This window comes from Helicobacter salomonis (assembly GCF_900197775.1).
In the GTDB taxonomy this organism is placed as follows: domain Bacteria; phylum Campylobacterota; class Campylobacteria; order Campylobacterales; family Helicobacteraceae; genus Helicobacter; species Helicobacter salomonis.
Map to the genome: position 1 here is coordinate 1 of NZ_FZMA01000028.1, position 57,671 is coordinate 57,671.

At 47.8% G+C, this 57,671-nt stretch carries 59 protein-coding genes and 1 tRNA gene (1 of these 60 running past the window's edge); 30 read left to right on the plus strand and 30 right to left on the minus strand.

Annotation, left to right across the window (positions count from 1 at the left end):
- The 12 genes from C6H04_RS05210 to C6H04_RS05265 all read left to right on the plus strand — a co-directional run.
- Positions 1 to 216, plus strand: a 216-nt coding sequence (locus C6H04_RS05210; protein WP_233711863.1) for an SH3 domain-containing protein, incomplete at its 5' end; no start/stop codon positions are given.
- Entirely contained in the window at positions 206 to 1,018 is an 813-nt protein-coding gene (locus C6H04_RS05215) for a shikimate dehydrogenase (RefSeq protein ID WP_104732526.1), read from the plus strand. The genes C6H04_RS05210 and C6H04_RS05215, both read left to right, overlap by 11 nt.
- On the plus strand, positions 1,018 to 2,007 hold the full coding sequence (holA, locus tag C6H04_RS05220) for a DNA polymerase III subunit delta (protein WP_104732527.1): 990 nt from the start codon (positions 1,018 to 1,020) through the stop codon (positions 2,005 to 2,007). The genes C6H04_RS05215 and holA overlap by 1 nt, the downstream gene beginning before the upstream one ends.
- Positions 2,008 to 2,070: 63 nt before the next feature.
- Entirely contained in the window at positions 2,071 to 2,505 is a 435-nt protein-coding gene (gene rpsF, locus C6H04_RS05225; RefSeq protein WP_104695287.1) for a 30S ribosomal protein S6, read from the plus strand.
- Complete coding sequence (gene ssb / locus C6H04_RS05230) at positions 2,495 to 2,950, plus strand: single-stranded DNA-binding protein (protein WP_104695288.1); 456 nt, start codon at positions 2,495 to 2,497, stop codon at positions 2,948 to 2,950. The genes rpsF and ssb overlap by 11 nt, the downstream gene beginning before the upstream one ends.
- Before the next feature lie 12 nt (positions 2,951 to 2,962).
- A complete protein-coding gene (gene rpsR / locus C6H04_RS05235; protein WP_013469516.1) occupies positions 2,963 to 3,217 on the plus strand; it encodes a 30S ribosomal protein S18 in 255 nt (84 codons plus the stop codon).
- A gap of 56 nt (positions 3,218 to 3,273) precedes the next feature.
- On the plus strand, positions 3,274 to 3,786 hold the full coding sequence (locus C6H04_RS05240) for an LPP20 family lipoprotein (RefSeq protein WP_104695289.1): 513 nt from the start codon (positions 3,274 to 3,276) through the stop codon (positions 3,784 to 3,786).
- Positions 3,787 to 4,242, plus strand: a complete 456-nt coding sequence (locus tag C6H04_RS05245; protein WP_104732528.1) for a hypothetical protein — start codon at positions 3,787 to 3,789, stop codon at positions 4,240 to 4,242. It begins immediately after the preceding gene.
- 1 nt (position 4,243) lies between these two features.
- Positions 4,244 to 4,894, plus strand: coding sequence for a penicillin-binding protein activator LpoB (gene lpoB / locus C6H04_RS05250; protein WP_104695291.1), 651 nt, complete (start codon positions 4,244 to 4,246; stop codon positions 4,892 to 4,894).
- A gap of 74 nt (positions 4,895 to 4,968) precedes the next feature.
- Positions 4,969 to 5,862, plus strand: coding sequence for a nitrilase-related carbon-nitrogen hydrolase (locus C6H04_RS05255; RefSeq protein ID WP_104732529.1), 894 nt, complete (start codon positions 4,969 to 4,971; stop codon positions 5,860 to 5,862).
- Positions 5,862 to 7,154, plus strand: a complete 1,293-nt coding sequence (locus C6H04_RS05260) for a Na+/H+ antiporter family protein (RefSeq protein ID WP_104695293.1) — start codon at positions 5,862 to 5,864, stop codon at positions 7,152 to 7,154. The genes C6H04_RS05255 and C6H04_RS05260 overlap by 1 nt, the downstream gene beginning before the upstream one ends.
- A gap of 45 nt (positions 7,155 to 7,199) precedes the next feature.
- Positions 7,200 to 7,284 (plus strand) — tRNA-Leu (locus C6H04_RS05265).
- Positions 7,285 to 7,289: 5 nt separating this feature from the next.
- Here C6H04_RS05265 and C6H04_RS05270 read toward each other — a convergent pair.
- The 11 genes from C6H04_RS05270 to C6H04_RS05320 all read right to left on the minus strand — a co-directional run bounded on the left by C6H04_RS05270 (position 7,290) and on the right by C6H04_RS05320 (position 20,630).
- Positions 7,290 to 10,934, minus strand: a complete 3,645-nt coding sequence (locus C6H04_RS05270; RefSeq protein WP_104732530.1) for a phosphoribosylformylglycinamidine synthase — start codon at positions 10,932 to 10,934, stop codon at positions 7,290 to 7,292.
- Positions 10,931 to 12,160 carry a phosphoribosylamine--glycine ligase gene (purD, locus tag C6H04_RS05275; protein ID WP_104732531.1) on the minus strand — a complete coding sequence of 410 codons (1,230 nt, stop codon included), beginning with the start codon at positions 12,158 to 12,160 and terminating at the stop codon, positions 10,931 to 10,933. Before purD ends, C6H04_RS05270 begins: the two co-directional genes overlap by 4 nt.
- An 8-nt stretch (positions 12,161 to 12,168) precedes the next feature.
- Complete coding sequence (locus C6H04_RS05280) at positions 12,169 to 13,329, minus strand: phosphoribosylaminoimidazolecarboxamide formyltransferase (protein ID WP_104732532.1); 1,161 nt, start codon at positions 13,327 to 13,329, stop codon at positions 12,169 to 12,171.
- On the minus strand, positions 13,329 to 14,030 hold the full coding sequence (locus C6H04_RS05285; protein ID WP_233711864.1) for an IMP cyclohydrolase: 702 nt from the start codon (positions 14,028 to 14,030) through the stop codon (positions 13,329 to 13,331). Before C6H04_RS05285 ends, C6H04_RS05280 begins: the two co-directional genes overlap by 1 nt.
- Entirely contained in the window at positions 14,024 to 15,040 is a 1,017-nt protein-coding gene (purM, locus tag C6H04_RS05290) for a phosphoribosylformylglycinamidine cyclo-ligase (protein WP_104732533.1), read from the minus strand. Before purM ends, C6H04_RS05285 begins: the two co-directional genes overlap by 7 nt.
- Positions 15,041 to 15,049: 9 nt before the next feature.
- Complete coding sequence (gene purF, locus C6H04_RS05295) at positions 15,050 to 16,450, minus strand: amidophosphoribosyltransferase (protein ID WP_104732534.1); 1,401 nt, start codon at positions 16,448 to 16,450, stop codon at positions 15,050 to 15,052.
- Positions 16,451 to 16,458: 8 nt separating this feature from the next.
- The gene (purC, locus tag C6H04_RS05300) at positions 16,459 to 17,175 is read right to left on the minus strand and encodes a phosphoribosylaminoimidazolesuccinocarboxamide synthase (RefSeq protein WP_104732535.1); all 717 of its coding nucleotides are present in this window, start codon (positions 17,173 to 17,175) and stop codon (positions 16,459 to 16,461) included.
- Entirely contained in the window at positions 17,168 to 17,674 is a 507-nt protein-coding gene (gene purE / locus C6H04_RS05305) for a 5-(carboxyamino)imidazole ribonucleotide mutase (RefSeq protein WP_104695300.1), read from the minus strand. Before purE ends, purC begins: the two co-directional genes overlap by 8 nt.
- Before the next feature lie 70 nt (positions 17,675 to 17,744).
- A complete protein-coding gene (gene rimO / locus C6H04_RS05310) occupies positions 17,745 to 19,046 on the minus strand; it encodes a 30S ribosomal protein S12 methylthiotransferase RimO (RefSeq protein ID WP_104732536.1) in 1,302 nt (433 codons plus the stop codon).
- Positions 19,036 to 19,503, minus strand: a complete 468-nt coding sequence (locus tag C6H04_RS05315) for a phosphoribosyltransferase (RefSeq protein ID WP_104732537.1) — start codon at positions 19,501 to 19,503, stop codon at positions 19,036 to 19,038. The genes rimO and C6H04_RS05315 overlap by 11 nt, the downstream gene beginning before the upstream one ends.
- An 8-nt stretch (positions 19,504 to 19,511) precedes the next feature.
- Complete coding sequence (locus C6H04_RS05320) at positions 19,512 to 20,630, minus strand: pyridoxal-phosphate-dependent aminotransferase family protein (RefSeq protein WP_104732538.1); 1,119 nt, start codon at positions 20,628 to 20,630, stop codon at positions 19,512 to 19,514.
- 72 nt (positions 20,631 to 20,702) lie between these two features.
- On the opposite strand from C6H04_RS05320, the gene C6H04_RS05325 reads away from it, so the two are divergent.
- Entirely contained in the window at positions 20,703 to 21,143 is a 441-nt protein-coding gene (locus C6H04_RS05325) for a hypothetical protein (protein WP_104695304.1), read from the plus strand.
- A 175-nt stretch (positions 21,144 to 21,318) separates the two neighbouring features.
- Here the strand turns inward: C6H04_RS05325 and ffh are convergent, their stop codons facing one another.
- From ffh to C6H04_RS05365, 8 genes are read right to left on the minus strand one after another with little or no spacing between them, the layout of a single operon-like run.
- Positions 21,319 to 22,647: a signal recognition particle protein gene (ffh, locus tag C6H04_RS05330; RefSeq protein ID WP_104732539.1), complete on the minus strand. Its 1,329-nt coding sequence runs from the start codon at positions 22,645 to 22,647 to the stop codon at positions 21,319 to 21,321.
- Entirely contained in the window at positions 22,640 to 25,225 is a 2,586-nt protein-coding gene (locus C6H04_RS05335; protein ID WP_104732540.1) for a valine--tRNA ligase, read from the minus strand. Before C6H04_RS05335 ends, ffh begins: the two co-directional genes overlap by 8 nt.
- Complete coding sequence (locus tag C6H04_RS05340; protein WP_104732541.1) at positions 25,225 to 25,944, minus strand: TerB family tellurite resistance protein; 720 nt, start codon at positions 25,942 to 25,944, stop codon at positions 25,225 to 25,227. The genes C6H04_RS05335 and C6H04_RS05340 overlap by 1 nt, the downstream gene beginning before the upstream one ends.
- A 9-nt stretch (positions 25,945 to 25,953) precedes the next feature.
- Positions 25,954 to 26,271, minus strand: a complete 318-nt coding sequence (locus tag C6H04_RS05345; RefSeq protein ID WP_104695308.1) for a hypothetical protein — start codon at positions 26,269 to 26,271, stop codon at positions 25,954 to 25,956.
- Positions 26,272 to 26,280: 9 nt separating this feature from the next.
- Positions 26,281 to 27,780 (minus strand): DUF5644 domain-containing protein, encoded by a 1,500-nt coding sequence (locus tag C6H04_RS05350; protein ID WP_104732542.1) that lies wholly within the window; start codon positions 27,778 to 27,780, stop codon positions 26,281 to 26,283.
- Positions 27,777 to 28,247, minus strand: a complete 471-nt coding sequence (locus C6H04_RS05355; RefSeq protein WP_233709674.1) for a hypothetical protein — start codon at positions 28,245 to 28,247, stop codon at positions 27,777 to 27,779. The genes C6H04_RS05350 and C6H04_RS05355 overlap by 4 nt, the downstream gene beginning before the upstream one ends.
- Entirely contained in the window at positions 28,244 to 30,037 is a 1,794-nt protein-coding gene (locus tag C6H04_RS05360; protein WP_104695310.1) for a M3 family oligoendopeptidase, read from the minus strand. Before C6H04_RS05360 ends, C6H04_RS05355 begins: the two co-directional genes overlap by 4 nt.
- A gap of 57 nt (positions 30,038 to 30,094) precedes the next feature.
- Positions 30,095 to 31,330, minus strand: a complete 1,236-nt coding sequence (locus tag C6H04_RS05365; protein WP_104695311.1) for a cation:proton antiporter domain-containing protein — start codon at positions 31,328 to 31,330, stop codon at positions 30,095 to 30,097.
- Positions 31,331 to 31,398: 68 nt separating this feature from the next.
- Between C6H04_RS05365 and C6H04_RS05370 the strand changes: the two genes are divergently transcribed.
- Positions 31,399 to 31,695 (plus strand): tetratricopeptide repeat protein, encoded by a 297-nt coding sequence (locus C6H04_RS05370; protein ID WP_104732559.1) that lies wholly within the window; start codon positions 31,399 to 31,401, stop codon positions 31,693 to 31,695.
- On the plus strand, positions 31,686 to 31,970 hold the full coding sequence (locus C6H04_RS05375; protein WP_104695312.1) for a CiaD-like domain-containing protein: 285 nt from the start codon (positions 31,686 to 31,688) through the stop codon (positions 31,968 to 31,970). The genes C6H04_RS05370 and C6H04_RS05375 overlap by 10 nt, the downstream gene beginning before the upstream one ends.
- Positions 31,971 to 32,050: 80 nt before the next feature.
- Here the strand turns inward: C6H04_RS05375 and rplS are convergent, their stop codons facing one another.
- The 10 genes from rplS to ndk are packed head-to-tail and all read right to left on the minus strand — an operon-like array spanning position 32,051 to position 37,248.
- Positions 32,051 to 32,416, minus strand: a complete 366-nt coding sequence (gene rplS, locus C6H04_RS05380; protein ID WP_104732543.1) for a 50S ribosomal protein L19 — start codon at positions 32,414 to 32,416, stop codon at positions 32,051 to 32,053.
- The gene (gene trmD / locus C6H04_RS05385; RefSeq protein ID WP_104732544.1) at positions 32,388 to 33,149 is read right to left on the minus strand and encodes a tRNA (guanosine(37)-N1)-methyltransferase TrmD; all 762 of its coding nucleotides are present in this window, start codon (positions 33,147 to 33,149) and stop codon (positions 32,388 to 32,390) included. Before trmD ends, rplS begins: the two co-directional genes overlap by 29 nt.
- A gap of 2 nt (positions 33,150 to 33,151) precedes the next feature.
- Positions 33,152 to 33,688, minus strand: a complete 537-nt coding sequence (rimM, locus tag C6H04_RS05390) for a ribosome maturation factor RimM (protein WP_104695315.1) — start codon at positions 33,686 to 33,688, stop codon at positions 33,152 to 33,154.
- Entirely contained in the window at positions 33,678 to 33,950 is a 273-nt protein-coding gene (locus tag C6H04_RS05395) for a KH domain-containing protein (RefSeq protein ID WP_104732545.1), read from the minus strand. The genes rimM and C6H04_RS05395 overlap by 11 nt, the downstream gene beginning before the upstream one ends.
- Position 33,951: 1 nt before the next feature.
- On the minus strand, positions 33,952 to 34,188 hold the full coding sequence (rpsP, locus tag C6H04_RS05400; RefSeq protein ID WP_104732546.1) for a 30S ribosomal protein S16: 237 nt from the start codon (positions 34,186 to 34,188) through the stop codon (positions 33,952 to 33,954).
- 49 nt (positions 34,189 to 34,237) lie between these two features.
- Positions 34,238 to 35,233, minus strand: a complete 996-nt coding sequence (locus tag C6H04_RS05405; RefSeq protein WP_104695318.1) for a beta-ketoacyl-ACP synthase III — start codon at positions 35,231 to 35,233, stop codon at positions 34,238 to 34,240.
- Positions 35,234 to 35,248: 15 nt separating this feature from the next.
- A complete protein-coding gene (gene plsX, locus C6H04_RS05410) occupies positions 35,249 to 36,280 on the minus strand; it encodes a phosphate acyltransferase PlsX (protein ID WP_104732547.1) in 1,032 nt (343 codons plus the stop codon).
- A 20-nt stretch (positions 36,281 to 36,300) separates the two neighbouring features.
- On the minus strand, positions 36,301 to 36,447 hold the full coding sequence (rpmF, locus tag C6H04_RS05415; protein ID WP_104695320.1) for a 50S ribosomal protein L32: 147 nt from the start codon (positions 36,445 to 36,447) through the stop codon (positions 36,301 to 36,303).
- Between the two features lie 27 nt (positions 36,448 to 36,474).
- Entirely contained in the window at positions 36,475 to 36,831 is a 357-nt protein-coding gene (locus tag C6H04_RS05420; protein WP_233711866.1) for a hypothetical protein, read from the minus strand.
- Positions 36,832 to 36,849: 18 nt separating this feature from the next.
- Positions 36,850 to 37,248: a nucleoside-diphosphate kinase gene (gene ndk / locus C6H04_RS05425; RefSeq protein WP_104695322.1), complete on the minus strand. Its 399-nt coding sequence runs from the start codon at positions 37,246 to 37,248 to the stop codon at positions 36,850 to 36,852.
- 247 nt (positions 37,249 to 37,495) lie between these two features.
- Here ndk and C6H04_RS07920 point away from each other — a divergent pair, with 247 nt between their 5' ends.
- Positions 37,496 to 37,759 carry a GTPase gene (locus C6H04_RS07920; protein WP_233710917.1) on the plus strand — a complete coding sequence of 88 codons (264 nt, stop codon included), beginning with the start codon at positions 37,496 to 37,498 and terminating at the stop codon, positions 37,757 to 37,759.
- A 106-nt stretch (positions 37,760 to 37,865) separates the two neighbouring features.
- Here C6H04_RS07920 and C6H04_RS05435 read toward each other — a convergent pair whose 3' ends face one another.
- Positions 37,866 to 40,730, minus strand: coding sequence for an FAD-binding and (Fe-S)-binding domain-containing protein (locus tag C6H04_RS05435; protein ID WP_104732560.1), 2,865 nt, complete (start codon positions 40,728 to 40,730; stop codon positions 37,866 to 37,868).
- A gap of 448 nt (positions 40,731 to 41,178) precedes the next feature.
- Here C6H04_RS05435 and C6H04_RS05440 point away from each other — a divergent pair, with 448 nt between their 5' ends.
- From C6H04_RS05440 to C6H04_RS08160, 14 genes are all read left to right on the plus strand, one after another.
- The gene (locus tag C6H04_RS05440; protein ID WP_104732549.1) at positions 41,179 to 41,808 is read left to right on the plus strand and encodes a YcjF family protein; all 630 of its coding nucleotides are present in this window, start codon (positions 41,179 to 41,181) and stop codon (positions 41,806 to 41,808) included.
- Between the two features lie 67 nt (positions 41,809 to 41,875).
- Complete coding sequence (locus C6H04_RS05445; RefSeq protein WP_104695324.1) at positions 41,876 to 43,156, plus strand: citrate synthase; 1,281 nt, start codon at positions 41,876 to 41,878, stop codon at positions 43,154 to 43,156.
- A gap of 104 nt (positions 43,157 to 43,260) precedes the next feature.
- A complete protein-coding gene (gene lpxE / locus C6H04_RS05450; RefSeq protein WP_199767090.1) occupies positions 43,261 to 43,851 on the plus strand; it encodes a lipid A 1-phosphatase LpxE in 591 nt (196 codons plus the stop codon).
- A 102-nt stretch (positions 43,852 to 43,953) separates the two neighbouring features.
- Positions 43,954 to 45,300, plus strand: a complete 1,347-nt coding sequence (gene gatA / locus C6H04_RS05455) for an Asp-tRNA(Asn)/Glu-tRNA(Gln) amidotransferase subunit GatA (protein ID WP_104695253.1) — start codon at positions 43,954 to 43,956, stop codon at positions 45,298 to 45,300.
- A 2-nt stretch (positions 45,301 to 45,302) separates the two neighbouring features.
- Positions 45,303 to 46,748: an IMP dehydrogenase gene (guaB, locus tag C6H04_RS05460; RefSeq protein ID WP_104732551.1), complete on the plus strand. Its 1,446-nt coding sequence runs from the start codon at positions 45,303 to 45,305 to the stop codon at positions 46,746 to 46,748.
- Positions 46,749 to 46,757: 9 nt separating this feature from the next.
- The gene (gene thiS, locus C6H04_RS05465; protein WP_104695255.1) at positions 46,758 to 46,958 is read left to right on the plus strand and encodes a sulfur carrier protein ThiS; all 201 of its coding nucleotides are present in this window, start codon (positions 46,758 to 46,760) and stop codon (positions 46,956 to 46,958) included.
- A complete protein-coding gene (locus C6H04_RS05470) occupies positions 46,955 to 47,692 on the plus strand; it encodes a metallophosphoesterase (protein ID WP_233711867.1) in 738 nt (245 codons plus the stop codon). The genes thiS and C6H04_RS05470 overlap by 4 nt, the downstream gene beginning before the upstream one ends.
- 45 nt (positions 47,693 to 47,737) lie before the next feature.
- Entirely contained in the window at positions 47,738 to 48,676 is a 939-nt protein-coding gene (locus C6H04_RS05475; RefSeq protein ID WP_104732553.1) for a chemotaxis protein, read from the plus strand.
- Positions 48,677 to 48,721: 45 nt separating this feature from the next.
- Positions 48,722 to 51,121: a hybrid sensor histidine kinase/response regulator gene (locus C6H04_RS05480; RefSeq protein ID WP_104732554.1), complete on the plus strand. Its 2,400-nt coding sequence runs from the start codon at positions 48,722 to 48,724 to the stop codon at positions 51,119 to 51,121.
- Between the two features lie 9 nt (positions 51,122 to 51,130).
- Positions 51,131 to 51,631, plus strand: a complete 501-nt coding sequence (locus tag C6H04_RS05485; RefSeq protein WP_233709725.1) for a chemotaxis protein CheW — start codon at positions 51,131 to 51,133, stop codon at positions 51,629 to 51,631.
- A 41-nt stretch (positions 51,632 to 51,672) separates the two neighbouring features.
- The gene (locus tag C6H04_RS08320; protein ID WP_104732555.1) at positions 51,673 to 53,697 is read left to right on the plus strand and encodes a methyl-accepting chemotaxis protein; all 2,025 of its coding nucleotides are present in this window, start codon (positions 51,673 to 51,675) and stop codon (positions 53,695 to 53,697) included.
- 6 nt (positions 53,698 to 53,703) lie between these two features.
- On the plus strand, positions 53,704 to 55,638 hold the full coding sequence (locus tag C6H04_RS05495; protein WP_104695264.1) for a transglycosylase domain-containing protein: 1,935 nt from the start codon (positions 53,704 to 53,706) through the stop codon (positions 55,636 to 55,638).
- A gap of 269 nt (positions 55,639 to 55,907) precedes the next feature.
- Positions 55,908 to 56,141 (plus strand): hypothetical protein, encoded by a 234-nt coding sequence (locus C6H04_RS05505; RefSeq protein WP_104732557.1) that lies wholly within the window; start codon positions 55,908 to 55,910, stop codon positions 56,139 to 56,141.
- 12 nt (positions 56,142 to 56,153) lie between these two features.
- Positions 56,154 to 57,671, plus strand: the 5' portion of a protein-coding gene (locus C6H04_RS08160; RefSeq protein WP_233711868.1) for an outer membrane beta-barrel protein. 657 nt of this gene lie beyond the right edge of the window; the window shows 1,518 of its 2,175 coding nt (coding positions 1–1,518); the start codon lies at positions 56,154 to 56,156; its stop codon lies off the right edge, out of view.

Genomic DNA, 57,671 nt, shown 5'->3' on the forward strand with positions numbered 1-57,671 from the left:
CCCCCTGCCCCCTCGCCTGCGAAAGCCCCCGCCACGACCTACTATGTTGCAGTAGATGTACTCAATGTGCGCGCTTTGCCTAGCATTAAAGCTAGAGTAACAGAAAGACTCTTGCGTGGTAGAGAAGTGCATGTGCTAGAGATCAAAAATGGTTGGGGGCGTGTCAAAAAGGGTTGGGTGTATTTGAAATTGATGAGTACCACGCGTGAGGAGTAGAGAGTTTGGGGTCTTTGGCAATCCTATTGCCCACTCCAAATCACCCGCCTTGCACAACAAGGCTTTTATAGATTTCGCGCATGCGCTAGGTTTTAGGGGAGAGTATCGCACGATTTGCCTGCAAGAGGGCGCGCAGCTCAAAGCAGAGTTTATCAAATTGGGTTTAAGCGGGGCCAATATCACTGCGCCTTTTAAAGAGATCGCTTATGACTTGAGCGATGTGACTCGTGGCCAAGCCAAGAAGATCAAGGCTGTCAACACTTGGGTGTTAGAGGGGGAGGATTTGGTGGGCTATAATACAGACATAGAGGGGTTTTATGCGCCCCTTGTCCTGTTGCCAGTTCCTATTAAAAATGCATTGGTGATAGGGGCGGGGGGGAGTGCGCGTGCAGTGGTGCACAGCTTGCGCGCGCATGGGGCGTGCGTGCGTGTTGTCAATCGCAGTGCGCAGAGATTAGAGGCGTTTCAAGCGCAGGGGTTGGCGTGCTTTCTTAGTGCAGAATTAAAACCAGAACCCTACGATTTAGTCGTCAACACCACCAGCGCTGGGATGGATGGGATAAGTTTGCCCCTAGAGAGCGCACTACTCCATGCTTTACTTAATCAGACCAGGATCGCCTACGATCTCATCTACAGCGTTGAAACCCCCTTTTTGCAAATGGCGCAGGATTTGGGCGTGCATACCTTGGATGGGAGGGCGATGCTGATCGCGCAAGCAGCCCTGAGTTTTGGTCACTTTTGCGCGGGGCGCGTGCCCTACCTTGAGATTTTCCATAGTATGCAACAGGTTTCGTTCACTTGATGTACCATGGCGAATTTGTCAAGTACTTGGAGCACACAACTCCTAGGGTTGCACTGCTCTATGGCGAATATGTTTTCTACATTGAACACTATGTCCAAAAGATTTTAGATCGTTATGCACATGCCCAGCAACAACGCTTTTACTTTGGGGATTATGATCTCAAAAGTGTTTTAGAGGCTCTGAGTCAGGATTCCCTCTTTGGGGAGGGGGTTGTGGTGTGCTTGAAGTTGGATAAGAAATTGAATGCCAAAGAGTGTCACGCTTTGGTGGAAGCCATCATAGCACATCCTAGAAATGCGCTTATCATCGGATTTTATCCCGCCAAGAATAAGGGAGAATACCCCCAACACTGCAAGCAATTTGGGGCTCAACTCGTGCATCCCAAACTCAAGGGGCAGATTGCGGAGGTGCGTTTTTTTACTCCCAGCACTTCTGAATTGATCACACTGTTACAGGAGAGAGCGCGCGCGCTGAGGTTGCCAATTGACATGCAGGCCTTGTATTTATTGCTTGAGCTGCACAATAACGACTTAGGTATTATTAATCAGGAACTCCAAAAACTTGCCCTATCTGGTCGCCCTATACATGTGCAGGAGGTTCAACAAGAGGTCTATGGAATGGGTGCTGTTGGCACAGAGCAATTATTAGACTCGCTATTTGAGGGAGGAGTGGGGCGTTTTGCGATCTTTACGCGTCTGCAAGCAGAGGGTGTCGATGAGGTGGAGCTGGTACGTGCGTTGGCGCGTTATTTTTACCAACTATTTCTTTTTGCCAGTTATTTGAAAATCCATGGAAGCATTCGACCCAAGGAGATTTTGGGTTTTAACCCACCCCCAGCACTGGCATCGCAATTGAGCAAGCGCGTTGGACAGCTCAAAGCGACGCGCCCTATTTTTGAGCTTCTCAGAGAATGGCATGTGCAGTGCATGCAGGGCAACGCGCAGGCAGGTTGGCATTTCTTAATTAAAGTGCAAGATTACATTGGTTAGAATGCTCGGCCTGAACCTTGCTCTCTTGCATACGCAGGAGGGCGCAATCCAGAAGGAGATTTCTTGAAACATTACGAGACGATGTTCATCCTCAAACCTACGATGGTAGAAGAAGAGATTAAAAGTAAGCTTGCTTTCTACCAAGAGGTGATCTCAAAGCATGAGGGAGTTATAGAGGCAACTCTTGACATGGGAAGTAGGCAGCTAGCTTACGAGATCAAAAAGCAAAGGCGTGGCTATTACTTTGTCATCTACTTTAAGGCGCGCCCAGAGGTGGTCTTGGAACTGGAAAGATTGTATCGTATCAATGAGGATGTTTTGCGCTTCATCATCTTGAGGTATGAGAATAAGAAAGAGCAGAAAGCTTGGCAGACTTTGGTAGATCGGGCCTTGAAAAAACCCGGCTCAGAAATCAAACGCCCACGCCTCAAAGAACACCAAGACGCACAGCCCTCTAGCACACCTCCCACACCCCCTAGAGAGAGCGATGTACAATAGAGTCACATTGGTAGGGCATCTGACACGCGATGTCGAATTGCGCCATATGCCCAGTGGAAGCGCGGTGGGTAAGGTGGGGATTGCCACTAACCATGTCTTCAAACGACAGGACGGAACCAAGGGGGAGGAGACTTGTTTTGTAGACATCGATCTGTGGGGGCGCACGGCTGAAATCGCTAGCCAATACTTACACAAGGGTTCTAAAGTCCTGATTGAGGGGCGCTTGCGTTTAGAAACTTGGAATGATCAGCATGGCAACAAGAAGAGTAAACACAGCGTTGTGGCCGAGAATTTGGTGATGTTGGATTCCAAACGCGATGCTCAAAGCGGGGGAGGATGGGATCAAGCTGCTCCCTATCAGGCAAAGAGTCTGAGCAACCCTGCACCTAGAAAAGAGCCCCAGAGTGTGCCAGAGATCGATATCAATGATGAAATGCCATTTTAAGAAAGGATGATGATGGAAAAGAAACGCTATTCTAAGCGCTATTGCAAATACACTGAGGCAAAGATCGAGTTCATCGACTACAAGGATTTAGAGCTTCTGCGTTATTCTCTCTCCGAACGCTACAAAATCATGCCTAGGCGTTTGACGGGTAATAGCAAAAAGTGGCAGGAGCGTGTAGAGGTGGCCATCAAGCGCGCGCGCCACATGGCTTTGATTCCCTATGTGGTGGATCGTAAAAAAGTCGTGGAAAATCCTTTCAGGGTTTAGCTCTCTGTGACTTTGTGCGTGTAAATTTAGATTCTACAAAAAATAAGGAGTAAGCGATGGTAGGTAAGTTTAAGTGGGTCTTGGTGGCAGGTAGTTTGGTCGTGGCTTTGGGAATTGTCGGATGCGGCGAGCCTAAGTCTGGGGTGAGCAAGGAGAATAAGGAGTACTACAAGCAGACCAAGAGTGCCCCTGATTGGGTTGCTGGCGATCTCAACAATATCAAAGAAGACAAGGTGAAATATTCTGCTGTTTTCTTAGGACGGGGCGAGGAGGATATTGTGGATGGGGATGTGGACTATGCTACTGATTTAGCGGCAACTAAGGCACGCACGAGTCTAGCGACCAATCTCAAATCTGAGCTCATGAAAGATGTGCAAGAACAAGTCAGTCGAACTGGAAAATCCTTAGATAAAAATAGCAGCCGACAAATCAGTGAAAAGGTCGATCGCGTGCTCACAGCGACCAAGCAGTTTGCAAGATGGGTGGGCAAGGATCGCGTGTGGGTTTTAGTCGGACTGGATAAGGGCATCATCGCTAAAGTTAAGTCTGAGCTAGGTTTGCAAGAATAGATGTACAAAGTAGGGGCCTGGGGGGTTCTGGGCGTTTTACTATGGGGTTGTGGGGGTGCGCCCGGCTGGGTAAACCAGTGCGCCAAGCCAGCCAATATCCAGCAGGATAAGGTTGTTGCTTGTGGGGTAGCGGACATTTTGGATGATGATATCGAAAGTGCCACGAGTCTAGCAGGCACCAAGGCGCGTGATAAACTCGCAGATTTTGTATTGCAGACCCACAAACAGGAAAGTGGCGCAAAGAGGGTGCATGTAGAACTTCAGGGCACGGAATTACGGACAAAATGGGTCGCGCCTGATAAAGTATTCGTCTTGGTAGACATGGATGTCCAGATGAGCAAGCAGGCTCAGATCACGGAAGAGAAACCCGCACCCCAGACTTCCCTGCAGGATAAGGCTGTCCCTGAGAACAAAAAACCAACACAAGCAACACAAAAAAATATAAAAAAGGATTGATATGATTACAGGGGCGCGGAAGGGAAGTTTCAATAAATGTCTTTGGGCGTCGTGTGTGGCCGCGGGCCTGGTACTAGCAGGTTGTGGCGGGAATGTGAGCTATATCTCTAAGCAGGATCAGGAGTCTAAGAAGTACGCCACAGCGGGCCTAGATTACCAAGATATTGAAGATGCGGCTAAAACAGCTGTAGCTTCCATGCTGGCCAGCCCTGATGTGCAAGGTCTTAGCAAACCTCACTATGTCATCGCGGTATCCGATGTGCTGAACGATACCATGCAACATTTTGATACTCAACAGCTCACCCAGCTCGTGCTCCAAACTCTCAGGGAACATGTGCCCAGTAAGTTTTATGTGACTAAAGCGATCGCGGGGAGTGGAGGCAGCGAGGATGCGATGATCAAAAAAGCGCGTCAATTGCGCAATGATGAGGAATTCAATCAAGAGACAACGCAAGAAAAGGGCTCGCTCCAAGCTCCAGACCTCTCCTTGAGCGGTAAGGTGATCCAAAGAAATGCACGGGTGAGTTCCAGCAAACAACGCATTGATTATGTCTTTATTCTATCTTTAACGAGTATTAAAAACGGGCTGGAGGTGTGGAGTCGTGAATTTCCCATCTCTAAACTGGGAAGCAATAAATCGGTATCTTGGTAACCTATGTCTTTCTAGTGGAGCTCTTCTAAATTCACTTTGCAGCGCGTGGACGCGCCATTCAGAGAGGATAAGTCTTGCAGGCACCTTGCATTCATGTCGCTATCTTACAGCACGCCTATCAGGGGGATCGTCTAAGTACTTTAGAGCATACAGCACGCATGCTGGAGTGCTCCAAACAATTGCACCCGTCTTTGGACCTAGTGGTTTTGCCTGAATTGCATCCCTATGCGTATTTTTGCCAACACGAAGATCCCAGCTATTTTGCTCTAGCACAGCACTATCCAGAGGATATCCAGTTTTTAAGCCAACTGGCTCAAAAACACCGTGTTGTGATCGTGGGCTCATTATTTGAAAAGCGCATGGAGGGGGTGTTTTCCAACACAGCCGTTGTGTTTGAAAAAAATGGAGACATTGCAGGGATTCAACGCAAAATGCATATTCCCGATGATCCGCGTTTTTATGAGAAATTCTACTTCACGCCCGGAGATGACTTTGCTCCCATCCAAACGAGTGTAGGAAATTTGGGGGTGTTGGTATGTTGGGATCAATGGTACCCTGAAGCCGCGCGGATCATGGCGCTCAAACGGGCCGATATGCTCATTTATCCCAGTGCGATTGGGTGGTTTAACGATTCAAGCGAGAGTGCGCAGGACAAGGCTTTGCAAAGAGAGGCGTGGCGCGGTGTCCAGCGTGGGCACAGCATTGCCAATGTGATCCCTGTGATCACCTCTAATCGTGTAGGACTGGAGTTGGACCCCTCGGGGCACACACAAGGTCTTCAATTCTTCGGCTCAAGTTTTATTTACGGAGCCTTTGGCAAGGAGTTAGCTCTGGGCGGAGAGGAGGAAGAAATTGTTTACGCATGCCTTGATTTGGAGGAAAGTAGAGCAACGCGTTTGATGTGGCCCTTTTTCAGGGATCGCCGTATTGAAGCCTATGGAGCACTTTTAAAACGGGTGGTGGAGTGATGTTGTGGAGTAACCCAGCTGTAGTTTCTGTGGTGGTGATGGTGGCTTTGAGTTTGGCGCGCTTGAACATTTTGCTCGCCATCATTGCGGCCAGCTTGGTGGCTGGAGTGATGGGAGGATTGGGGATAGTGAAGACAACCCAAGTTATGATTGAAGGCATGCATGGCAATTTGGAAACGGCCTTGAGTTATATCCTCTTGGGCGCGCTGGCCGTCATGATTTCGAGCGGAAATCTCATCAAGGTCGTATTACACAAACTAGTTGGAATCATGGATAAAAAAGCCACTATTGTGTGTTTTCTGGTCGCTTTCATCGCCTGCTTTTCCCAAAATCTCATCCCCGTACACATTGCCTTTATTCCCATTTTGATTCCCCCGCTTTTACATTTGATGAATCGCTTACAGCTAGACAGACGCGCCCTGGCATGTGCCCTAACTTTCGGGTTACAAACACCTTATATGACCATTCCTGCAGGATTTGGGCTTATTTTTCTCAACCTCATCGTGGAAAATCTCAATGCTAATGGCATCTCGACCACTCTCTCCCAGGTCGTAGGAGTGATGTCCATTGCTGGTTTGGCTATGCTAACGGGTCTAGTCGTGGCAGTGTTATTTCTCTATCGAAAACCTCGCATTTACAAGGATAGTCTGGAACTTCAAAGCGAACAAGCTCTCCAGTTGAGTTGGCGTGACTATTTAACTTTGTTGGGGATTGTGCTCGCCTTTGTGGTGCAGTTGAGCACGGGGTCCCTGCCTCTAGGGGCTTTCATTGGTCTAATGGTCATGCTGGCTGGGCGCGTGGTTAAATGGAAAGAAATGGACAAGGTGATTGATGAGGGGGTGAAAATGATGGGGTTTGTGGCCTTTGTCATGCTCGTGGCCGCAGGTTTTGGAGAGGTGTTGCAAAAAACCCATGCCATTGCAGATTTAGTGCAAACAACCAGTAGTCTTGTTTCTAATAAGCTAGAAGGTGCATTGCTCATGCTAGGCATTGGGCTTTTTATCACCATTGGGATTGGCACTTCCTTTGGCACCGTGCCCATCATCGCTGCTTTTTACTGCCCCTTGTGTGTGGCTTTGGGTTTTAGCACTTCTGCGACTATCCTCCTAGTGGGTATTGCAGCCGCACTAGGCGATGCAGGCTCGCCCGCTTCAGATAGCACCATCGGGCCCACCACGGGGCTCAACGCGGATGGACAACACAGCCATATCTATGATACTTGCTTACCTACCTTTTTAGTTTACAATATTCCCCTGATTGTCTTTGGCACGCTCGGGGCGTTGCTACTCTAGTTTCAGGGGTGTTTAAACTTATGGGGGTATAATAGGGGTTTTTGAGCGGAAGTGGCGAAATTGGTAGACGCACCAGACTTAGGATCTGACGCCGCGAGGCGTGGAGGTTCGATTCCTCTCTTCCGCACCACTCCCTTACTCACTAAAATACTTTACAGCTCCTTCAAAAATAGGCATAGAAAAGTCCCCTTTTACATTTTTATACAGCTGTGCACCCACTCGTTCGCTATGCCCCATTTTGCCAAAGATGCGCCCGCAGGGCGAAGTGATCCCCTCAATGCCGCAGAGCGAACCATTGGGGTTAAAGGTTGTGTCTAAACTCACTTGTCCCTCTAAATTGACATATTGCGTGGCGATTTGATCGCGCTGGGCAAGTTCTATGAGAGTTTGTTGTGGGGCAAAAAAACGCCCTTCGCCATGCGAAATGGGCACAGCATAGATCGCCCCTTTTTGCGTGGCACTCAGCCAGGGCGAGGCATTGGAGATCACACGCACATGCACAATTTTACTTTGGTGGCGTAAAATGGCGTTAGGCAAAAGGGTGGGGTGGTGGGGTTTGGAGGGAGTGATGCGCCCAAAGGGGAGCAAACCCAATTTGAGCAAAGCTTGAAACCCATTGCAAATCCCTCCAATGAGTCCATCTCGATTTTCTAAAAATGCATTCAGTACCTCTTGTAACTTCATATTGGAGAAAAAGGCTTTGATCAACTTAGCCGCTCCATCGGGCTCATCAGCCCCGGAGAATCCTCCGGGTAAGAACAAAATCTGGGTATTTTGTAGGGCTTTTTGCATCTGTATAATAGCTTGTGCGCTATGGCGAGGAGTGAGATCGTTGATGACTAACATCTGCACCAACGCCCCCGCCCTCTCAAAAGCCCTTTGCGTGTCGTATTCACAATTCGTGCCCGGAAAAATGGGGATGAGCACGCGGGGCTTGGCGATTTTAACGCGCGCAGGAGGAGGGTTTAGGGGACGCATGGTTTGGGGCAGGGTGCAGGGTGCAGGACCTGAAGCACGCGTGGGGTAGAGGGAATCTAAGGGTTCTCTTTGCAGATCACCAATAGAGATAGTATCTTTGCCCAGTCTAATATGCTCTTGCGCACTGGTGTGTCCTAATTTAAGTCCCTGCTCTAACTCCTGCACACTCTCTAGCACAAAGCCCCCATAACCGGGTGCAAAGAGGGTGTCTAAATGCAAATTCTCCTCTAATTCTACCCCGATGCGATTACCTAAACTCATGTGGATCAACGCTTGGGCCACCCCTTTAGCCCCCAGCGCATAGGCAGAGATCACGCGCTTTTGAGTAATATGCACATGCAAGCTTTCAAACAATGTGTCTAGCTGTGTTGGTAGATCATGCGTGTCTAAAGGAGCTTGAAGGAGATAGATAAAATGCCCGGGGGCTTTGAACTCTGGGCTAATTAAATGGGTGCTCTCTTGGGCACAAAAGGCAAAACTCACAAAGGTGGGGGGCACACTCAAATCCTCAAAACTCCCGCTCATCGAATCCTTGCCCCCAATGCAGGCAATATTAAGGCGTTGTTGGGCTAAGAGCGCGCCTAGTAACACCCCAACGGGTTTGCCCCATTTATGCGCGTCTGCGCCCAAAGACTCAAAATACTCTTGGAAACTCAAATAAATGTCATGGCATTGTGCCCCGCATGCCACTAGTTTACATACACTCTCAATCACGGCCAAGTACCCCCCTTTAATGGGGTCTTGATCACATGTGTAAGGGTCAAATCCAAAAGCCACTAGAGAACAAGTAGAGGTGTCTTCAAAGGGGATTTTATGCGCCATCACTTGGATGGGAGTGGCTTGGTAAATCCCTCCTAAGGGCATGAAAATGCTATTGCCCCCAATGGTGGAGTCAAATTGCTCTATCAAACCCCGTGGAGTGCTCTGATTTAAATCAGTAGCTAAGTGCTTAAAATCTTTTAAAAAATTGTAAGCGCGCTTGGGGGGCTTTGGAAAAGTTGGAATCTGGGCGCGCGCAAAGCGGGATGCGCCGTGGCTGTGGAGTAAAGCCATAGGAATACGCGCCACAAGCTCCTCTTGAAAATACATTTCTAAAGCTTGGCTTGTGGTGATTTGCGCGATGGGCGCACTCAATACCCCCTCACTCTCACAATAGGCTTGAAATGCCTCCAAGTCCTTAGCCTCAATCAGCATAGCCATACGCTCTTGAGATTCACTCAAAGCCAAATCAAAGGGGCTTAAATTCTCGTATTTAGTGGGCATGGCATCCAAATTGATACGCACCCCACTAGGGGCTAGCTCAGGGATGGCTACACTCACCCCCCCCGCTCCAAAATCATTGCAACGCTTGATGAGCTGGCAAAATTTGGGATTGCGCATAAGTCGCTGAAGTTTGCGCTCCTGAAGGGCATCTCCCTTTTGCACTTGCGCGCCGCAAAGCTCTAAGGACTGGGTGTGGTGGGCTTGTGAAGACCCACTAGCCCCCCCCAAGCCATCACGCCCCGTGCGCCCACCCACTAAGACCACTACATCCCCACTCTTAGGCTCTAAAGAGCGCACATGATCTTGGGGCGCACAGCCCACCACCGCACCTAATTCTAAATGCTTGGCCTTGTAGCCGGGGTGATAGACCTCATGCACCAGCCCAGTAGCCACCCCGATTTGATTCCCATAGGCACTAAATCCCTCAGAGGCCCCTAGCGCAATTTTTCTTTGGGGGAGTTTGCCCGCTCTAGTTTGGGCGATGGGTTCAAGCGGGTTGGCGCACCCAGAAATGCGAATCCCCGCATAGACAACCCCGCGCGCAGAGAGGGGGTCGCGAATCGCTCCCCCAATACAAGTAGAGGCCCCCCCGTAAGGTTCGATCTCTGTGGGATGGTTATGGGTTTCGTTCTTAAAAAAGAGGTAGTAGGGTTTTAGGCCCTGAGGGGTGTTGATTGTAATATCCAGCGTGCAGGCATTGTTCTCTGCACCCACTACCCACGCGCGCGCCTGATTTTTAGCCTTAAGCGTTTTAGCCATGATCGTGGAGATATCCATTAAGCTAATGGGCTTGGTGTGGTTGAGTTCCTCGCGCATCGTCATGTATTGGGCTAAAATTTCTTGGGCTAGAGGATTTTGTGTGTTGATCTCTAACTCTGTATGAAAGGTGGTGTGGCGGCAGTGATCGGACCAAAAGGTGTCTAAGATTTTGAGTTCCAAGAAGTTCACAGAGGGGAGGTGTTTGGCAATCAGGTCTAAATCCGCACAAGAGAGGGCTAAATGGTATTTGGCAAGAAAAGCTTCCTTGTTGGAGATAACGCTTAAGTCAAAGATTTCTTGGGGAGGGGGCGAAGGGGTGAGTGTGCGCGCCCTTTTTAAGGGTAGAGCCACCTCGTGGTTTTCTAAGGGGTTGGTAAGATAAGCACGCACGCGTTTGAGCTCTTCTGGTTGGAGTTTTCCATAGAGTTTATAGATCGTGGCGTGCTCGGCTAGGGGAGTGGGGGTACTGGGGTTAAGCATTTGTAAACAGGTCATAGCCGCATGGCTTCTGGGACAAAATTGCCCCTTGAAGGTTTGGATCGCAAAAGACGCATTACAATCCCCCAGCTCCAAATCCTCCAAGAGATCGTCCACTTGGGGTTCGCTAAAGACAATAGTGCGCACACGCTCCAAGTCCTCAGGGGTTATATTATCTACTAAGTAAGCGTTGATAACCACCACGCGCTCTAAATAGGGGAGGTTTAACACCTCGCGCAACTGGGCGCAAAGGTGCTGGGCTACAAAGTCAAACCCCGCTTTTTTTTGCACATAGATAATCATACTTGTCCGATATCTTGGCGATAATAGCCATTTTTAAGAGAAATCTTGGCCATGCGCGCGTAGCTCAACGCACGCGCCTCTTGCAGGCTGGGGGCGGTGCTTGTGATGGAGAGCACGCGTCCGCTGGCATTGCACAGCCCCTCTTGGGTGCGCTTGACCCCTGCAAAGCAAATGTCTAAGTCTTGAGGATAGCCCAACGCATACCCGACCTCAAAATCTTGGGGATAGCCCTGTGAGGCCAGCACCACACAGCAGGCGTGATCGGGGGCAAAGCGCACCTCTTGCGTGGCGAGCTCTTGTTTGGCGCAGGCTTGCATGATCTCTAGTAGATCGCCTTGGAGTAAGGGGAGCAGAGTTTGAGCTTCTGGGTCGCCAAAGCGGCAATTGTATTCCACCACCTTGACCCCAGCAGAAGTGAGCATCAATCCAAAGTAAAGACAGCCTCTAAAATCTAGGTTGTCTGCTTGGATACCCCTAAGAGTGGGGGCAAAAATCCTTTCTTGGCATTCCTGGGCAATTTGAGGGGTAAAATAGGGATTAGGCGCGATACAGCCCATCCCCCCGGTGTTAAGACCCTGATTGCCCTCTAAAGCCCGTTTATAATCCATGGCAGAGAGCATGGGTTTGAGCGTGATTCCATCACAAAAGGCTAATACAGAGGCCTCTTTGCCCTCTAAAAATTCCTCAATGAGCACTTTACTCCCACTCTCCCCAAAAATGCGCTCTTGCATGATCTCTTTTAAACATTGCAACCCTTCTTGCAGATTGTGTACAATGCGCACCCCCTTGCCAAAGGCTAGCCCATCGGCTTTGATCACGAGGGGAAAAGTTTTCTGCGTGCTTAGAAAAGCTGTAGCTTCTTCAAAACACCCAAAGGCATGATAAGGTGCGGTAGGGATGTGATGCCTTGTCATAAATTCTTTGGCAAATATTTTACTGCCCTCTAATTGTGCCCCGCTTTTTCTAGGTCCAAAACACGCAAAACCCGCATCTTCAAGCACATCCACCAAGCCCGCCACTAAGGGGTTATCAGGGGCAACGATGATGAAATCTAGTTTTTCGCGCTTGGCGAAAGCTAAAATACTTTGGGTGTCGCTCACGGGAATATCTAGGCATGGCACGCCCATGCCTGCATTACCCGGCAGAGCAAAGAGTTGGTGCTGAGAGGAGATTTTTTTGATAATGGCGTGTTCGCGCCCTCCTGATCCGATGATGGCAATTTTCATAAGTCCTCCTAGTGGTGAAATAAGCGCAATGAGGTAAAGGCCATCACCATTCCTAAACGATCGCATGCCTCAATCACGCTGGTATCCTGCTTGCTCCCCCCACTTTGGGCGATATAGCGCACCCCACTTTGAGCTGCGCGCTCCAAACTATCGCTAAAGGGGAAGAAGGCATCACTCCCCAAACTCACACCCTCTATGCCCGCTAGATAGTCCGCGCGCTCTTGGGGGCTGAAAGGCGCGATGGGATGTGTTAGACATGATAAATCCGCTTCACTTAGCCCATGGGTTAAATACGCATAAATGAGATTGTCCTTTGTGGGACGACTTAAATCCTCTTTAAAGGGCAGGTTTAAGACTTTGGGATGTGTGCGCAAATGCCAAAGGTCAGCCTTTTCCGCGGCGATCTTAGTGCAGTGGATGCGCGATTGTTGCCCTGCCCCCACCCCGATGGCCTGCCCTCCATAGGCCAAACAAATCGAGTTGGATTGGGTGTATTTGAGGGTGATGAGAGCGAGTAGTAGGTCCTCTTTGGCACTGGGGGGGAGAGTTTGAAGGCGTGTTACAATGTGATCTAAGAGTGCGGGAGTGATTTTGGCGTGGTTGCGTTCTTGCTGCAGCGTGATTCCAAAGACTTCGCGCTTTTCTAAGAGGGGTGGGGAGTAGCTAGGGTCTATTTGGATCACAATATAGCCCCCCTTTTTCTTTTGCTTGAGGAGATTGAGTGCGTCTGCTTCAAAACCCGGGGCGATGATTCCATCAGAAACCTCTTGGGCTAGCAGGCGCGCGCAGCTCAGATCGCAGGGTTGGCTTAGGGCCACAAAATCCCCAAAAGAGCTCAGACGATCCGCCCCTCTTGCGCGTGCGTAGGCCGTGGCGATGGGAGAGGCATTGAGATCAGGGATATTTTCCAAGAAATAGGCCCTTAGGCGCGCATCTTCTAGGGGTTTGGCACAAGCTGCGCTGGTGGGGCTGGCGTGCTTAAAAGAAGTGGCACAAGGTCGGTTGGTGGCTTCTTGGAGCTCCTTAACTAATTGGTAGGCATTGAGCGCATCTAGGAAATTGATGTAGCTGGGCGTGCCATTGAGCACCTGCAAGGGCATAAATTCAGCAGAGAGGCTGGCTTGGGCTTGGTGGGGGTTGGTGCCGTATTTAAGAGGAATGGAGGGCATTAGGCGTCCTTGTTGAAAATGAGGGTTTGGACTTGGTGGGTATGCAGATGCAAGGATTGCACGCAGAGGGCGACTTTATAGGTGGGGTCTAAATGCTGCCAAATTTGTGCACCAAATTCTGACAAATTGGGGGGGATGGCGATCTGCTTGGGCTCGCCACAAAAAGAGGGCAGGGGGGTCGCGTCATGGGCGTAGGTGTGCAGAAAATGTCCGCGCCCGGGCAAACTCTCATAATCATAGAAATAGCGACTGCACACAAGGGTATTTGCGCCTCTGAGGGCTTTAATCAAGCTCATCTGGTAGCTAAAGCTTTGATCTTTGAGCTGGATCAGTGCGCTGATTCGCGGGGTGAAATGGGGAGAATCGGGCTCAAAACTTTGGGTATGCAGGGCCTGATAAAAGCTCTGCCCCTCTCTGAGGGCTTGGGCGATCACTTGGGTTTGACTCCCATTGGTGATGATTACATGGGGGTCTTGGTGGAGAATGGGGGGGTAGAAAATTAAAGAAGTGTCCCCACTGGGGGGGGTTATGAAGGCGATATGGACATTGTGATCTTGCTGTGTGAAAAGGCGGTTTTGACTTTGCGCGCTACGCCCCATTAAAAAATAACCCCAAAAGGCGTAACTGCCACAGGAGGAAGTGCCCACTAAAATTCCGCGTCCAAAGTAGCGCTGGGTATTTAAGATGTGTGCAATTAACATAATTGCACCCCCGTGCCCTCTTGGACTACCCCTAGCAAGTAGGCGCTCTCCCCCTCTGCCTCCAAGAGCGCGATCGCTTCTTGAGTGTATTCTGCACACATTACACACACCATGCCAATGCCCATGTTAAACACCCCAAAGGCCTCTTCTTGGGGTAAATGCGCTTGGGCGCACAAGAAGTCAAAAATGGGTGGAGTGGGGAAACTAGCGTGCGTGATTTTAGCTCCTAACCCTTCAGGCAAGGCGCGTGGGATATTTTCAAAAAAGCCCCCCCCCGTAATGTGAGCGATAGATTTGATAGGAATCTGTTCTAAGAGTTTTAGAAGGGGTTTGACATAGATTTTTGTGGGAGTTAAGAGCATTTGGGCGAGATTTTGCCCCTCAAGGGTGTAAGTGAGGGGGTCAATGTGGCGATCGCTTAAGATTTTACGCACCAGAGAAAAGCCATTGGAGTGCAGCCCGCTAGAGGCCAGTCCTATGATCATATCGCCTGCTTGTATACTCTGGGGTTGGAGAATCTTAGATTCGTCCACTACCCCCACGCAAAAGCCCGCTAGATCGTATTCCTCTGGGGCGTAAAAACCGGGCATCTCTGCGGTTTCTCCCCCCAAGAGTTCACAGCCTGCCAGCACGCAACCCTGCGCGATGCCCTCAACAATGCTCTCTACCTTGCTAGGTTCGTTTTTATCCAAAGCGAGGTAATCTAAAAAAAACAAGGGTTTAGCCCCCACACACAAGACATCATTCACACACATGGCCACACAATCAATCCCGATACTCTCATGGCAATCGAGCATGAAGGCGAATTTGAGTTTTGTGCCCACGCCATCGGCTCCGCTCACCAAGATAGGGCGTTGATAACCCGTGGTATCTAGGGCAAAAAGCCCTCCAAAGCCTCCAATCTGGTTAAAAGCTTGGATTTTTGTGCGCGCGATGTGTTTTTTAATGCGCTCCACAGACTCATAGCCTGCTTGAATATCCACGCCCGCGCTTTTATAAGACGAATACATTGTGTTCCTTTAGATGTGGGTGGGGGCTTTTAGAGGGGTGGAGTGCGCGGGTGTGGGTGTAGGGTAGCCCCCTCCAAAACAAGCCGCACAAAAGCCACTTCCCTCCAGCATGAAAGCAATCCCCTCTAAGGGCAAATAAGCCAACGAATCCAAATTTAAAATCTTGGTGATTTGTTCTAAGTTGTGATTATGGGCGATGAGGTGCTCTTGGGAGTCGACATCTGTACCATAGTAGCAGGGGTTGATAAAGGGGGGGGAAGACACACGCATGTGGATTTCCTTCACTCCCACATCGCGTAAGAGTTTCACAATGCGCCGCGTGGTGTTGCCCCGCACGATGGAGTCGTCGATCAAGACGATGCGCTTACCCCGGATATTGGGGATCACCACATTGAGTTTTAGACGCAGTTTTTCGCTGCGCTCTTGTTGAGGCGCGATGAATGTGCGCGTGATGTAGCGATTTTTAATAAAACCTATGACATAGGGAAGCCCGGACTCTTTAGAATAACCCAAAGCGGCATCGATCCCTGAATCAGGCACGCCTACCACCACATCGGCATTGGCCGGGTGAGTTTTGGCTAGGTATTGCCCTGCGCGCACGCGCGCCAAATGCACGCTCTTGCCCTCTAACATGGAATCTGCGCGGGCGAAGTAGATGTATTCAAAGGAGCAGATTTTACGCGACTTAAGGGGGGTAGCAATGCTCTCAATCCCCTGCGTGCTAAAGGTTACAATTTCCCCTGGAGCAACCTCGCGCGTGAAACTAGCTCCCAGTGCGTCTAAAGCGCAACTCTCAGAAGCCACAATGTCCACTCCCTGATCGTTTCTGCCAAAACACAGGGGACGAAATCCCAAAGGATCGCGCACGGCGATCAACTTGTTAGGAGACATCACCACCAAGCAATATGCCCCCTGCAGCACCTTCATGCAGCTTTGGATTGCTTCCTCTAGGGTGGCACTCTTTAAGCGGTGCTGGGCGATGAGGTAGAGAATCACCTCTGTATCGCTAGAGGTATGAAAAATACAGCCCTGCAATTCTAATTCACGGCGCAATTCCACAGCATTCACCAAGTTCCCATTGTGGGCAATGGCCAGGGGTTCTTTGATGTGTTGGATGAGTAGGGGTTGGGTGTTGGTGCGGCTATTCTCCCCAGTGGTGCAATAGCGCACATGCCCAATACACACCTCTCCATCCCCCAGTCTTTGCAAGGTGGTTTGATCAAAGACTTCATTGACCAGCCCCGTATTTTTATGGTAGCTAAAATGCCCCCCATGGCAGAGGGCAATCCCACAGCCCTCTTGACCTCTATGCTGCAAAGCACATAGGGCACTATAGGCTAGCGGTGCTAGAGAGCAGGTTTGCGTAGAGAAAGCTCCAAAAACCCCACATTCTTCCTTGAGCTTGTGCATCGCAATCCTTATGCGTGGGAAATCTTTTCTAAAATAATTTCGTAGGCTTGGCACACATCGCCTAAATCCTCTCTAAAGCGATCTTTGTCGAGCTTTTGGCGCGTCTGTGCGTCCCAAAACCGGCAGGTATCTGGAGAAATCTCATCGCCCAGTACAACCTGCCCCTGCACATCTTTGCCAAACTCTAATTTGAAATCCACCAAGATGATCCCCCTATCTTCTAGGTAGGCTTGCAGGAGGGTGTTGGTACGCAAAGCCAGCGCGCGCAGGGTCTGCAGTTCGCTAGGACTGGCAAGTTTTAAAGCCAAGGCGTGATCCTCATTGATCAGCGGATCGCCCAGCGCATCGTTTTTATAACAAAATTCTAGCACGGGGGCCTCAAAGGGCGATCCCTCTTGCAACCCTAGGCGTTTAGCCATAGAGCCGGCTGCCAAATTGCGCACAATCACTTCTAAAGCAAACATGGTCAGCCTTTTGACAAGGGCACGCGCAGGAGTGAGTTCACGCACAAGATGGGTGGCTACACCCTGGGTTTGTAGATATTGCATCAAATAATTACTGATGCGGTTATTCAGCGTGCCCTTGCCTTGCAAGGTGGCTTTTTTAACCCCATTGAAAGCGGTGGCATCGTCCTTATACTCTACGATGTAGTGTTCAGGGTTGGTCGTGGTGTAAACCTTTTTAGCCTTACCTTCGTAGAGTAAGTGGCATGGGGTTTCAAGCATGGGATTCCTTGTGAAATTGGGATGAAAGGGCGCGATCGTCTTGAAGAATTTTGGCTTCATTATCATGGCGGGCTTGTTGCAATTTCTTTGCCAATATGGGCTCATGGAGAGCTAGAATCTCCAAAGCGAGCAAGATCGCATTTTGCGCGGCGTTGATCCCCACACAGGCTACCGGGACCCCGCTAGGCATTTGCACGCTGGAGAGCAGAGAATCCAGCCCGCCTAAGTCCTGAGTGAGAATGGGCAGAGCAATCACGGGTAAAATGCTCAAAGAAGCGACCACCCCGGCTAAGTGCGCGGATTTGCCCGCGGCTGCGATGAAGACCCCCACATCATTTTGGGGAGCTTGCAGGACAAACTCGTGCAAGGCGTGGGGAGTGCGGTGGGCAGAGAGTATGTGGACTTCAAAGGGGACTTGAAACTCTTTTAGAAGCGTGATTCCGGGTTGCAGGATAGCTAGATCACTCTTGCTACCCATGAGCAGGGCAATTTTTTTCATCAAAAACCTTTAGCTTGTGTCTTAGGCGTCATTGTAACAAATCTGTGGGCAAATTTGGCTAGCCAGTGCCTCACGCAATGATTTTTCCCACTAATACACCCTCTTGGTAGGTATGGCAGATAGCGCGGTAGTGCCCGGGTTGCACATTGTCTAACTCGCTTTCATTGATGAGAATCTCCCCATCAATCTCTAAGCCCCAGCGTTTGTCGCGCGCCTTTAAAAAGAGCCCATCCTCACTCAAACCCTCTACAATCACTTCAATAGGCTGATGCAAGAGCCTTTGCATGGAATCTTGAACCTGTTGTTGCACACAAGCGTTAATGGTATCTAGGCGTTGGTTAACCACGTTCTCAGGCAAAGCGGGCATGCTATAAGCGCGGGTGTTTTCCTCAGGACTGAAGGCAAAGAGATTAATGCGATCAAAACTAAAGCCCTTTAAAAACTCTTGTAAGATTGCAATATCTTCCTCACTCTCCCCGGGATGTCCCAATAGCAAAGTGGTGCGTAAAAAACTCTCAGGCACGCTCTTCATGTGCTCTAGTAGCTTAAGATGTGCTTGGGTGTTGGAGTTACGGCGCATAGTTTTAAGCATAGCATTAGAGATATGCTGGATGGGCATGTCAAAGTAATTCATAAAAATGGGAGAATGCGCGATCGTATCGATGAGCTCTAGGGTTGTGGTGCTAGGGTAGAGATAGAAAATGCGCGCGCTCTCTAGGATTTGTTGGGCATCAATAGCTTTAATGAGCTCAATTAGCCCATTTTTTACGCCCTGATCGCGTAGATAGGAGCTCGAATCCTGAGCGATGAAACTAATATCGCTAAAACCCTGTTTGGCCAGATTTTCCACTTCCTCTAAGATTTGAGCGATTCCCTTGCTTTGCAAGCGTCCCTTAAAACTAGGGATCGCACAAAAACTACACTGCTGGTTACACCCCTCTGAGAGTTTGACATAGGCATGCACCTTAGAACCCGTGATGGTGCGCGCGTTGTGTGCACCCGCTAAAAACACGCCCGTAGAAAACGCGCTCTGTTTGGCCTTAATGAGCTCATCGATGCGATCGTAATCCCCCACACCGGTAAAAATATCGATCTCAGGCAATTCGGCTTGCAATTCTTCTTTATAGCGTTGGCTCAAACACCCACTAGCTACCACCAACGCCCCCTCTTTACGCGCCTTAATAGCTTCTAACAAAACTTGCACGCTCTCCTGTTTAGCAGAGGCGATAAACCCGCAGGTGTTGACAATGATCACATCAGCCTGCGCGCACTCTTGGGTGAGCTCATAATGGGCGAGTTTGCCTAGCATCACCTCGCTATCCACTAAGTTTTTAGAACAACCCAGAGATACTAGATAGAGTTTAGGGCGCAAGAGAACCTCCTTGCAAATCTACTTCCCAGAAAAAATCAATCCAGCACTTCGCCTCTTTGCGCACAAAGTCCGCCTGATAGCGCGCGCTTTTTTGAGCAAAGAGGACTGCGCTTTTAAAACAGACATGTGGGTATTGCTTTTGCAAAATGTCCATCACTCCTAGAAAGCTTTTCCCACTATCTACGATCTCATCCACCACTAGCACGCATTGGTGTTGTGCGGGCAAAGTGGGCACATTGCTAATCTCTAGGGTGCCTTGGGTGCGCTCACGGTTATAAGAGCTTGCATTAATTGCATAAACTTCTTTAATGTCCCAATACAGCCCCAAAAAGTGCGCTAAGGTCATCCCCCCTCTTAAAATGGCAATGATAGCCTGAGGTTTGAAGTCCTGTTCTATTTGTTTGGCTAAAGCTAGGGCATCTTGTCTAAAATCTGCATAGCTATAGTATTGACGCACGCACTCTCCTAGTAATAAGCTTGCATAAACGCACGCACCGCTTCGCCCTCAAAACGCGCTCTTAAGCCCAAATCTACTAGGCTTTGTTCTAGCGCGTTGAGCACCCATGCAAGCGTGTACACCTCTATAATTCCCATGTGATTGATGCGTATCAGCAAGTCTTTAAGATGATCCTGTCCTCCAGCGACCACCACGCCATAGTTTTTAAGGCGTTTTCTAATCTCTAGGGCGCGCTCGTGGTAGATCGTGCTCATGCTAAGGGCGGGGGTTTTGGGGTAAATTTGCAAACCTAGGGCCTTGATCGCATGTTCACTAGCTAGCGCGCGCTGGGCTGTGTTCTCAAAGAGGGCTTGTAACCCTCCAAACTCTGCAACACATGCAAAATAGGTTTGTAGTGCCATCACATGCGAAATGCCCGCCGTGAAAGCAGTGGTATTGTGTTGCTGTTTTTGTAATTCTAAAGCGAGATTAAAATAATACCCATGGGGGCGTAATTGAGAAAGTGCGTATGCGCTCAAACCTACAAAGCTCAAACCCACGGGCAACATAAACGCCTTTTGACTCCCCCCAATGAGCACATCGACATGCTCAACCTTGAGAGGTTCTACGCCTAGTGCCGTGATCGCATCTACAATCACCAAGAAGTTAGGATTGTGCGTCTTGAGAGCCGCGCTAATCCCTTCAAAGTCCAAGCGCAAACCCCCTGAAGACTCGCATACCTGCAGAGCGATCGCCTCTAAGCTAGGGTGCTCTTGCACACAAGCTAGCACTTCTGACGCACTAATAGGGGTGTCCCAAGAGTTTTTGATCTCCAAATAGTTAATGTGGTGGGCTTTGGCGATCTGGGTAAAGCGCTCCCCAAACTTGCCATTATTGAGCACCAAGAGTTTGGGCTCTTGGGTATGAGAACTCACAAAGGTGCACAAACTCGCCTCCATTGCCCCCGTGCCACTGCTCACTAAAATTACCACCTCCTGCATGCCCATCATCTCTTTGAGCTGGACACGCACCTGTGCAAAGGCTTGTTCAAACTCCGGGGTGCGATGGTGGGGAGCGGGTAGGCTCAAAGTGCGTGCGATCTGAGGGGCGATGGGAGTGGGACCGGGGGTGAAAAGTAGGGGCTGCAAGATGACCTCTTCTTTAAAAAATAACTCGGATTATACTACAAAAGGCTATAATGCCCTTTAAAAAGGCTTTGTATGCGCACCCTTCTTGCCCTGCTAACGCTGTTACCCCTATGTGCTGAACCTTCAATTCAAGACATCCAAGATGCCATCCATAGGATGGCAGTCCATCAGGCCGATACACACCGCAACATCGGTATCTTAAATGACAAGCTGAGTAATCTCGTTTTAGACATCCGTGCACACCGCATCAACTTGGATGAAGCCACTAGCACGCACGTGATCGAAATCTTTAAAGAAAATGCCGTGCTTTTCGTCGTGCTACAAGACTACTATGCACGCGAAAACCCTCTATTTGACTATTTGAAAGGCATTCTACAAGGTTATAAGGGAATTGCCAAAGAAATGTCCTCCAACGCGCCTTTGCAGAAATTTATGCCTCTAATGCATGAAATCATCTCTCAACTCCAAACCATGGTGGTTTTGGAAAAACACATAGATACCCTGATAGATTAAGCCTTACCAGCATGGCTGTGCTAATATTTGTGTTGCAATCAAGGGGTAATACCCTTGGGGTTGGGGCATCAACCTTTGGAATAGGGAACGTAAGACTCCAAACGGAGCTGTCCTGCCTGAAGCCGCGATCTCCACTAAAGCTAGAATCCCCTAACTTTAGTTATGGGAGAGTATGTCAATTGTGCTTCTGTTGCTGCAACATCTGTAACAGATTAGACACTCCGCCCTTAGCACTGAGTTTTTTAGCCAGTTGGGCAGCCTGATCAAAACGCTTTAAAATGCGATTGATTTCAGCTACTTCCAAGCCCGCCCCTAAAGCAATACGCTTTTTGCGGCTTCCATTGAGCAAGCTAGGATCTTCACGCTCTTTGGCAGTCATGGAAGAGAGCATCGCCTTGATCTTTTTAATCTCAGTAGAGTTTTCTAAATCCGTGCCTTTAAGCGCGCTGGCTACATTGTTTAGCCCGGGGATCATCGATACCAGTGCACTTAAAGAGCCTAATTTTTTGAGCTTTTCAATCTGGGTGACAAAGTCATTTAGGGTAAACTGCCCCTTTTTGAGCTTTTTAGATAAATCTTTGGCCTCTTTAGGGTCTAGCACACTGGCGGTTTTTTCTGCCAGCGTGATGATGTCCCCTGCGCCCATCAATCTGTTGGCGATGCGCTCAGGCACAAAGAGGTCTAAATCGGGAATTTTCTCCCCATGCCCGATGAAGCGCAGGGGGAGTTTGAGCTGGTAGGCGATCCCTAGTGCCACCCCACCCTTACTATCGCTATCAAATTTGCTTAAAATCACCCCGCTAATGCCTATTTGTTCATGAAAGGTGCTTGCAGACCGCACTCCATCTTGTCCACTGAGCGCGTCCGCGACATAAAAGACTTCATGGGGGTTTAGCAAATCCTTTAAGGCTTTAAGTTCCTCCATCAGGGGTTTATCAATGGCCAAACGCCCTGCGCTATCTACAATCATCACATCAAATTGCCCCTCTAGTGCGCGCGCTAGTGCTCCCTTAGCAATTTCAAGCACTCCTCCCTCTTGGTGAAACACCTCCACCTCCACCTGCGCGCCCAAGACTTGTAATTGCTCCACGGCGGCCAAGCGTTCCAAGTCGCAGGCCACTAATAAGACCTTTTTTTGACGGGTTTTGAGATAGTGGGCGAGTTTGCCACATGTGGTGGTTTTACCCCCTCCTTGCAACCCACACATCAGCACAATCGTGGGGGGTTTAGAAGCGTAGACAAACCCGCTCGCACCCCCGGGCACACTTAAGATTTCTAGCAAACTCTCTTGCAAGGAATCTAAAAACTGCTGTTTGCCAACACCCTTAGCCAAGGTTTTGTCTTTGATTTGGGTGATGAGTTCTTTAACTACCTTGTGGTGCACATCATTGCGCAAGAGCGATTTTTTCAGCGCGTCTAGGGCTTTTTCTAGGGCTTGTTGGTCGTCTTGAAAACGGATCTTATTCAGGGCATTTTTAAACGATTCGCTTAAAGCTTCAAACATGAGTTTCCTTTGCACTCTCTAAGAGTGTGAGTTCAGCTGTGATTTGGCTTTTCTTTTGCGCGATTTCTTGCGCACGCGCGCGTAAATTTTCTAGTAAAGCTTTGGGGGCTTTGGCCAAAAACTGCGGGTTATCTAAATTGAGTTTGGCCTTTTCTTTTTCCAACTTAACAAGTTGGGCTTGTAAGCGCGCTTCTAGTGCGCTCACATCAACCCCCTCTAAACTCACATGCACGCTCACCCATTCCCCCACATCACTTAGAGCCCCTTGGGGCTTGCTGGCCACCACTTCCAAGTGGGCGATTTTGGTGAGTTTGCTAATAAAACTTAGGGTCTGCGAATCTAAGCTTAAGGAGCTTTGGAGGTAGCCCTTAGGTAATGCTCCTATGCCTAGCAAGACTTTTAAGCGCCTAAAGGCGGTGCAGGCTTCCTTAATTCCCTCAAAGGTTTTTTCTAATTCCAGATCACGCGCTGTCTTTGCGGGATAGGTAGCCAGCATGAGTGAGGGCGCATTTTCTAAAGAAGTGCCCTCGAGATGGTGGTAGAGGTATTCGCTCACAAAGGGCATGAAGGGGTGCAAGAGTTTGAGTGCGTCTTTAAAGACCTCAATGAGCGCGTGGATGGTCGCACTCTGTTTATCGGCCTTGAGAAATTCTAAGATCCAATCGCAAAATTCGCCCCATAAGAAGCGATAGAGCAGGCGCGCAGCATCGTTAAAGCGGTAGCTATCTAGGGCTTGGCGCACCTCTTTAGTGGTGGCATGCAACCTAGAGCGCGCATAAGCCCCTAGCACACTTTTCCCCTCTTGTGTACCACATTCTTGGGCGTATTTAGAAAGTAAAAGGGTAGCGTTGTAGAGTTTATGGGTGAAGTGGCGCGCTTGCTCAATGCTCTCTTTTGAGAGAAGCAGATCACGCCCCTGCACGCTCAACATCGCTAGAGCAAAGCGCAGACTATCCACCCCCTCCGTGGCGATGATCTCTAGGGGGTCAAGCACATTCCCCTTAGATTTGCTCATCTTTTCGCCCTTTTCATCGCGCACTAGAGCGTGCAGATAGATGTCCTTAAAGGGTAATTGGCCTAGCAAACTCTCTCCCGCTAAGAGCATGCGCGCCACCCAAAAAAACAAAATGTCAAACCCGGTAACCAGCACGCTATTAGGGTAAAAATCCTCTAAATCATGGGCGCTAAATTCTGGCGCATTTTCTTGCCCCCAACCTAGAGTGCTAAAGGGCCATAAGGCCGAGCTAAACCAAGTGTCTAGTACATCGGGGTCTTGGATTAAGTGCAAATCGCCGCATTTAGGGCAACAAGTGGGATCGTCGATGCTGACAAATTGGTGGTTATTGGCGCAAGTAAAGACAGGGATGCGATGCCCCCACCAGAGTTGGCGGCTAATGCACCAATCGCGCAAGTTTTCCATCCACGCATTGTAATTATTGCGCCAAGTAGAAGGGAAAAACTGCGCCAAGCCCTCCCTGACTTTGGCAATCGCGCCCTGAGCAACCTCTTTTTTTACAAACCATTGTTTGGAGATATAGGGCTCGATGGTGTTATTACAGCGGTAACACTTGCCCACCTGATGGGTGTGGGGCTCGATCTTTTCTATAAAGCCTTGCTCTTGCAGAGTCTGCACAATGCGTGGGCGCGCCTCTAGGCGCTCTTGTCCGGCAAATTCTAGCGCATGGGCGTTCAAAATGCCCTGCGTATCAAAGATCACTAAAGGCTCTAAATGGTGGCGTTTGCCCACTTCATAGTCATTGGGATCGTGCGCGGGGGTAACCTTAACACAACCGCTTCCAAAATTGGGATCAACATACTCGTCGGCGATAATGGGGATTGCACGCCCACTTAAAGGCAATATCGCTCTTTGTCCAATGAGGTGTTGGTAGCGTGAATCCTGCGGGTGCACCATCAAAGCGACATCTCCAAAAAAGGTCTCTGGGCGCGTGGTGGCCACCACCACCGCTCCACCCTGTTCTAGGGGATAGCGCAAATGGTAGAGCTTGCCATCCTCTTGGGCGTATTCCACCTCAATATCAGCTAGCGCACCATCTTTAGTGCACCAGTTGACCATGTAAAAATCCTGCACAATCAGATCGCGCTCATACCATTCTTTAAATGCCGCACGCACGGCCCTTTGCAAGCCTACATCCATCGTAAAACGTAATCTACTCCATGCGCAGCTCAACCCCAGCTCTTGCATTTGCTCTACAATTTGGTGCATGCAGGTTTGTTTCCACTCCCAAACTTTTTGCACAAACGCTTCGCGTCCAATTTGTTCTTTGCGCACACCTTGGGCTAAAAGCTCTCTTTCTACGACATTTTGGGTCGCGATCCCAGCGTGATCGAGACCGGGTTGGTAAAGCACGCGATACCCGTCCATGCGCTTATAACGGGCTAAAATATCCTGCAAACTCAAGGTTAAAGCGTGTCCGATATGCAAACGCCCCGTGATATTGGGCGGAGGCATCATGAGTGCAAAAGGTCGCCCTTGCGCGCCCACTTCAAAATAACCCCGCTCCTTGCAAATTTGGTAATAACGCTTTTCTAAACTCAGATCAAAGGGGGGGAAATCCATTAGCGTCCTTGTTGGTAAATCTCTTGGAGTTGCCACAGCACGCTTAAGCGATCGGGCAGATAACTTTTATGCCAGCTTTTAGCATCCATGAAATTGAGATAGTGCAATGCCACTTGTGCTTCAAAGGCGCAAAAGTCTGGCATTTTGGCTAAGACCACCTTGTAAGGCTTGTTGTGCGCTAAAGATTCAAAATCCTCATAGAGTGCATTAAAATCGCTATTTTCTAGGCGCAAAAACGCCCCCACATCGAGCAAAACTTCTTTACTCTGTTCTTGCAAAGAGCCTTGCGCGTAGGCGAGCACAAAGAGAAATTCGACGAGTTTGAGGCGCTTTTTGTATTCTCCATGCGCGACTTCTAAGAATTGCGCGCATAACTCCTCTAAATCAGGCTTGTCTGTGGTCTTGTAAAGCTCTTGCAATTGTTCCAAAGCAACCCCACTATTTTGGCTTAAATCGGTTAAAAATAAAGTGATTAAGGCTTGCTTGAGGAGACTATCAGGCATAGAATCCAAGGCACGCCCTAATAAGAGCGCGACCACTCCAAGCTCGCTCTCTCTTAAACTCTGTTCGGGGCTAGGAAGAGGATAGACATCTAAGGTTTCTACAGGTTCAGAATTGGGCGTGGGCGCGTGCAAGGGGTTTTTGAGATATTCTTGCAAGGTGTAGTATAAATAAAGTAAAACTACGGCCACTGCCACTACTAAAATCACTTCTATCATCGTTTCACTTTAAAAGAATTTATTGTTGGGTTGTTGGTGTTTTTCGCGTTGTTCTTTATAGTCCCGTTCGGTTGCAGCTTGGGAAATACGCTTTTTCTCGGCACGCTGTTTGTTCTTGAGTTCACGCTTACGCTCGTAATTGCGTTGCAATTGCTGGATATAATCCTCGCGTTTCTCTGGGGATTGGAAAGTGATGGGTTTGAGCAATAATAACACGAGCACAAAAACAAAAATGAGCAAGGAGAACTCTCCAGATTCTTCCCCATTAATGCCATACCAACCCATGCCGAGTGCCATGGCAAAGAGAATCTTGAGTCCTAATTGCAACGCGCCTCCTTACAAGAAATTAAAGGGCTGCTGATGTGCATGTAATCCTAAAACCTGTGCGTCTGTTTCGCCCATCCCCAATAAAACTAACTGAGATAGGTAGAGCGTGCTTGTTATGTCATGATCGCGACCATAGGCATTCGAGGCTTTTTTAGCTAAAGTGTCCAGCATGTGGAATTGACTTAATGAGGTGGTGAGTAAAAAATCCGCGCCTAGATCGATGGCTTCATAACGCAATGCCCCAAAACGCTCTAAGGCTAGGGACATATTGGTATCTAAGAGGTGGGTAAGGCTTTGTTTAGCAAAGAGAGGGGTATGACAAGCGAGGCTAAGAGGCTGAAAAAGTCTGTAATAATCACTATCTTCAGGGGCGAAGAGTACACTGGAAAAACCAGTGAAGACACTCTGAAGTGGTGGAACATTTTCCAACAAGTAGGCGTTCAAATATACCAAAGGAGCTTCTTTATATTCCAAACCATAGAGGGCTAGATTTTGATTGACTTTCTCTTTGAGTGCCTCATCTTGCAAGAGTTCTTGTGCGTAAAGCGCGTTAGCATAGGCATCGTGATCGGCCAAGAGGAGAGATACGCCCATTTTCTGTGCTAAAGCCATATTATAGGCATTCGCGCTCACAAATTTTTCTAAATCACCCAAACGCCCCCAATATCCCCCGTCAAAACAACACTCTGCCTCTACTACGCGTAAATTCAAACGCGTTAACAAAGCCTTCACGCTTTGCAACAAGGGTGTGCTGTTATGGGTTTTATCGTAGGCATTAAAGAGTAAAAAATCCCCCTGGGCTTGAGGAGTAGCTGGGGTTTTAAACTGGTATTTAGCCTCCAAATTTTTGCCAATATATGCCCACACATTGTTCGCAATGGGGCAATTAGAGGCTTGGACAAGCCATTTCTGTAAGTCGTAAATTTCTTGCTCAATACGATCGCTGGGGGGATAGAGGTAGGGCTTAGGGCTGACAAAACTCATCACACCATACTTGACATCGGCGATGCTCTGTAAGAGTTCTTTAGAGCGGTGTGGGTAACGCCCCATGAGCCACTTGATATACAAGAAAAATCCATCGCCATAATAGCCATCGGGATAGTGGGGCTGGATAAAGTTAATGTTAGTGTATCTAGCTAGCTCATTGCGTTCTTCTTGAGTGAGGAAAGGGGCACTGTGCAAGAAACGTTGGTAATCTCTTAAAATCGCCTCTTCATCCATGAGTAAATCGTGGAGGGCGTATTTGATACTCAAAGGTTCAAGTACCCACTCCTTAGAAAACCGTGCGATCAAGTCTAGTACAGGGGTGTCTTCAAAGACTGCTACCTGGTTAAGGCGCACACCTAAATGCGCGCGATCGTAGTTAAAATCTTGTAAAGGGATATGCGCCAGCACATCACTTAAGCGCCAATCTGGGGTGTATTCCACTTGGGCAAGCTGGTAAGCGGGATTGTAATCCTTGCGCGCATCGAACCGAAAAACCTTGATCTGTAATTTTAAAACGCTCATTCTTTGCCTTGAAGGGTGCGTAAAGCTTGTTGATTTCTCGGATCGGCTAGAAACGCTTCTTTGGAATCTTGAATCTGCGTTTCACCATTATCGCCAAAAATACTCGTAGCATCCGAGCGGTTAAAGAGCACCACATTGGAGTCATTTCTATCCTTGACGATGATCTGCACAATCCCCTCTAGGGCAATGCTCACCGTAGTTTCAATATTGTCGCCTAAACCCGCTTCGAAGCTAATTTCTTGGCTCAAGCGATGGATTTTTAAGCTCTCAAAGGTGTAGCCCGCTAACACAAACAGCACAAAATTTCCAAAGCTCTCAAACAGGTCCCTAGGCAAGAGAGGCTCAAAGCGCACCTTGGAGAGATCGCAAAACACGCTAAAATTCACACGATGGCTGTGCAAAAAATAGAGGTGCTCCAGGCAATGCTGGTTAGCCATGGCGTTGTAGCGCGCACTCAAATCTCTCAAAGCAAGGCCTCAAATTCACTAAGCATTTTTTCCACCTCACCCATGCCAATTTTCCAAAACTCCTTATCCTGAATATCCAGTCCGAACATGCCCACCAGCTCTTCAGGGCTTTGACTCCCTCCCTTGCTCAAAAAGTCAGTGTAAGTCTCGATAAATGCCTTGCGCTCATCAGAGGTTTTTTGTTGACGATACAACCCAAAGAGAGCGAGCACGAGCAATTGCCCGTAACTATAGGCATAACAATAGAAAGGAGTGTGGATAAAATGGGGAATATAACTCCACCAGCGCGCATAATTCTTGGTGAGTTTCACGCTCTTGCCAAACATCTTGGCGTTTTCCTCCTGCCAAATGGTGTCAAAATCTTGGGCCTTGAGCTCCTCCTGCGTGGCGTGGATACGGCGTTCAAAATTCGTCATGACCACCTGCCTGAACATGGTGGAAAACATGTCTTCCAACTTGCCCGCATAAATACCCCTGAGTTCTCTCTTATCTAGGTCCTGTTTCAAACTCTCAAACAGAAGCATTTCTCCAAAGACAGAGGCGGTTTCTGCAGTGGTCAAAGGGGTGTTGGCGTTGAAATAGCCCACATTCTTGCCACTGAGTTCCTGGTGAATCATATGTCCAAACTCATGCGCAATCGTGAAGACAGAACGGCGGTTGTTCGTGAAATTAAGCAAGACAAAGGGATGCGCGCTGGGCACAGTGCCCGCACTAAAAGCCCCACCTTGTTTGCCACTTCTAGGGTGGGAATCCACCCATCCGTGCGCAATTGCATGCTCGACAATTTGGGCAAACTTAGGGGAAAAATCGCGATAGGCTTTTAAAACTAAATCTAGCGCTTCCTGGTAGCTCACAGGACTTTCTTTGGTTTCTAAGGGTGCGTAGCGATCGTAATCCTTGAGTTTATAGCCTAGCAGTTTGGATTTGATCCTATAGTAGCGCTGTACTAAGGCATAATTGTCATTGACGATCTCCAACATGCTATCCACGCTCACCTGAGAAATTTGGTTGGAGAGGTGGCGGAAACTCTCTGGAGTTTCATAGTGGCGTAATTTGTTACCAATGTGCAGGTCTTTGCGTACCATGTTGAGCACATAGGTGAGCACCAACTCATTCCTTTTGAGAGCTTTTGTCAGAGCTTTTTGGGCTTTTTTACGCAACTTGCGATCGGGATTGTGCAATTCCGAGAGGATTTCTTCTTCGCTGATGAGTTTGTCTTGGAAGGGGATTTTGAGCGCGGTGAGGGTTTTGTCAAAGAGAGTGGAAAACGCGTCTACGCCCACACTAGAAGTGGCGAGCAAAATCTTTTCTTCGGACAAGCTCAAGATATGGGCTTTTTGTTTCAAGAGTAAGCGCAAATTATAGGCGTATTTAGGCACAGCTTGGATCAACTCCTCTTGTTTGGTGCTGTCCAAGGCACAAAACTCATTGTCCACAAACAAGAGATGTTGCGCTATATCATTACACAGCAGTTCGTATTTGGAATACAGATCACTCTTGTCCGTGTCGGTGGCAACGATCAAGGATACATAGGCCATGGCTCTCGAGATACCCTCACTCAATTCTTCATAGTCTTCCATAGCCTTTTTAAAGTCACCTACTTCAAGCTGGCCAAAGGTGTTGGCATATCTTTCCTCAAAGTCTTTAACTTTCTTATCCAAGACACTAATGTGCGTATCTAACGTTTCTAAATCTTTAAACAGCGCGCTCAAATCCCAGCGATGTTCTAAGGTTTCCTGATCTTTGCAGGTTCGTTTCGCAGCCTTTTTTTCAACTTTTGTCAATTCCATGTTCACTCCTTACTGGATAGTTTGGGGCGTATTCTAGCATGATTTGCCCCTCTTAGACTAATTTTTGGAGGCTTCTTGATGAAAAATAAAATTTGCCAAAGAGTCCAGATATTTGAGAATAAAGGGCGTGGCGAGCATGGAAAAGATGATCATGAGCACTAAGAATTGCTGGATGTCTTGTGGCACCACATGAATAATTCCTTTTTCGTTTAAAAAAGCTAGCAAACCCTGGTGCTTTTTGAGATTCAACACATGCTGTTTACTAGCTGTTAAAAAGACAACAAGGGCGAATTCTCCAATCTGGGCTAAAGAGAGCGCAACCCTAATCGAACTCTTAGCGTCCCTAAAGAATCGCAGTAGAAAATACAAGATCGCCACTTTCAACGCCATTGCCATGCTGAGTAAGAGCACAACGGCAAAAAAATTAGCAAATAAGAATTTCAAATTGATCTGCATGCCCACAGTGACAAAGAATAGACCCAGAAAAATATTTTTTAAAGGGGCAAATTCGTCCTGTACTTTGATACGGTAACGCGATTTAGAGATCGCCATACCCGCTACGAAGGCCCCCAGCGACATGGAAAAGCCAAAGAAATGACTCAAGCTCGCTGCCCCAAAGACAATGAGTAGGATCGTCGCCATAAAGAGTTCAGGCAAGCGACTTTCTGCAGCTAAGTTCAACACTTTAGTGGCAACTTGCTTGCCCGGTAAGAGTAAGATGGCCAAGATAATACTTGCAGAAATCGCAGTCTTGACCAAGAGCTTGACAAAGTCTGCGTTCGCATCGCCCATGAGCATTAGAATTAAGAGCATGGGGATAGCAGCAATGTCTTGGAAGATCAAAATCCCCACCACAATCTTACCTACGGGTGTGTTGAGCTGCTTACCCTCTTCGAAGAATTTGAGTACAATAGCCGTAGAGGAAAGGGCAAAGCCCATGCTCACGACCAATGAAAACTCCCACGAAGACCCCATCACATAGTAGCCAAAGACCATGAATAGCAGAGAAGTTACCACAACTTGTAGCCCACCAAAGACGAGCACTTCCTGCTTCATGGTCTTGAGTTTGTCAAAATTGAATTCCAACCCAATCATGAACATCAAAAAAACGATGCCAAAGTCAGCAATTTCAGAGAGAGATTCAAAATCTTCGATGTGAAATAGCGCGACAATGACAAGCCCTGTAACGATGTAACCAATGATAATTGGCATATCGATACGCTTGAGCAAGAGGCCGCTCACCACACTTAAGCCTAGACCCGCAACAATCATATACAGCGCATGTATTTCCATAGTCATCCATTAAAGCAATGCTTAAAAGCTCACATTATATAATAAGCTGACAAACAGGGAGCGTGTGTGTGGAAAAAACCATTGCTTTGGGTAGCATCTACGAGTTACAAGGTCTTAAACCCGAGGCTTTAGAAATTTATAAGAGCGTGCTGGAAAAAGACCCTAATAACCAGGAGGCCTTGCTAGGCTACAGACGCTTGAGCGGTCTTTCTGCCTCCAGTCATCCCTCCACTCCCCCCGCACAACTCCAGCAATACGCGCCTCTACAGCGTTTTGAAATGCAAAAGATGCAAAAATTGTTTATTCAGGCGGACAAGCCTGCGGAGTTGAGAATAATTGAAAAGTGGCTGATGCAATGGAACTAAAAAATATTATCTCTCAAACTTTGGACGAAATTGGACAAAAGGACTCGCAGTCTCAGGCAGCGCATAGCTCCAACGGGTCTAAAAATTCCCCGAGCATATCTCAGGAGGAGCAGGCATTCTTGAGGGATTTGGAGCAGAAAACCTTACTCCTCTTCGAAGGACTGAGGGCGCACCAAATTAAAGACCTACCTACGAAGCTGGATTTGGTGCTCAATTATCTCCAGTACCAGCTCTATGTTGTCCAAGAGCGGCTCAAGACCTATCAGCAGGATTAGCCACGCGGATTGGAGGCTGTAGGTTTGCAGAAGACCTCGGGGCTCTGCAGCTTCACAGCGAGGGATACCTCAGAGTCGATTTAAGCGAGCTCTTTCTTGCGCACTTCTTTAATTCTGGCAGCCTTGCCTCTGCGCTGGCGCAGGTAATAGAGTTTAGCACGGCGCACGCGCCCCACGCGTAGCACATCAATGCTTACTAAACTCTCTGAATAAAGGGGGAAAATCCTCTCCACACCAATCCCATTTGCGCCAATTTTGCGCACACAGAAAGTTTTGTCTACACCAGCTCCACGCAAACTGATGCAGACACCTTCAAAATACTGGGTTCGCACCTTATCACCTTCTTGAATACGAATCCCTAGCTTGATAGTATCGCCTGCTTTAAATACAGGGGGCTGGCTTTTAATCTGAGTGTCTTCAAAATGTTGGATATAGCGGTTTTTCATCATCGCCCTTTCTTGTGTTTAATGGATTAAAAGCGTGTCGTGAACGATTCAGCACATAGAAATTAGGGGCGTGAAACTGCGTCCTATCCATGGATAAATCGCGCATAAGAATCCTAATTCTGCCATGATTTCCCTTTGAATACTCTGAAGTTACAGGGATATGTGCACAGCCAGGGACATTCAGCAAGGGAGTTCTAGCAAAGTTAGGAGCTTCTAACAAGTCATCTTCAAAACTTTCCTGTTCTAAAGAATGCGCATTCCCCAGCGTGCCTTCCAACTGGCGCACTACACTATCACATAGGCATAAACTGGCCAATTCGCCCCCCGTAAGCACGAAATCTCCAATGCTCAAAACTTCGTCCGCATAGGTTTCTATCAGACGCTCATCAAAACCATCATAACGCCCGCAAACCAAGACGAGATGTTTATAAGTCGCTAGGCGTCTGGCATCTCGCTGGCAAAAGCGCTTTCCACTGGGGGTTAAGAAAATCACATGCGTGTTGTGGTCGTGCACACTTTTGAGCGCGTTTTCGACCATGTAAGGGTCTAAAATTTGTCCTGCTCCTCCGCCTACTAGTGCAAAATCTGCCCGCTGGAATTTGTGGGGTGAAAAAGGACGCATATCGGTGATCTGTAGGGTAAACACGCCCTTATCCAAAGCGCGTTTGAGAATAGAGTCCTCAAAATAAAAGGCAATGAGTTTGGGGAAGAGAGTTAAAAAGCTAAAGTGCAATCTTAACTCGCTTCTAAAAGCCCTTTGGCGTTGCGCGTGTAGATGTGTTGGCAAGTTAAGTCCACATGGAGGATATAGACATCAATATAGGGGATAAGAAAGAGCTTCTGTGCGTTTTGCACAAAGAGATAGTCTGTATTGGCGAGTCGTTCAATACGCGTTACCACACCCAACACCTCTTCTTCTTCTACAATCTGTAAGCCCAGCAGTTGGAAGTATAAAAACTCTCCCTCTTGCAAGGGACAACGCGCCAGGCTATCCTCCTGACTCATGCCAAGTGTCCAACATGTTAGAGCCTTGGCCTGCTCCAAACTCTGTATTTGTTCAAAAAAAATCAATTTCTTTTGGGACTCGAAGCGCGCGATATCTAAAGAGGTAAGCGAGGCTGATCCTAGAGTCTGGGTGTAAGCATAAGCGCGCACTCCAGGCTGCAAGCATGCTTCAAAATCACTCTCCAATGCCAACCTAAGCCCTCCTCTCAGGCCCACAGCTCGCCCCAAGTACCCCACCACTACTAAATCTTCTATCTTAAAGCACATAAGGGTTTTCTGTGGCAAGCACAACCAGCTTATAACTCAAACCATTTTTTGCTTTCATTCCCGAAATAAATGTTTTGAGTGCGCTGACGACCTTGCCCTCTTTGCCAATGATGCGTCCCATATCCATGGGATTAGCATAGATCGTAATTTCTTTAAGATGTTCTTCTAGGAGCGTAGAGCGCACCTCTACAACCTGCGGGTAGGTAACGATCTTCCTGCAATATTCTAAGATGAACGCCTCTACACACGCCCCTTCTCGCATACTAGGCTTGCGATCCCTTTGCCAATTTAGAAACCCGTTCACTCATTTTAGCCCCTACTCCCTTCCAATAATCCAAGCGAACGTGGTCAATGTGCACCACCTTGGGGTTACTCAAGGGATTGTAATAGCCAATGGACTCAATCCAACCCCCATCACGCTTCTTCCTAGAATCTGTCACCACAACTCTGTAAAAAGGCTTTTTCTTGCGTCCTACGCGTGTAAGTCTGACAACTGTCATTGTAATCCTTTCTTATCAAAAATTCGAATTCTAACGCTTTTGTCTAAAATTAAGCTTGATCGCCCCCATAGTAGACTAAGGCCGAGCCCCATGTCAAACCCCCACCAAAGGCATCTAAAAGCATCAAATCGCCCTTTTTGAGTTTGCCTTGCTCATAAATGTCGCTCATTGCCATTGGAATACTGGCCGCAGAAGTATTACCATATTTTTGCACCGTGAGCACAACCTGCTCAGGGCTAAAAGACAACTGATTCTGCACTGCCTGAATGATGCGTAAGTTAGCCTGGTGCGGGATAAAATAAGCGATATCTTGAGGGGATAATGCGTTGCCCTGCAAAATTTCCTCTACATCTTTGAGCAAAGTTTTAATCGCAAGTTTAAAGACCTCATTGCCCTTCATCTGAAGGGCTTGTTTGGGAGATTCGCGCTCGCTGATGAAGGGACTGCTTTTGAGAACTCTGGGTGTATAGAGATAATCTGCATGCTGGCCATTAGAAGCAATTCTGACATCTAAAATGCTCTCATTTACATTCTCTGTGCGTCCAATTACGCATGCCCCTGCTCCATCACCAAACAGAACGCAGGTGCCACGATCTTCAAAATCCAGCACACTGCTACAACGCTCTGCTCCCACAATCAAAACATGCCTATACATTCCACTCTCTATAAAGGCTTTTGCACTAGCAAGCAGGTAAATAAATCCGCTACAAGCCGCCAAAATGTCCATGCTAGGTGTATTTTGTAAACCTAGCTTCGCGCTCAAAACGCAGGCTGTAGAGGGCATGCACATGTAGTCTGGACTCAAGGTGCCCACTAAAACTAAATCGATCTCCTCTTTAGTGATTCCCGCGCGCTCAATGGCAATCTGGGCTGCCCGAACTCCCAAATCGCTACTCTGCTCTTTGGTAGCAAAATAGCGCGTTTGGATTCCCGTACGCTTTTGTATCCATTCATCGCTTGTGTCCAAAAGCGGTTCGAATGCGTTGTTCTTGATGCAGGTTTCTGGCACATAAGACGCCACAGATTTTAACGCCGCATAAGGCATGTCTCTCCTTTCAAGCTAGCTGGATGCCTCTTTTGGAGGTTGTTTGTGTTCAAAGGCAAGTGCCATTTTCTCACACACCCCGCTCTCTTTAGCCTTGATGGCTTGATAGATGGCGCATTCCATCGCCCGTGCATTGCTCTTTCCATGACTGATGATGACAGTCTTATTGATCCCTAAGAGAGGTGCACCCCCATACTCTGCGTAATCTGTCTTACGCTTAAGAGTGCCAAACGCACCTTTGAGAAGCATCGCCCCCACCTTAGCCCCTAAGCTCTGCTTAATCTCACTTTTAAACACAGAACTGATCGCGCTGGCCGTGCCTTCTGTAGTCTTCAACACCACATTCCCCACAAATCCATCGCACACGACAACATCCACAACATTGTCAAAGATATCATTTCCCTCTACATTGCCCTTAAAAATGGGAGCATTTTCAGGATGATGACTGAATAAGGGGTATTGCTCAATAAGCTTAAAAGCCTCTTTGGTGATCAAATTCCCCTTGCTATCCTCCTCTCCATTGGAGAGAAGTCCCACCGTGGGGTTGTCATAGCCTAGGACATTTCTAGCATATTCATAGCCCATGATTGCAAAATCCAACAAGTACTCTGCCTTGCAATCCGTGTTAGCGCCCACATCTAAGCATAGGCTAGCACGATCTTTTATAGAGGGCATAAGAGTGCAGAGTGCGGGGCGACTCACCCCCTTAATGCGTCCAATCTTGAGTGTAGCCAAGCCCATAGTAGCTCCACTGTGTCCCGCTGACACTAGCGCATCTGCTCCGTTCTTTAAAATGTCCATAGCCACAAAAATCGAAGACTCCTTGCGTTTGAGAGCATCTGTGGCGTGTTCTTCCATACGGATGTAATCTGGGCAATGGATGAGCTCCACCTTGGAAGCCAAGTCCTTCGAAATGAATGCCTTAGCCTTACTCTCATCCCCCACTAAGACGGGTTTGAATGATACAGAACTAAGCGCCTTCGAAACCCCTTCAATGACGGGGAGAACCCCCAGGTCAGCCCCCATCATATCGATCACAATTCTCATGGCCCTAATCCGGTGTCACTTTAATAAGCACCCGTAAATTTATTGGTAAAATGGGGCAACTTCCAACTACCATCTTTGTTTTTAACAGGCATCGCTAACTTCACACGGTAATGTGTGCGCCTCTTTTTGCCTCGAGTTTTGCTCACGCGTCTATCAGGAACGGCCATAACTATCCTTTATTGAATTTGATTAACTTAATTTGCATAGTGATAGTCTTGCTGAATGGATTGAATTTCTGCGTGCAACAATGCACTCAGATCAACACATCCTTCAAAACTTTCTACGACATCTATGCTATCTATAACCCTCTCACCAATGCACTGCTTCCTGTGTGCACTCTCATAGAGCCCATCACAGACACACAGAACCATCTCCTGAGAGATGGGTTTTTCAAACATTACCCCGCTCGAGGCACACTGCACTTCCAAAAACCCGTGCAATCTTCCCTCCACTAGGTAGAGCTTAGTTTGCACACGGCGCACCCCTCCTTCCCAACACAACCCATTCTCTTTGACGCAAAAAGGCTTGGGAACCGCCCCGATTTTACGCATCTCTAACTTCACGGTTAATCAAGCAAAGAAAAACGCAATTTCTCTCTGAGCATTCTGCTCGGTATCGCTTCCATGCACCACATTTGCATCAATATTGTCTGCAAAATCCGCCCTAATTGTGCCCGGTTTAGCTTGCTTGGGATCGGTTGCGCCCATCAACTCGCGATTCTTCTCCACAGCATTCTCGCCCTCCAAAACCATCACCACCACAGGGCCGCTGGTCATGAAATCCATCAAATCCTTAAAAAAAGGACGCTCCCTGTGTACCGCATAGAAATCCTGCGCCTGAGCTAGACTCAGATGCAGTCGCCTGATCTTGACAACCTCCAAGCCCGCTTCTTCAAAGCGCGTGATGATCTTGCCAATAATGCGCTTCTTAACACCATCGGGTTTAATAATGGAGAGGGTCTGCGCCATTGTTATCCTTAAAATCGATCTTTTAAACTAGCGATTATAACAATAACTGCAAATTTCTAGCTTAAATGACCAGTGGAGTTGCCAAGGCATTGACGCGGATTTTCGATCTCTAAAGACGCAATTTCACACACTCTACAGCTCTGATATAATTGTATCTTGTATACTACGCGGAGCTTGGGCAGTGTATCTCAAATGCCGCAAAGCATTTGGGATTCTTGTTAAGGCTACTAAAGGCAAGGAGTAGATGATGGCTGATAAAGAAGAGGTTAACAAAGAGGGTCTTGCTAGTTTGAATATGGCAGATTTGTTCTTTAAGGCTTTAAATCAAGTGGGAGAAAACATGGATAAAGACCCTGATTCCAATCTCAATGTTTTAGTAGCTGGGGGAACCGGTGTGGGTAAGAGCACACTGATTAATGTCGTCTTTGGGGAAGAGATGGCACGCACAGGTCAAGGTAAGCCTGTTACCACTCGCGCCGTAAAGCCCCTAGCTTTAGCTATGGGGATATAAGGCTTCTTTTGTGCTATAATGTCCTTCATAGAGTTGGGGCATCGACTCTTGGAGTAGAGGCTGTAAGACCCGCCTAGCGGGCAAGCCTTGTTGATACCAGAATCCCCTAGCTTTTAGCTATGTGGAGTATGCCAGTAGGTTGTGTTAAGTCACCCTGCGCGCATGTATCTACCAAATAAGCGATGTGTTGCCAGCTCATAGAAGTCGCCCCGCTCAAACCGATTTCACAGGTGCTTGAGCTAGCAAACCCTCTTTGTAATCCCTTGCTTTGGTAAAATTTGGCAAAGTCTATTAAGGCATAAGCATTGAGTTCAGGAGTTAAAAAGCCCTTGTCCCCAGCAAAACCACAACACCCAGTAGGAGCATGCACCACCACTTCTCCGCGCACACAAGCGCGTGCCAAATCTAACATCTGGGTTTCATAACCCGCCCTCTTGGCTGCGCACATTGTATAAAGTCCAATACTTTCATCTAGTGGAGTTAAGTGTAAATGTGGGCGTAAGTGTTGCACAATAAAAATAGGCAGATCGTAGATGGGTAAATCCAAAGAAGCGCATTCTTGGATTAAATGTGTGCTACACGCGCTATGATCGAGCACAATGGGGATTTTTCCATTACCAGATAATTCTTGAAGCAAGCGGACGTTTTTAGTGCGGTTGGACGCGCTCAAATCTATATAGTTGATAAAAGCCTTACCACAGCAGAGTTTAGGCAGTGTAGGAGGGTAAATCACACTATAGCCCGCTTTAGCACAAAGAGACTCAAAAACCTCTTGCAGAGGACGTTTGTCTTTCAAATATTTAGAGGGCGCAAAGGCACGGTTAATGCATGTAGAAAAATAAATCACACTTTTATCACCCTGTGCATGTTTGTTGGCAAAAACATGTGTATTTTTGCTAGGCAGATACTTGGGCAGAGCAGGCGTGGCTACCTTAAAATGCGCCTTCTTTGCTAAGACCTGCATTCTCTCTGCCCCTAAAGTTACCTGTCCAGCGCGCGCAAGTCCCAATCCCATCTTAACCATGCTAATGCTCTTATCCATGTGTTTTAAGACCTGGTGCGCGATAGCATGTCCCTTATGCTGTTTTTGGCGGCGTTGCAAAGCGATGCTACCCGTATCGATCTCTAAGGGGCAGAGCGTGGCGCACATATGGCACACGGCGCAAGTTTCCTCACTTAAAAACGCCGATTCTGTTAAGAGCTCTTCTAATAAATCTCGATCGGGGTATCCTTCTTCTACGCGCTCTGTTAAATAGGCGATCTCTTTATGGAGAACAATACGCTGTCTTGGGGTTAGAGAGAGATAACGACTAGGACAAATGCGTTCGCAAAATCCGCATTCCATACATGCCTCAAGCTCGGGTTCAACAGATGCGCTAGATTTCAAATTTTTAGTATGGATGTGCGGATCGTCTGAGAGGATCACATCGGGATTTAAAATTCCTTGAGGGTCTAAGAGGGCTTTGATCTGCTTGTGTATTGCATAGGCTTTAGCTCCCCATTCTAGTTCTACAAAGGGAGCAACCATGCGCCCTGTGCCATGTTCGGCTTTAATAGAGCCCTGCAAATCAGCGACCATGTGCGCCATGTCTGTAACAAGATTGGCAAAATTGGCGCGCTCCTGTGGCACATCTAACAAAGGTGTGATGAGAAAATGCAAATTCCCGCTCAAAGCGTGCCCAAAAATCACACTATGATCTTTAAAACCATGTTTTTCTAAGAGGATTTCTAATTGTGTAATCCCTTCAGAGAGCTTATCCACCTCAAAACAAATATCTTCTGTGATGACACTCGCTTTATAACGCCGCTTGCCTGCTACAATGGGGAAAATACCTTTACGGATTTTCCACCATGCGTTATATTCTTGTGAATCGCTACTTTGTTGGAGGGGTAAAATCGTAGGAATCGCCTCTAAGGCTTTCAGCACGCCTTGGGTGTTATCCTCTAAGATGTGCAAATCGCTATGTTCTAATTGCGCCAAAATACACCCATTCCCGGTTTGAATCTCTTGCAAGATGGCAGGCATGCCCTCTAAACCTTGCACGCTCTTTAAACACGCATAATCCATCACCTCTGCTGCGCTAATCTTATCGGCGTGCTGGGCTAAAATGCGGACTGCTTGGATTGTGGTGCGCAAATCTTGATAAAAGAGCAAGAGGCATGTTTTAAAGGGCGCATCTTCTACGCATTCTAATTCGCATGCGGAGATAAACCCCAAAGTCCCCTCCGAACCAACGAAGAGATGGCTTAAAATGTCTATGGGATCGCTAAAATCTAAAAGAGCGTTTAAACTGTAACCGGTCGTGTTTTTGATCTGGTATTTTTTTGCAATGAGCGCGCTAAGTTCTGAGTCTGCGAGCACTTGTGCGCGCAGGTCTAACAATCCCTCTAAGAGTTTGGCATGGCTCTTTTTAAAGCGCGCTATACTCTCTAAATTAGAAGTATCTAAAATTGTCCCATCTACCAAGATAAGGCGCAAGGATTTTAGGGTTTGGTAACTATTTTGTTTGACTCCACAGCACATGCCACTGGCATTATTGGCTAAAATCCCTCCCATCATCGCGGTCGCGATCGTAGCCGGATCGGGACCGATTTTTTTATGGTAGCTTTTAAGGGCGTCATTAGCATGTGCGCCAATCACCCCGCACCCTAAGCTAATACTTGCTCCTCCCTCTTTGACCTCAATTTCTTGCCAGCCAAAACTAGCCATTACCAAAACCCCTTTGGCACAAGCCTGCCCAGAAAGAGAGCTCCCCGCAGCCCTGAAAGTCAAAGGAATTTGATAGCGCCGCGCCAGGGTATAAATCTTGATAATCTCCTCTTCGTTAATGGCTTTGATCACTAATTGCGGGATGTAGCGATAACAAGATGCGTCCGTTCCATAGACTAGACGGCGCAAATAGTCCTTGTAAATGCGGTCTTTTAAAAAAACTTGTGCCTCTGTATAAAAAATATCATAGGGAAAATGCAAATCCAAGTTCTTCCTTTTGAGATGAGACACCAATATTTTTAGGTTCTAATGTCCCATTACGCGTGTATTATAGTTAGTAAATCTAAATCAAAGCGTGTCATGAGAGCAATACTAAGCCTTTTTGCGATTCTTTTGCTGTAAAATGCGATGGATAATAGGAGAGCGGTATGAATGTGCATGCACGGCGTTGGCGGGCGTTTAGGGCAAATAGTAGGGCGTTTTACCACTCGCGCCGTAAAGCCCCTAGCTTTAGCTATGGGGATATAAGGCTTCTTTTGTGCTATAATGTCCTTCATAGAGTTGGGGCATCGACTCTTGGAGTAGAGGCTGTAAGACCCGCCTAGCGGGCAAGCCTTGATGATACCAGAATCCCCTAGCTTTTAGCTATAGGGAGTATGTCAAAAAAGCTGAACGGGATAAGGACGATAAGGGAGAGAGATTTTCCGATGTGGTGCGGGATAAATTTCAGCTCGGACGGACACATCTGCAACGCGTAAGAGCCTTAGAGATCGAAGATGACGATGGTGAGATAAAAAAATGCATGGGGATTAAGGAGCTCATTGCTAAAACTTATTCCCTTCTGGATGAGGGGAGGCGAGCAGCTTTTGCTAGAAAACAGCAATTTGATAGAAAACTATGTCGTGAGCAATACAAAAAAGATGCACATAAGGCCATTACAGGCTACACCACAGCGGCTACAGGCATTGGGGCTACCCCCATTCCTTTCTCTGATTTTGCCCTGCTAGCCCCCACACAGCTTGCCATGATTCTCCACATTAGCAAGATTTACGGGCTCACAGTTACCAAAGAAGGTGCACAAACCATCCTAACAGCCTCTCTGGGGGCATTGGGTGTGGGGCTTGCCGTGCGCGCTGCAGTAGGAGGGATCTTAAAATTTATCCCTGGAGTGGGAAGTGTTGTGGGAGGGACCATCAATGCCACTGTGGCTGGAGGTACAACTAATCTAATGGGTAAGGCTTATGTAGCGTATTTAGACGACAATATAGACAATTTAGAAGGTGCGATACGGGTATTTAATGCCGATGTGTTTCGAAAATACCTAGATGGGTGCAAATGAGTTTCAGAGGAAACTTTGCTTTAACCTTTGGGCGTGTATAATTGGACTAAAGTCTAAAAGGAGCTTCATGTCTATCACCCTTATCGACAACACCACTCAACAACATTATGAGTTTGAAACCGTTGATGCCACGCGCGGAGCCAAGGGCATCGATTTTTCTAAGTTATATGAACGCACGGGACTGCTCTCCTATGATGTGGGCTATGCCTCTACCGCTGGTTGCAAGTCTACAATTAGTTACATTGATGGTCAGAAAGGCGAGCTTTACTACAAAGGCTATCCTGTAGAGGAGCTTGTGGAAAAATACCAGTACAGCGACATTTGTAGACTCTTGTTGACGGACGAGTTACCCAAAAATGCCACAGAATCTTTGGAGTTTGAGTTGGAATTACGCCACCGAAGTTTCATTCATGAGACTTTACATAACATGTTTTTGGCTTTCCCTACCCATGCGCACCCTATGGCAAAACTCAGTAGTGGCGTTTCCATTCTCTCTACACTCTATTCCGACCATGAAAAGATGGAGAATGAAGAAGATTACCAAACCATGGCCAGGCGTATTATCGCCAAAATGCCAACCTTAGCGGCTATCTGCTATCGTAATGAAACGGGCGCGCCCGTGATTCACCCAGATGTTGCGAGGGGTTATGTTGAAAATATCCTATTTATGTTGCGCGCTTATCCCCATGGAAGACTCAAGCATGGGCTACATGGCGAGGTTGAGATCAATCCCTTAGAGATAGAAGCCTTTGATAAGATTTTGACCCTGCATGCTGATCATGGTCAAAATGCCTCTTCTACAACGGTTAGAAATGTCGCCTCTACAGGTGTGCACCCTTATGCAGCCATTAGTGCGGGTATTTCGACCTTGTGGGGACATTTGCATGGCGGAGCAAATGAAAAGGTCTTGTTGCAATTAGAGGAAATCGGGGATGTGAAGCATGTGGACAAATACATTGCTCGCGTTAAAGACAAAAACGATCCATTCAAATTGATGGGCTTTGGGCATCGAGTGTATAAGAGTTACGATCCGCGTGCACGGATTTTGAAGAAACTTAAGGACGATTTACAAGCCCGAGGGATCAAGATGAACCCCAGACTCGATGAAATTGCCGCTAAGGTTGAAGAGGTTGCTTTGCAGGATGAGTATTTTGTTGCGCGCAATCTCTACCCCAATGTCGATTTTTATTCGGGCACTATCCTCACCGCTCTTAAAATCCCCACTCGCTTTTTTACCCCTGTTTTTGTTATCGGACGCACGGTAGGTTGGTGCGCACAACTCCTAGAGCATGTTAAAAACACCCAAGCGCGTATCACGCGTCCCCGTCAAATTTATGTGGGCAAGTGAAGTGAGCGTGCTTACAAAGTCTCGTCCTTTGGATTTTAAATTTTGGGGTTTGCGCGCAGTTTTGAATTGCGCATCATAGACTTTAGTGCTCTTGGGTGTTGTGTGTGGAAAAGTTTAAAGGTCTTTACTCCCAGAGTCTTCCGCGGGGTCTGCCCACTAAGAGCATTCTCTTATTTTTCCTCCTCTTCCTCTCAGGAGTTCTCATCCCCTTTCCTAAGATTGCCAAACAATCTCAAGTCCCTTTAGCGTTTGATCTCACTGAACACTACGTCCGCTTTGTACCCACCATCGTTTCCTTTACCCTGCCCCTTCTTAAACGCGATCCCATCGGTTTGATCCAAATCTTGCATGTGAGCATTGCCACCACCATTGCCACACACTCCCTCAAGTGGACTCTAAATGGAGTGGTACTCTTTGATCGCCGTTTAGGGGAAAGGCCCAATGGAAGCAATAAAAACATGCCCAGCGGACACTCTTCAATGATTGCCTGCGCTCTGGGTTTCTTGGTGCGTCGCTATGGCTGGGTGTGGTTGTGGTTTTTGCCCTTGGCTTTTCTCACGATGGGAGCACGCATTTATTACAACGCACACACAATCGGGGCACTCATCACAGGGTTGAGTGTGGGAGTGCTCTGTGCTCTGTTTTTGACCAGCCGCATTGCCCACTCGCAAATCGCTCCCGCAGATAAGCTTTGACGGCGTGGCTGGTAAGTTGCCCTGCCATAGTTGAAGTGGGGTATCCTTAGAGAGTTTTTACCCTGCATTTGTTAGAATAGGGCGAAAATCGTTAGGAAGACCATGTTAACCCTAGAAGAAGCCTTAAAGCTTTCCCCTCAAGCCTTAGAAGAGTACAAATGTGAGCTAGCCCAGCGTGTGTTAGAAAAATCCGAGCTCAACGCCTATGTTAGTGCGCCTAAGTCCAGCGGTGCGGGCGCACCTATTCTCATCAAAGACAACATCAATGTCAAGGGTTGGGAGATCACATGCGGGAGTCAAATTTTACAGGGATATATCGCCCCTTATAATGCTACTGCTATCGATCGTTTACACCAACATGGTATGTGCGCCTTTGGTTTAGCCAATATGGACGAGTTTGCCATGGGCAGCACGAGCGAATCGAGTTGCTATGGACCGGTTAAAAACCCTAGAGACACCGATCATGTGCCCGGAGGGAGCTCGGGGGGGTGTGCAAGCGCAGTTGCTGGGGGGGTGGCCATTGCCGCTTTAGGAAGTGATACGGGGGGCTCCATCCGCCAGCCAGCAAGTTATTGTGGCTGCGTGGGGCTCAAACCCACTTATGGGCGGGTGAGTCGCTATGGTTTGGTGGCCTATAGTTCCAGTTTGGATCAAATTGGCCCCATTACCCAGAATGTGCGTGATTGTGCGATTCTCCTAGATGCCATCAGTGGACATGATCCTAAGGATTCTACCAGTGTAGTCCTAGAGGCGAGCCAGACTTTTAAGCATCTTGATCCTAAGCGGGCTTTGCGTATAGGGGTGTTGGAAGAAGCCCTCAAAGATGCAAGCGTAGAAGTGCAAAAGGCCTACACAGATAGTCTACACATCTTAGAGAAAATGGGGCATACTTTGGTGTCCCAGCGCATCGGAGATCACAAGCACCACATCGCTGCGTATTACATTTTGAGCACAGCGGAGGCTTGTTCGAATTTGGCGCGTTTTGATGGGGTGCGTTATGGAAAACGCCTAAAGGGTAAGGACCTCAAAGAGCTTTACATAAAAACGCGCTCTAAAGGGTTTGGGGCTGAGGTGAAGAGGCGCATCATGCTGGGGAATTTTGTCTTGAGCAGTGGCTATTACGAGGCTTACTACCTCAAGGCGCAAAGGGCGCGTGCACATATCGTGCACGAGTATAAAAGGCTTTTTGAGGACGCAGAGGTGATCTTTGCTCCCGTAGCCCCCTGCGTAGCCCCTGAGTTTAACGCACACGCTACCCCTCTGGAAATGTATCTGAGCGATATCTACACCGTGGGGGTAAATTTGGCTGGTTTACCTGCAATCTCTCTGCCCGTAGCCTACCATGGAAAATTGCCCATTGGCATGCAATTTATCGGACCTGCTTTTGAAGAACAACGGATTTTAGATGTGGCCTATGGCTTGGAGGAAATCTTAGAGTTAGAAGGATAGTTATGCAACTCCTAAAAACAGCCCTCACTTTTGAAGATGTGTTGCTCGTGCCTGCTTATTCGGAGGTTTTACCCAAGGAGGTGAGTTTAGTTTCCAAGCTGAGTACAAACATTGACTTGAATATCCCCTTTGTGAGCGCAGCGATGGACACGGTTACAGAGTTTGACACCGCAATCGCGATAGCGCGGCTGGGGGGTATTGGAATTATCCATAAAAACATGGATATTGAAGCACAAGTGCAACAGGTGCTTAAAGTTAAAAAAAGCGAGAGCGGAGTCATACACGACCCCATTTATGTCCACGCAGAGGCTTCGCTAGGAGAGGCTAAAGCCATTGCGGATAATTATAAGATTTCAGGTGTACCCGTGATCGATGCACAAGGCATTTTAATTGGGATTTTAACTAATCGCGATATGCGTTTTGAAACCGATTGGAGCAAGAAAGTGGGCGCGGTGATGACCAAAGACGCGTTGATCACCGCTCCAGTAGGGATAAGTTTAGATCAAGCCCAGGCCATTATGCATCAACACAAAATTGAAAAGCTACCACTAGTTGATGATCGTAAGGTGCTCAAGGGGCTCATCACGATTAAAGATATTCAAAAGCGTATCGAATATCCCCACGCTAATAAAGATGCGTTTGGGCGCTTACGGGTAGGTGCGGCCATTGGGGCTAATCAGCTTGATCGGGCGCGTGCTCTAGTCAAAGCCGGGGTGGATGTGCTGGTTTTGGACAGTGCACATGGGCATTCACGCAATGTTTTAAATACCCTAGAAGCGGTTAAAAAAGAGCTCGCCGTAGATGTAGTGGTGGGCAATGTGGTGAGCGCACAAGCTACCAAAGACCTCATCAGTGCAGGGGCTGATGGAGTTAAGGTGGGCATTGGTCCAGGAAGCATCTGCACAACCCGGATTGTGGCCGGAGTGGGCATGCCCCAGATTAGCGCAATTGATGGGTGTTATCAAGAAGCTAAACAACATAATATCCCCGTCATTGCCGATGGGGGGATTAGGTATTCTGGAGATGTGGCCAAGGCGTTGGCAGTAGGTGCGTCCTGTGTGATGGTGGGGAGTTTGATCGCGGGCACGCAAGAATCCCCAGGGGACACCCTCATCTATCAAGGCAGGCAGTACAAGAGTTATCGAGGCATGGGAAGCATTGGAGCGATGAGTAGAGGGAGCTCGGATCGCTATTTTCAAGAAGGGTTAGCCTCAGAGAAGCTTGTCCCAGAGGGTATTGAGGGGCGCGTGCCCTATCGGGGCAAGATCGCAGACATCCTCTACCAGCTTGTGGGAGGCTTGCGCGCCTCGATGGGTTATTTGGGCGCGCCAGATATCCCCACATTCACTAAAAATGCCCAATTTGTGCAGATTACAGCTGCGGGTTTGCGAGAATCCCATGTGCACGATGTGGACATCACCAAAGAAGCCCCCAATTATCACGCATAAAGGAGAACCATGCATTTGATCATCAATGGACAATCTAGGCAGTTTGAACAGGCATTGAATGTTCAAACCCTTGTGGAGGAGTTAGGCATTAATGAGCAGGTGTGTGCTATAGCCCGTAACAGTGTAGTGGTCAAGAAAGAAGACTGGGCACACACACAATTACAGGACAACGACCGCCTAGAATGTTTGCAATTCATGGGGGGAGGGTGAATCGTGCCTCTTGTCCCTCTCTCTCCAGCGACGCGATCTTCATCGCAGACGCTCACCACAAGCAGGGTAACCCTGCATTCCCCCTTCTTTTAGACCAACTTTTAAATGCGCCCCCTAAGCAGGTGTTTTTGATGGGGGATATTTTTCATGTTTTAGTAGGCAAAATCGCTAGTAGTGTAATCCCTCACCAAGCTATTTTAGAGAAAATCCAGACTCTTAGCCATAGGACACAGATTTTTTACTTTGAGGGCAATCACGATCTAGTCTTGCATTCCCTCTCTCACTTCCAACATGTCCGTATCTATTCTAGGGCACAGCAGCCTGCCTTTTTTCTCTACCAAGATCGCCTCCTTGCTTTAGCGCATGGGGACTTCTTTGTGGGGTGGGGGTATGAGTTTTATATCTCTCTATTAAGGCGTTCAGGGAATATCTTAGGCTATTTAGATAAGGTGTTTCCTAACTTATACCCCCATATACAAGAACGCATCGATGCTAAACGCATTAAAACTTTGGAGTTAAGCCAAACTGAATGGGCGCACTTTGCTCAAAAGCGTTTAGACCTATATCGTGCGCATGCACAAAAAAAAGGCTTGAATTTGGATGGTGTGGTTGAAGGGCATTTTCACATTGGTGCATACTACCAACATCCACACACGCAGGAACACTACTGGGGACTGCCCAGTTTTTATAATACACGCCTGATTTCCACTCTCAAAACCATGTCTGAAAACTGATGAAATTAGGGTAAAATTCGGGCCAAGAACACTATGGGGTATGGTATGACCGAGCAAAGTCTGGACACGGCTCTAAATCTAGGGGAGATCGAACTGGTAGATTTTCGTATTTTTGGTCTGCAGGGCGATCAACCCTATGAGGGGATTTATGGGATCAATGTCGCTAAGGTGCAAGAGATCATCATGATGCCTGAGGTCTTCGAGTTCCCCACACATTTAGACTATGTCGTAGGGGTCTTTGACCTGCGTTCTATTGTAATGCCTCTTATCGATCTTTCCATTTGGTTGGGCATTGTGGAAGATAGCGCGCGCATTGAGGAAAAAGTGGTGGTGATTACTGAGTTTAGCAATGTCAAGATGGGTTTCATCGTGCATGAGGCCAAACGCATCCGGCGCATTAGTTGGAACGATGTTAGACCCGCTGTTTTTAGTGCGCACAATAATGCCGGCAAGGATCGCATCACGGGCACAACCAAAATCGAGGGAGATAAGACCCTATTGATTTTAGATTTAGAGAGCGTGTTGAATGATTTTGAATTGCATGTGGAGCGCACCTCTAGGGATACTCTTGCAGAACAGCATACCAAGAAATTTGAGGGCACAGCGTTATTTTTAGACGATAGCAAGGCCGCACGCAAGATCATTAGAAATACTCTCATGCAGTTGGGTTTTGATGTGGTGGAAGCTGTGAATGGAGAGGACGGGTTAGCCAAATTAGAGCAACTCTACGAGCAACATGGAGACAATTTGAATCGTGTGCTCAAGCTCATCGTATCGGATGTGGAAATGCCTAAGATGGATGGATATAACTTCTTTTCCAAAATCCAAGAAGACATGCGTTTTGCGGATATTCCCGTATTGTTTAACTCCTCAATTTGCGATGATTATAGCGCACAAAAGGCACTAGACCTAGGGGTGAAAGGCTACCTGGTAAAATTTGATGCCAACCGCTTTGCCGAGGAAGTGGCCAAAATTCTAGGATAAGCAAAAACGAGTATAATGTAACAAACTTAAACAAAGGTGCTAAATATGGATGATATGCGCGAGATCATGGAGGATTTTTTAGTTGAAGCCTTTGAGATGAATGAACAGCTTGACCAGGACCTGGTGGAGTTGGAGCACACCCCGGACGATTTGGATTTGCTCAATCGTATTTTCAGGGTAGCGCATACCATCAAAGGCTCAAGCTCTTTCCTCAACCTAGACACCCTCACTCATTTAACCCACAATATGGAAGATGTGCTCAACCGCGCACGCAAGAATGAACTCCAAATCACCCCGGATGTCATGGATGTGGTGTTGCGCTCGGTAGACATGATGAAAACCTTGTTGGTTACTATTCGTAATACGGGTTCAGATGCCAATGCCGGTTTAGATATTTCAGGCATTGTCAAGGAATTGCAAACCATTGCGCAGGGCAATTTAGAAAGCGCCACACCTCCTCCTCAAGAAGCAGCTCCTACTCCTCCCCCAGAAACCCCCGCTCCTCCCTCCGATCAAACCCCATCTAGCCAGCCTTCTCAAAATTTGGATAATCCTCTGGCCTGCGAACCAGAAGCGGATTATAGTAATATGAGCTCTGAAGAGGTGGAAAAAGAGATCGAACGACTCTTGAAAATCCGTCAGGAAGCTGACAAAGCGCGCCGCGCACAAAAGAAAGAAGAAGCAGCTAAAGCCCCTCCACCACCCCCTACTCCGCAGGCCCTAGAAACCCCAGCACCTGCTAAAGCCACTCCAGCTAAACCGGCCAGCACTGCGAGTAAGGGCTCCAAAAAAGAGCAGGATAAATCTGTTGCCCTGGGAGTGGAGCAAACCGTGCGCGTGGATGTGCGCCGCTTAGATCACTTGATGAATCTCATCGGGGAATTGGTGTTAGGCAAAAACCGCTTGATTCGTATTTATGGGGATGTGGAAGAACGCTACGATGGGGAGAAATTCCTAGAGGAGCTCAATCAAGTGGTCTCTTCCATTTCAGCAGTAACCACAGACCTACAGCTCGCCGTGATGAAGACACGCATGCAGCCCATTGGTAAGGTCTTTAACAAATTCCCCCGCATGGTGCGTGACTTGAGTCGGGAATTGGGCAAGAGCATTGAATTAGTCATTGATGGAGAAGAAACGGAGCTAGACAAGTCCATTGTGGAGGAGATTGGCGATCCACTTATTCACATTATCCGTAACTCTTGCGACCACGGCATTGAAAAACCTGAGGATCGCAAAATGCTGGGCAAACCTGAAATGGGACGCGTGGAATTGAGCGCTTACAATGAAGGCAATCATATCGTGATCAAGATTACTGATGATGGGGCAGGGCTTGATCCAGAAAAACTCAAGGAAAAAGCCATTGAGAAGGGCGTGATTACAGAAAGAGAAGCGGCAGGCATGACGGATAAAGAAGCTTTGAATATTATCTTCAAGCCCGGTTTCTCTACGGCCAAGACTTTGAGCAATGTCTCAGGGCGGGGCGTGGGAATGGATGTGGTCAAAACCAATATCGAAAAACTCAATGGGATTATCGAGCTAGAATCGGAGATAGGGGTTAAGACCACCCAGAAGCTCAAAATCCCACTCACTTTAGCCATCATTCAGGCCTTGCTGGTAGGAGTGCAAGAGGAGTACTATGCCATTCCCCTCTCTTCGGTGCTAGAGACCGTGCGCATTAGTCAAGATGAAATCTATAGCGTGGATGGAAAAAGCGTGCTGCGTCTGCGCGACGAGGTGCTCTCTTTAGTGCGTTTGGCCGACATCTTTAAGGTGGATGCGATCTTAGAGGCTTCCAAAGAGGTGTATGTGGTGATCATCGGTCTAGCCGATCAGAAGATCGGGGTGATTGTGGATTACTTGATTGGGCAAGAGGAAGTGGTGATCAAGTCTTTAGGCTATTACCTCAAAAGCACCAAGGGAATCGCCGGGGCCACGGTGCGTGGAGATGGCAAAATCACCCTCATCGTGGATGTGGGCACGATGATGGAAATGGCTAAAAATGTCAAGGTGAATGTCAATAATCTCATCGACCAGGCCCATAATTCCAGTGTTAAAAATGCGCCTAGTGATTATGTAGTTTTGGCGATCGATGACAGCAGCACGGATCGGGCGATGATGCGCAAGTCTTTAAAATCCCTGGGAGTAACCGTGATCGAGGCCACAAATGGGTTAGAGGGCTTAGAAATGGTCAAAAATGCGGATAAAGTGCCTGATGCCATATTGGTGGATATTGAAATGCCCAAGATGGATGGTTATGCCTTTGCTTCTGAGGTACGAAAATACAATAAGTTTAAAAATCTGCCCCTTATCGCCGTAACCTCAAGAGTCACTAAAACCGATCGCATTCGTGGTGTAGAGAGTGGCATGACAGAATACATCACCAAGCCCTATAGCCCAGAATACCTGGCCAATGTCGTGAAACGAAGCATCAAATTGGAAAATTAAGGAGAGAGCATGAAAGACGCAATGGCCCTCAAGGAAATCTTTGACAAGCAGAAAAACAAAGATGAAATCAAGGCTGAGGACACGGAAGAGATTTTACAATTCATCGGGTTTATTATTGGGAGTGAGGAATACGCCATTCCCATTCTCAATATCTTAGAAATTGTCAAGCCCATTGGGTATACCCGTGTGCCCGAAACGCCTAATTATGTGTTGGGGGTGTTCAATTTACGGGGCAATGTCTTCCCCCTCATTAGTCTACGCCTCAAATTTGGTCTGCCTGCTGAAAAGCTCAATAAGGATATGCGTTATCTAGTAGTGCGCCACAATGACCAAATTGCTGGCTTTTATATTGACCGCCTCACAGAAGCCATCCGCATCAAACAATCCGACATCGACCCTGTGCCCGAAACCCTCTTAGAGAACAACCAGCTCATCTTTGGGATCGGTAAGCGAGAGGATAAACTTGTCTCCATTCTAAAAGTAGAAGAAATCTTAAAAAAAGATTTTTAAAGCTTCTTATGAGTTTAAAAACTACGCTCTAGGAGTTTGCCGTGTTAAAACGCGCTAGGATTGCCACGAAAGTTTTGATCGTATTGTGCAGTGTATTGGTTATTTCAATTGGGATTCTAGGTTGGATCATCGACACTAAGGTGCAGGAGGCCAGCAGAGAGCACGCTATTGAACAATTGACAGAGGGCACAGATGAAGTGGCAGCTAGATTCCAGCGGGTCATTGGCCGTGTATTTGATGAATTTCAAAAATTCGCCACAGGACTAGCCACTATTTCGCCCACGCAGGAAGAAAAACAACTGCAATGGCTCAAGAAATTTCTATTTGAGAACTCCGATGTCAAACAACTTAAAATTCACTACACCAGCACCCCTCGTATAACCAAGGTAATATACAGACAAGAGGCTGATTTTAAAGTCATGCAACGAGATGGAGTAGATTCCCTCATGGATGAAGCGATGAAGGGTGTGGCCATGCGCAAAAGTCCCGTTGTTTTTCAAAGAGTGGGGTCTGGGCAATATTTTGGATTTGAGATAGCCATACCCATGGTTAAAGAGGGGCGCACAATTGGAGTAGTCAGCGTGTTTGTAGATGCTTCTAACATCTTACTATTAGCTTTTAGAAAAAATCAAGACACCTTTTTGCTCCAGCAAGATGGAACAGTGCTCACCATGAGCAATCCCCTCCTCAATCCGGAGATGCGAGGCCGTCTTTTAGCTGATGCTAACCCCAGCCCTAGCGCACGCATGCTTCAAGATTTTATCCGCCAAAATAAATCGGGGTTTTTGGAGTATCACACCCTGAGCACTAAAGAGGACGCGTTTCTGGTCGTCAAAACCTTCGATATTTGTGCCAATATCAAGCATGATAATTTCAGTTCAAAATGGGTAGTGGGCAGATGGATCGCCAAAAAGAAGGTCTACAGCCTTTCGCGTGAAGTGTATACACTCATCTTTATCGCCTCCATTTTAATTGTAATTGCCATGATAGGAATCATCTTAGTGCTCATGCGTTATTTCATCAGCAAGCCCATTAGGGAGCTCTCCAATACCTTGAGTGCCTTTTTCCGTCTGCTCAATAACGAGGTCCGTGCTAATATCACCCCCAAGCCTGTTTCAAGCTATGATGAAATTGGAATTATGCAACACTCCATCAATGAAAATATCCTCAAGATTCAAGAGCGCGTAAGGGTCGATTCAGCGTGCATGCAAAATGTTTCACTGGTAGTCCAAGAAATCAAACAAGGTAACTTTACCCAGGAAATCAGCGCTACGCCTGCTAGTGAAGACCTTGTCCAACTCAAACAATTTTTCAATGAAATGATCGCCTTTTTACGCCAACGCATCGGCTTACACATGCAAAACATCAACGAAGTCTTTACGCGTTACCAAGCCCTGGATTTTTCCCAGGGGATCGCCCAGCCCTCCGGGGAAATGGAATACACCTTAGATGCCTTGGGCCTAGAGATTAAAAAGATGTTGCAAACTTCCCTGCGTTTTGCCAGCGCACTCGATGAAGAATCTAAGAATCTCAAAAGTTGCGTCGATAATCTCAAAAAGAGCGCCAACCAACAGAACCAAAGCCTGATCGCCACTTCCCAATCCATTCATGACATCACGGCTAGTATTCAAGAGATCAGCACGCAGAGTGAAGCGATGATTGCCCAAGGGCAGGACATTAAAAATATTGTAGAAATCATCAAGGACATTGCCGATCAAACTAATTTACTTGCCCTCAATGCCGCTATTGAAGCCGCACGCGCAGGTGAGCATGGGCGAGGCTTTGCCGTCGTAGCTGATGAAGTGCGCAAACTCGCTGAGCGCACCCAAAGGTCTTTGGGCGAAATTGAGAGCAATATCAATGTGTTAGCCCAAAGCATTGGGGACACGAGCGAATCCATCAGGATACAAGCCCAGAATGTGGAGAGCATCAACACCACCCTAGATGCATTCAAAACAGACACTGCATATAATCTGGAGATCGCCCACACCTCCCTAGAAGTGAGCAATAATATCGATCGTATTTCTTCAGAAATCCTAGAAGATGCCAATAAGAAAAAGTTCTAAATGCAAATCGTAAAAAAAATTCTTTGGGTTCTTTTCATCTTGCCCGTGCTCATTGGGGGTGTTGTAGGTGGGGGGTATTTGCTATTTTTATGGGGTGAGGCAGGGGGAGAAGTGCAAAAAATTGTGCACTATAAACCTGACCTAGCTAGCAAGATTTTGGACGCCAAGGGGCGCTTGATTGCCAATCTCTACGATCGCGAATTTCGCATTTACGCTCCCTTTGAGGAAATCCCTCCTAAAATGGTCGAAGCCTTGCTTGCAGTCGAAGATACACTCTTTTTCGAGCACAATGGGATCAATTTGGATGCGATCATGCGCGCATTTCTCAAGAATTTGCGCCATCAAAAATACAGCGAGGGGGGGAGTACCCTCACCCAGCAGCTGGTCAAAAACATGCTACTCACCCGTGAAAAGACCTTGGATCGCAAGATTAAAGAAGTGGTACTCGCCCTCAAATTGGAGCAAAAACTCAGCAAAGAGGCAATCTTAGAGCGTTATCTAAACCAGACCTTCTTTGGGCATGGATTTTATGGGGTTAAAACGGCCAGCTTAGGCTATTTTAAAAAACCCCTCAAAGCCCTTACGCTCAAAGAGATCACCATGCTCATGGCACTGCCCAGGGCTCCTTCTTTTTACGACCCTACTAAGCATTTAGATTTCTCTCTCACACGGGCTAATAGCATTGTGCGGCGCATGGCCAATCTGGGCTGGATTACCGATCAAGAAATGCAGAGTGCCTTAGCAGAAGTCCCCAAAGTCTATCGCACCACCACCACCCAAAATGTTGCCCCCTATGTGGTGGACGAAGTAGTGCGCACTCTAGGTTTCCTGCCCGACTTAAAAACGGGGGGCTACACGATCAAGCTTTTCATCGATTTGGATTATCAAAACCTCGCGCGTGATGCCTTGATACGCGGCTATGAGAATGCAATCGCGCGCCTACACGAAGATCATGACAGCACACTCAATGGGGCCATTGTCGTAACCGACACCCATACAGGGCATATTTTGGCAATGGTGGGAGGGGTGGATTATAGCAAGAGTTCTTTCAACCGCACCACACAGGCCAAACGCCAGTTTGGAAGCAGTGTAAAACCCTTTATCTATCAAATTGCCTTTGAACATGGCCTCTCCAGCGCGTCTTTGATCCCCGATGTCGCGCGCACTTTCAACACCAGTGGTTCGAGAAGTTGGCGTCCCAAGAATTACAACCGCAAGTTTTCCGGGCTCATTACACTGAAAAAAGCACTGGTTAACTCCATTAACCTAGCCACGATCAATTTGGTGGACACAGTTGGATTTGACGCCATTTATCAAGGCCTGAGCGATTTTGGGTTTGCTAATTTGCCCAAAAACATGTCCATTTCTCTAGGAAGCTTTGAGATTTCCCCTTTAGAAGCAAGCATGCAATACTCCCTCTTTTCTAATTACGGCACACTCTTAGAACCCGTTTTGATTTCTGATGTCATCGATGCACAGGGAAATCCCAAATTGCTCCAAGTGATTCCCCCCAAACCCATTCTCTCCAAAGCCCAAGCCTGGCTCACTCTCTCCATTCTCAAGGAGGTGGTAGAACGGGGCACGGGGAGACGTGCCCATGTGCCCGGCATAGAAGTGGCGGGTAAAACGGGTACATCCAACAACTATGTGGACGGATGGTTTTGTGGCTTTAGCCCAAATCTGCAAGCCATTGTGTGGTTTGGGCGGGACGACAATAGCAGCATCGGGCATGGAATGGCCGGAGGGGTTATAGCAGCACCCGTCTTTGCAGATTTCCTAGAACGCGCCCTACAGCTCAACCCGGCTTTAGAGAGGCGTTTTAAAATCCCTGAGGGCGTGATCGCTCAAAAGATCAATGGAGAGACCTACTACTCCACCCAAAACACTCCCTTGCAAGAGGATATCGAGCAGGAGGACAGCATCCAGCCTCTGCTATTCTAAAAACTTCGTTGCCCTAAGAGATTTTTGCCAAAAGGCCTTGAAAATGCAACAACTTGGGGATTCTGTGCTATAATAAAGTTCCGGCAAGGTTTAGAGTTCCTAGGGTTTATCCTAGGGTTTATCCTAGGGTTTATCCTAGGGTTTATCCTAGGGTTTATCCTAGGGTTGGAGGTGGTCCTCGGGTGCCCAAATTTTATTGTTGTCACTTAGGTCCTCTTCAAAACTGGGTTCCTCTAATACTTTTGACCCCAAAAGTTAAAGGAGCTTCCATGCATGTTTTCCGTTCAGTCCTTCTTACCTCTGTTGCGGGGCTCACCCTCCCTGTTTCAGGCATGTTGCAAGCCGAAAATAATGGCTTTTATGGCGCAGTGGGGTTTCAGTATTCCAACATGACCAAGGGCACACAGACAACCACTCCGGGTTATGTGCTCGACAAAATTCTGCCAAATCCCTTTGATCCTCAGAATACCCAGCCCGTCCCTTTGCCCCCAAAACAAGGATAGTAGGAACACGCCATGACACATATCTCTAAAAGCAAAGTTTCTAAGTCTAAGTTTTCCAAACAATCCAAAACACCTCTAAGCTTTGTGCTGGCCACCACCTTGTGTGGTTCTCTACTGCAGGCCATAGCTCCAGCGAGTAGTAGCGGAGGTGGTGCTGGGGGAGGGCAACAACTCCAACAAGCCAAACAAGACTTACAAACCGCACAAGGGCGGTTGCAACAAGCAGATACAGCTGTAGCTAATGCGCAAAAGGAAGTCGCCACAGCACAGGCAAAGGCTACTCAAGCGGCTACAGACTTGCAAAATGCCACTAACGCCAATGATGCTGCTCAAGCTGCTGCAACAGCTGCGCAGAAAGCTTTGGACGCTGCTAAAAATGATGTGACAACTCTGGAAGGGACACTACAGCAAAAAGAAGCAGACGCGCAACAAGCTGAAAATGCTTTTAACCAAGCCACCCAAGCAGACGCGGACGCTAAGCAGAAAGTGCTAGACGCGCAGACGGACCTCCAACAGAAAAAAGGAACAGGAGACGAGCAGGCCGCACAAGACGCGTTAACCAAAGCAGAGGAAGCGGCTAAAGAGGCTGAGACAAAGTTGCAGGCTGCCACCCAAGCCAATAACGATGCTAAGCAGGCCGTGACAGACGCACAAAGCGACTTGAACACTGCTAAAGGTCAGGTGACAACCCTGGAAGGAACGCTACAGCAAAAACAGGCAGCTGCTCAACAAACCAATCAAGCTCTGCAGACTGCTGACCAGGAGAACACTAAGGCTCAGACTGCGCTCAATGCGGCTAAAGGCACTCTCCAAACTGCACAAGGTCAACAGACAACTGCGCAGGGCGAGGTGAAAAAACTTGAAGGGCAGGTAGCACAGATCCAAGGGCAGATCAACAATCAGAATCAAAATCAGCAGGCTAGCAGTGGTGGATTAGGGGGTAGCGGTGGAGTAGCGGGTAGCAGTGGAGCTGGAGGCCCGGTTGCGAGCGCGCCTACGCCCTCTAAAACCCCCGCTCCCAAGCCCCCTACCCCAGCACAGACGGCCCAGAATGCCTTGCAAACTCTTGTGAGCGGCAAAGGCGGAGCGACAATTCTTACCCAGGCTTTGAGTCAATACAAGGCAAACGAAGCTAAGGTGGTGGCCACCACAACCTCGGGGTTGATCAACAATGTGACTGGCATGTCTAATACACAAGCTGTGAGCGGGTTGGTGGCTGGACTTAACCAATATGTAGGGGGCAATTTGGTCAATAACCCCAGTGTTGGTACCAACCTCACTCAGGCTCTTACAAACTTCTATACCCTAGCCTCAGCGGCTAATATCAGTATCAACGCGCTGAATAATAGCCTGAACAATCTGATTGAGCTCGTGCAGAATTTGCAGACCAGTTTGTTAAACCAGTTAGCGGTGCCTAACAATGTTGTGGGAGCGATACACACTCCTGCTGCACGGGTGCGCGGAATAACTCTTGTGGCTCTTTTGCCCAAGCAATCAGGTCCTCTCACACCACAGCAACGCGCGCAAATG

Coding starts and splice junctions, on each gene's coding strand:
- holA (WP_104732527.1), top strand. CDS start 1,018: ATGTACCATGGCGAATTTGTCAAGTACTTGGAGCACACAACTCCTAGG.
- ssb (WP_104695288.1), top strand. CDS start 2,495: ATGTACAATAGAGTCACATTGGTAGGGCATCTGACACGCGATGTCGAA.
- rpsR (WP_013469516.1), top strand. CDS start 2,963: ATGGAAAAGAAACGCTATTCTAAGCGCTATTGCAAATACACTGAGGCA.
- C6H04_RS05240 (WP_104695289.1), top strand. CDS start 3,274: ATGGTAGGTAAGTTTAAGTGGGTCTTGGTGGCAGGTAGTTTGGTCGTG.
- C6H04_RS05245 (WP_104732528.1), top strand. CDS start 3,787: ATGTACAAAGTAGGGGCCTGGGGGGTTCTGGGCGTTTTACTATGGGGT.
- lpoB (WP_104695291.1), top strand. CDS start 4,244: ATGATTACAGGGGCGCGGAAGGGAAGTTTCAATAAATGTCTTTGGGCG.
- C6H04_RS05260 (WP_104695293.1), top strand. CDS start 5,862: ATGTTGTGGAGTAACCCAGCTGTAGTTTCTGTGGTGGTGATGGTGGCT.
- C6H04_RS05270 (WP_104732530.1), bottom strand. CDS start 10,934: ATGATTATCTATGTGCAAAAAAAAGCGGGGTTTGACTTTGTAGCCCAG.
- purD (WP_104732531.1), bottom strand. CDS start 12,160: ATGAAAATTGCCATCATCGGATCAGGAGGGCGCGAACACGCCATTATC.
- C6H04_RS05280 (WP_104732532.1), bottom strand. CDS start 13,329: ATGCCCTCCATTCCTCTTAAATACGGCACCAACCCCCACCAAGCCCAA.
- C6H04_RS05285 (WP_233711864.1), bottom strand. CDS start 14,030: ATGTTAATTGCACACATCTTAAATACCCAGCGCTACTTTGGACGCGGA.
- purM (WP_104732533.1), bottom strand. CDS start 15,040: ATGTATTCGTCTTATAAAAGCGCGGGCGTGGATATTCAAGCAGGCTAT.
- purF (WP_104732534.1), bottom strand. CDS start 16,450: ATGCACAAGCTCAAGGAAGAATGTGGGGTTTTTGGAGCTTTCTCTACG.
- purC (WP_104732535.1), bottom strand. CDS start 17,175: ATGCTTGAAACCCCATGCCACTTACTCTACGAAGGTAAGGCTAAAAAG.
- purE (WP_104695300.1), bottom strand. CDS start 17,674: ATGAAAAAAATTGCCCTGCTCATGGGTAGCAAGAGTGATCTAGCTATC.
- C6H04_RS05325 (WP_104695304.1), top strand. CDS start 20,703: ATGCGCACCCTTCTTGCCCTGCTAACGCTGTTACCCCTATGTGCTGAA.
- ffh (WP_104732539.1), bottom strand. CDS start 22,647: ATGTTTGAAGCTTTAAGCGAATCGTTTAAAAATGCCCTGAATAAGATC.
- C6H04_RS05335 (WP_104732540.1), bottom strand. CDS start 25,225: ATGGATTTCCCCCCCTTTGATCTGAGTTTAGAAAAGCGTTATTACCAA.
- C6H04_RS05340 (WP_104732541.1), bottom strand. CDS start 25,944: ATGATAGAAGTGATTTTAGTAGTGGCAGTGGCCGTAGTTTTACTTTAT.
- C6H04_RS05350 (WP_104732542.1), bottom strand. CDS start 27,780: ATGAGCGTTTTAAAATTACAGATCAAGGTTTTTCGGTTCGATGCGCGC.
- C6H04_RS05360 (WP_104695310.1), bottom strand. CDS start 30,037: ATGGAATTGACAAAAGTTGAAAAAAAGGCTGCGAAACGAACCTGCAAA.
- C6H04_RS05365 (WP_104695311.1), bottom strand. CDS start 31,330: ATGGAAATACATGCGCTGTATATGATTGTTGCGGGTCTAGGCTTAAGT.
- C6H04_RS05375 (WP_104695312.1), top strand. CDS start 31,686: ATGGAACTAAAAAATATTATCTCTCAAACTTTGGACGAAATTGGACAA.
- rplS (WP_104732543.1), bottom strand. CDS start 32,416: ATGAAAAACCGCTATATCCAACATTTTGAAGACACTCAGATTAAAAGC.
- rimM (WP_104695315.1), bottom strand. CDS start 33,688: ATGTGCTTTAAGATAGAAGATTTAGTAGTGGTGGGGTACTTGGGGCGA.
- C6H04_RS05395 (WP_104732545.1), bottom strand. CDS start 33,950: ATGCGAGAAGGGGCGTGTGTAGAGGCGTTCATCTTAGAATATTGCAGG.
- rpsP (WP_104732546.1), bottom strand. CDS start 34,188: ATGACAGTTGTCAGACTTACACGCGTAGGACGCAAGAAAAAGCCTTTT.
- C6H04_RS05405 (WP_104695318.1), bottom strand. CDS start 35,233: ATGCCTTATGCGGCGTTAAAATCTGTGGCGTCTTATGTGCCAGAAACC.
- plsX (WP_104732547.1), bottom strand. CDS start 36,280: ATGAGAATTGTGATCGATATGATGGGGGCTGACCTGGGGGTTCTCCCC.
- rpmF (WP_104695320.1), bottom strand. CDS start 36,447: ATGGCCGTTCCTGATAGACGCGTGAGCAAAACTCGAGGCAAAAAGAGG.
- C6H04_RS05420 (WP_233711866.1), bottom strand. CDS start 36,831: ATGCGTAAAATCGGGGCGGTTCCCAAGCCTTTTTGCGTCAAAGAGAAT.
- ndk (WP_104695322.1), bottom strand. CDS start 37,248: ATGGCGCAGACCCTCTCCATTATTAAACCCGATGGTGTTAAGAAGCGC.
- C6H04_RS07920 (WP_233710917.1), top strand. CDS start 37,496: ATGGCTGATAAAGAAGAGGTTAACAAAGAGGGTCTTGCTAGTTTGAAT.
- C6H04_RS05445 (WP_104695324.1), top strand. CDS start 41,876: ATGTCTATCACCCTTATCGACAACACCACTCAACAACATTATGAGTTT.
- gatA (WP_104695253.1), top strand. CDS start 43,954: ATGTTAACCCTAGAAGAAGCCTTAAAGCTTTCCCCTCAAGCCTTAGAA.
- guaB (WP_104732551.1), top strand. CDS start 45,303: ATGCAACTCCTAAAAACAGCCCTCACTTTTGAAGATGTGTTGCTCGTG.
- thiS (WP_104695255.1), top strand. CDS start 46,758: ATGCATTTGATCATCAATGGACAATCTAGGCAGTTTGAACAGGCATTG.
- C6H04_RS05475 (WP_104732553.1), top strand. CDS start 47,738: ATGACCGAGCAAAGTCTGGACACGGCTCTAAATCTAGGGGAGATCGAA.
- C6H04_RS05480 (WP_104732554.1), top strand. CDS start 48,722: ATGGATGATATGCGCGAGATCATGGAGGATTTTTTAGTTGAAGCCTTT.
- C6H04_RS05485 (WP_233709725.1), top strand. CDS start 51,131: ATGAAAGACGCAATGGCCCTCAAGGAAATCTTTGACAAGCAGAAAAAC.
- C6H04_RS05505 (WP_104732557.1), top strand. CDS start 55,908: ATGCATGTTTTCCGTTCAGTCCTTCTTACCTCTGTTGCGGGGCTCACC.